The sequence below is a fragment of the Endozoicomonas sp. 2B-B genome (assembly GCF_053470045.1).
The window spans coordinates 5,625,207-5,682,877 of sequence record NZ_JBLZMU010000001.1; the positions used below are offsets into that span (position 1 = coordinate 5,625,207).

53 protein-coding genes (1 of these 53 only partly in view) are annotated in these 57,671 nt (G+C 47.5%); 16 read left to right on the forward strand and 37 right to left on the reverse strand.

The window, feature by feature from the left end; all coding sequences use genetic code 11:
- The first annotated feature begins 124 nt into the window (after positions 1 to 124).
- Together ACOMHB_RS20795 and yaaA are read left to right on the forward strand one after the other, a co-directional pair.
- The gene (locus ACOMHB_RS20795; protein ID WP_422135022.1) at positions 125 to 1,528 is read left to right on the forward strand and encodes a PhoH family protein; all 1,404 of its coding nucleotides are present in this window, start codon (positions 125 to 127) and stop codon (positions 1,526 to 1,528) included.
- A 438-nt stretch (positions 1,529 to 1,966) separates the two neighbouring features.
- The gene (gene yaaA / locus ACOMHB_RS20800; RefSeq protein WP_448218047.1) at positions 1,967 to 2,740 is read left to right on the forward strand and encodes a peroxide stress protein YaaA; all 774 of its coding nucleotides are present in this window, start codon (positions 1,967 to 1,969) and stop codon (positions 2,738 to 2,740) included.
- A gap of 74 nt (positions 2,741 to 2,814) precedes the next feature.
- Here the strand turns inward: yaaA and ACOMHB_RS20805 are convergent, their stop codons facing one another.
- From ACOMHB_RS20805 to ACOMHB_RS20825, 5 genes are all read right to left on the reverse strand, one after another.
- A complete protein-coding gene (locus ACOMHB_RS20805) occupies positions 2,815 to 3,507 on the reverse strand; it encodes an MlaA family lipoprotein (RefSeq protein WP_448218048.1) in 693 nt (230 codons plus the stop codon).
- Between the two features lie 79 nt (positions 3,508 to 3,586).
- Positions 3,587 to 4,993 (reverse strand): hypothetical protein, encoded by a 1,407-nt coding sequence (locus ACOMHB_RS20810; RefSeq protein WP_448218049.1) that lies wholly within the window; start codon positions 4,991 to 4,993, stop codon positions 3,587 to 3,589.
- A 7-nt stretch (positions 4,994 to 5,000) separates the two neighbouring features.
- A complete protein-coding gene (locus ACOMHB_RS20815) occupies positions 5,001 to 5,573 on the reverse strand; it encodes a hypothetical protein (RefSeq protein WP_448218050.1) in 573 nt (190 codons plus the stop codon).
- Positions 5,574 to 5,651: 78 nt separating this feature from the next.
- Positions 5,652 to 6,950 carry an OmpP1/FadL family transporter gene (locus ACOMHB_RS20820; protein WP_448218051.1) on the reverse strand — a complete coding sequence of 433 codons (1,299 nt, stop codon included), beginning with the start codon at positions 6,948 to 6,950 and terminating at the stop codon, positions 5,652 to 5,654.
- A gap of 155 nt (positions 6,951 to 7,105) precedes the next feature.
- Complete coding sequence (locus tag ACOMHB_RS20825) at positions 7,106 to 7,822, reverse strand: trimeric intracellular cation channel family protein (RefSeq protein WP_422135028.1); 717 nt, start codon at positions 7,820 to 7,822, stop codon at positions 7,106 to 7,108.
- Positions 7,823 to 8,393: 571 nt separating this feature from the next.
- Between ACOMHB_RS20825 and ACOMHB_RS20830 the strand changes: the two genes are divergently transcribed.
- Both ACOMHB_RS20830 and ACOMHB_RS20835 read left to right on the forward strand, forming a co-directional pair.
- Positions 8,394 to 9,689 (forward strand): OmpP1/FadL family transporter, encoded by a 1,296-nt coding sequence (locus ACOMHB_RS20830; RefSeq protein ID WP_448218052.1) that lies wholly within the window; start codon positions 8,394 to 8,396, stop codon positions 9,687 to 9,689.
- 537 nt (positions 9,690 to 10,226) lie between these two features.
- A complete protein-coding gene (locus tag ACOMHB_RS20835) occupies positions 10,227 to 11,534 on the forward strand; it encodes an OmpP1/FadL family transporter (RefSeq protein WP_448218053.1) in 1,308 nt (435 codons plus the stop codon).
- 92 nt (positions 11,535 to 11,626) lie between these two features.
- On the opposite strand, the gene ACOMHB_RS20840 is transcribed toward ACOMHB_RS20835, so the two are convergent.
- The 4 genes from ACOMHB_RS20840 to ACOMHB_RS20855 form a co-directional block, all read right to left on the reverse strand.
- Entirely contained in the window at positions 11,627 to 12,388 is a 762-nt protein-coding gene (locus ACOMHB_RS20840; RefSeq protein ID WP_410493919.1) for an amino acid ABC transporter ATP-binding protein, read from the reverse strand.
- 39 nt (positions 12,389 to 12,427) lie between these two features.
- Positions 12,428 to 13,516, reverse strand: a complete 1,089-nt coding sequence (locus ACOMHB_RS20845; protein ID WP_422138746.1) for an amino acid ABC transporter permease — start codon at positions 13,514 to 13,516, stop codon at positions 12,428 to 12,430.
- Between the two features lie 11 nt (positions 13,517 to 13,527).
- Positions 13,528 to 14,706, reverse strand: coding sequence for an amino acid ABC transporter permease (locus tag ACOMHB_RS20850; RefSeq protein WP_448218054.1), 1,179 nt, complete (start codon positions 14,704 to 14,706; stop codon positions 13,528 to 13,530).
- Between the two features lie 149 nt (positions 14,707 to 14,855).
- Positions 14,856 to 15,881: an amino acid ABC transporter substrate-binding protein gene (locus tag ACOMHB_RS20855; protein ID WP_422135035.1), complete on the reverse strand. Its 1,026-nt coding sequence runs from the start codon at positions 15,879 to 15,881 to the stop codon at positions 14,856 to 14,858.
- 250 nt (positions 15,882 to 16,131) lie between these two features.
- On the opposite strand from ACOMHB_RS20855, the gene folE reads away from it, so the two are divergent.
- Positions 16,132 to 16,689 (forward strand): GTP cyclohydrolase I FolE, encoded by a 558-nt coding sequence (gene folE, locus ACOMHB_RS20860; RefSeq protein ID WP_317145386.1) that lies wholly within the window; start codon positions 16,132 to 16,134, stop codon positions 16,687 to 16,689.
- A gap of 38 nt (positions 16,690 to 16,727) precedes the next feature.
- Here the strand turns inward: folE and ACOMHB_RS20865 are convergent, their stop codons facing one another.
- The 11 genes from ACOMHB_RS20865 to ACOMHB_RS20915 form a co-directional block, all read right to left on the reverse strand.
- On the reverse strand, positions 16,728 to 18,269 hold the full coding sequence (locus ACOMHB_RS20865; protein ID WP_448218055.1) for an RING finger protein: 1,542 nt from the start codon (positions 18,267 to 18,269) through the stop codon (positions 16,728 to 16,730).
- On the reverse strand, positions 18,253 to 18,489 hold the full coding sequence (locus ACOMHB_RS25755) for a hypothetical protein (protein ID WP_487247188.1): 237 nt from the start codon (positions 18,487 to 18,489) through the stop codon (positions 18,253 to 18,255). The genes ACOMHB_RS20865 and ACOMHB_RS25755 overlap by 17 nt, the downstream gene beginning before the upstream one ends.
- A gap of 19 nt (positions 18,490 to 18,508) precedes the next feature.
- Positions 18,509 to 19,924, reverse strand: a complete 1,416-nt coding sequence (locus ACOMHB_RS20875; RefSeq protein WP_448218056.1) for an RING finger protein — start codon at positions 19,922 to 19,924, stop codon at positions 18,509 to 18,511.
- A gap of 159 nt (positions 19,925 to 20,083) precedes the next feature.
- Positions 20,084 to 21,358, reverse strand: coding sequence for an RING finger protein (locus tag ACOMHB_RS20880; RefSeq protein WP_448218057.1), 1,275 nt, complete (start codon positions 21,356 to 21,358; stop codon positions 20,084 to 20,086).
- Between the two features lie 305 nt (positions 21,359 to 21,663).
- A complete protein-coding gene (locus ACOMHB_RS20885; RefSeq protein WP_448218058.1) occupies positions 21,664 to 23,085 on the reverse strand; it encodes an RING finger protein in 1,422 nt (473 codons plus the stop codon).
- 333 nt (positions 23,086 to 23,418) lie between these two features.
- Positions 23,419 to 24,846, reverse strand: coding sequence for an RING finger protein (locus tag ACOMHB_RS20890; RefSeq protein ID WP_448218059.1), 1,428 nt, complete (start codon positions 24,844 to 24,846; stop codon positions 23,419 to 23,421).
- 326 nt (positions 24,847 to 25,172) lie between these two features.
- Positions 25,173 to 26,456: an RING finger protein gene (locus tag ACOMHB_RS20895; protein WP_448218060.1), complete on the reverse strand. Its 1,284-nt coding sequence runs from the start codon at positions 26,454 to 26,456 to the stop codon at positions 25,173 to 25,175.
- 392 nt (positions 26,457 to 26,848) lie between these two features.
- The gene (locus tag ACOMHB_RS20900; protein ID WP_448218061.1) at positions 26,849 to 27,007 is read right to left on the reverse strand and encodes an RING-HC finger protein; all 159 of its coding nucleotides are present in this window, start codon (positions 27,005 to 27,007) and stop codon (positions 26,849 to 26,851) included.
- Between the two features lie 749 nt (positions 27,008 to 27,756).
- Positions 27,757 to 29,205, reverse strand: coding sequence for an RING finger protein (locus ACOMHB_RS20905; protein ID WP_448218062.1), 1,449 nt, complete (start codon positions 29,203 to 29,205; stop codon positions 27,757 to 27,759).
- 71 nt (positions 29,206 to 29,276) lie between these two features.
- A complete protein-coding gene (locus ACOMHB_RS20910; protein WP_448218063.1) occupies positions 29,277 to 30,770 on the reverse strand; it encodes an RING finger protein in 1,494 nt (497 codons plus the stop codon).
- Between the two features lie 423 nt (positions 30,771 to 31,193).
- A complete protein-coding gene (locus ACOMHB_RS20915; RefSeq protein ID WP_448218064.1) occupies positions 31,194 to 32,180 on the reverse strand; it encodes a transposase in 987 nt (328 codons plus the stop codon).
- 476 nt (positions 32,181 to 32,656) lie between these two features.
- Between ACOMHB_RS20915 and pstS the strand changes: the two genes are divergently transcribed.
- The 4 genes from pstS to pstB all read left to right on the forward strand — a co-directional run bounded on the left by pstS (position 32,657) and on the right by pstB (position 36,398).
- Entirely contained in the window at positions 32,657 to 33,706 is a 1,050-nt protein-coding gene (gene pstS / locus ACOMHB_RS20920) for a phosphate ABC transporter substrate-binding protein PstS (protein WP_422135046.1), read from the forward strand.
- 81 nt (positions 33,707 to 33,787) lie between these two features.
- Positions 33,788 to 34,714 (forward strand): phosphate ABC transporter permease subunit PstC, encoded by a 927-nt coding sequence (gene pstC / locus ACOMHB_RS20925; RefSeq protein ID WP_422135047.1) that lies wholly within the window; start codon positions 33,788 to 33,790, stop codon positions 34,712 to 34,714.
- The gene (gene pstA / locus ACOMHB_RS20930; RefSeq protein WP_448218065.1) at positions 34,714 to 35,556 is read left to right on the forward strand and encodes a phosphate ABC transporter permease PstA; all 843 of its coding nucleotides are present in this window, start codon (positions 34,714 to 34,716) and stop codon (positions 35,554 to 35,556) included. The genes pstC and pstA overlap by 1 nt, the downstream gene beginning before the upstream one ends.
- A complete protein-coding gene (gene pstB, locus ACOMHB_RS20935) occupies positions 35,553 to 36,398 on the forward strand; it encodes a phosphate ABC transporter ATP-binding protein PstB (protein WP_448218066.1) in 846 nt (281 codons plus the stop codon). The genes pstA and pstB overlap by 4 nt, the downstream gene beginning before the upstream one ends.
- A gap of 221 nt (positions 36,399 to 36,619) precedes the next feature.
- On the opposite strand, the gene tdh is transcribed toward pstB, so the two are convergent.
- From tdh to ACOMHB_RS20960, 5 genes are all read right to left on the reverse strand, one after another.
- Complete coding sequence (gene tdh, locus ACOMHB_RS20940; RefSeq protein ID WP_422135049.1) at positions 36,620 to 37,645, reverse strand: L-threonine 3-dehydrogenase; 1,026 nt, start codon at positions 37,643 to 37,645, stop codon at positions 36,620 to 36,622.
- A 34-nt stretch (positions 37,646 to 37,679) separates the two neighbouring features.
- Positions 37,680 to 38,879, reverse strand: coding sequence for a glycine C-acetyltransferase (locus ACOMHB_RS20945; RefSeq protein ID WP_448218067.1), 1,200 nt, complete (start codon positions 38,877 to 38,879; stop codon positions 37,680 to 37,682).
- 318 nt (positions 38,880 to 39,197) lie between these two features.
- The gene (gene cysN, locus ACOMHB_RS20950) at positions 39,198 to 40,817 is read right to left on the reverse strand and encodes a sulfate adenylyltransferase subunit CysN (protein ID WP_448218068.1); all 1,620 of its coding nucleotides are present in this window, start codon (positions 40,815 to 40,817) and stop codon (positions 39,198 to 39,200) included.
- On the reverse strand, positions 40,817 to 41,773 hold the full coding sequence (gene cysD / locus ACOMHB_RS20955) for a sulfate adenylyltransferase subunit CysD (RefSeq protein ID WP_448218069.1): 957 nt from the start codon (positions 41,771 to 41,773) through the stop codon (positions 40,817 to 40,819). Before cysD ends, cysN begins: the two co-directional genes overlap by 1 nt.
- Before the next feature lie 154 nt (positions 41,774 to 41,927).
- Positions 41,928 to 42,689, reverse strand: a complete 762-nt coding sequence (locus ACOMHB_RS20960; protein ID WP_448218070.1) for a Nif3-like dinuclear metal center hexameric protein — start codon at positions 42,687 to 42,689, stop codon at positions 41,928 to 41,930.
- 198 nt (positions 42,690 to 42,887) lie between these two features.
- Here ACOMHB_RS20960 and ACOMHB_RS20965 point away from each other — a divergent pair, with 198 nt between their 5' ends.
- The gene (locus ACOMHB_RS20965; RefSeq protein ID WP_448218071.1) at positions 42,888 to 44,015 is read left to right on the forward strand and encodes a S1C family serine protease; all 1,128 of its coding nucleotides are present in this window, start codon (positions 42,888 to 42,890) and stop codon (positions 44,013 to 44,015) included.
- Between the two features lie 7 nt (positions 44,016 to 44,022).
- Here the strand turns inward: ACOMHB_RS20965 and ACOMHB_RS20970 are convergent, their stop codons facing one another.
- The 11 genes from ACOMHB_RS20970 to ACOMHB_RS21020 all read right to left on the reverse strand — a co-directional run bounded on the left by ACOMHB_RS20970 (position 44,023) and on the right by ACOMHB_RS21020 (position 52,530).
- On the reverse strand, positions 44,023 to 44,598 hold the full coding sequence (locus ACOMHB_RS20970; protein WP_422472185.1) for a hypothetical protein: 576 nt from the start codon (positions 44,596 to 44,598) through the stop codon (positions 44,023 to 44,025).
- A gap of 74 nt (positions 44,599 to 44,672) precedes the next feature.
- Entirely contained in the window at positions 44,673 to 45,416 is a 744-nt protein-coding gene (locus ACOMHB_RS20975) for a TVP38/TMEM64 family protein (RefSeq protein ID WP_448218072.1), read from the reverse strand.
- Positions 45,382 to 46,686, reverse strand: coding sequence for a histidinol dehydrogenase (hisD, locus tag ACOMHB_RS20980; RefSeq protein ID WP_448218073.1), 1,305 nt, complete (start codon positions 46,684 to 46,686; stop codon positions 45,382 to 45,384). The genes ACOMHB_RS20975 and hisD overlap by 35 nt, the downstream gene beginning before the upstream one ends.
- A gap of 78 nt (positions 46,687 to 46,764) precedes the next feature.
- A complete protein-coding gene (gene hisG / locus ACOMHB_RS20985; RefSeq protein WP_422138759.1) occupies positions 46,765 to 47,409 on the reverse strand; it encodes an ATP phosphoribosyltransferase in 645 nt (214 codons plus the stop codon).
- A 194-nt stretch (positions 47,410 to 47,603) separates the two neighbouring features.
- A complete protein-coding gene (gene murA, locus ACOMHB_RS20990; protein WP_448218660.1) occupies positions 47,604 to 48,866 on the reverse strand; it encodes a UDP-N-acetylglucosamine 1-carboxyvinyltransferase in 1,263 nt (420 codons plus the stop codon).
- A 25-nt stretch (positions 48,867 to 48,891) separates the two neighbouring features.
- Positions 48,892 to 49,155 carry a BolA family protein gene (locus ACOMHB_RS20995; protein ID WP_448218074.1) on the reverse strand — a complete coding sequence of 88 codons (264 nt, stop codon included), beginning with the start codon at positions 49,153 to 49,155 and terminating at the stop codon, positions 48,892 to 48,894.
- A 223-nt stretch (positions 49,156 to 49,378) separates the two neighbouring features.
- Positions 49,379 to 49,699 carry an STAS domain-containing protein gene (locus tag ACOMHB_RS21000; RefSeq protein ID WP_422135059.1) on the reverse strand — a complete coding sequence of 107 codons (321 nt, stop codon included), beginning with the start codon at positions 49,697 to 49,699 and terminating at the stop codon, positions 49,379 to 49,381.
- 42 nt (positions 49,700 to 49,741) lie between these two features.
- Complete coding sequence (locus ACOMHB_RS21005; RefSeq protein WP_422135060.1) at positions 49,742 to 50,413, reverse strand: MlaC/ttg2D family ABC transporter substrate-binding protein; 672 nt, start codon at positions 50,411 to 50,413, stop codon at positions 49,742 to 49,744.
- A gap of 47 nt (positions 50,414 to 50,460) precedes the next feature.
- Positions 50,461 to 50,922, reverse strand: coding sequence for an outer membrane lipid asymmetry maintenance protein MlaD (gene mlaD / locus ACOMHB_RS21010; protein WP_422135061.1), 462 nt, complete (start codon positions 50,920 to 50,922; stop codon positions 50,461 to 50,463).
- A gap of 1 nt (position 50,923) precedes the next feature.
- Positions 50,924 to 51,718, reverse strand: a complete 795-nt coding sequence (mlaE, locus tag ACOMHB_RS21015; RefSeq protein ID WP_422135062.1) for a lipid asymmetry maintenance ABC transporter permease subunit MlaE — start codon at positions 51,716 to 51,718, stop codon at positions 50,924 to 50,926.
- On the reverse strand, positions 51,715 to 52,530 hold the full coding sequence (locus tag ACOMHB_RS21020; protein WP_422135063.1) for an ATP-binding cassette domain-containing protein: 816 nt from the start codon (positions 52,528 to 52,530) through the stop codon (positions 51,715 to 51,717). Before ACOMHB_RS21020 ends, mlaE begins: the two co-directional genes overlap by 4 nt.
- Before the next feature lie 395 nt (positions 52,531 to 52,925).
- On the opposite strand from ACOMHB_RS21020, the gene ACOMHB_RS21025 reads away from it, so the two are divergent.
- The 3 genes from ACOMHB_RS21025 (at position 52,926) to ACOMHB_RS21035 (ending at position 55,629) form a co-directional block, all read left to right on the forward strand.
- Positions 52,926 to 53,876, forward strand: a complete 951-nt coding sequence (locus ACOMHB_RS21025) for a calcium/sodium antiporter (protein WP_448218075.1) — start codon at positions 52,926 to 52,928, stop codon at positions 53,874 to 53,876.
- Positions 53,877 to 54,121: 245 nt separating this feature from the next.
- Entirely contained in the window at positions 54,122 to 55,096 is a 975-nt protein-coding gene (locus ACOMHB_RS21030) for a KpsF/GutQ family sugar-phosphate isomerase (protein ID WP_422135065.1), read from the forward strand.
- Entirely contained in the window at positions 55,093 to 55,629 is a 537-nt protein-coding gene (locus tag ACOMHB_RS21035) for a KdsC family phosphatase (RefSeq protein WP_448218076.1), read from the forward strand. The genes ACOMHB_RS21030 and ACOMHB_RS21035 overlap by 4 nt, the downstream gene beginning before the upstream one ends.
- A gap of 170 nt (positions 55,630 to 55,799) precedes the next feature.
- Here ACOMHB_RS21035 and ACOMHB_RS21040 read toward each other — a convergent pair whose 3' ends face one another.
- Positions 55,800 to 55,955, reverse strand: a complete 156-nt coding sequence (locus tag ACOMHB_RS21040) for a hypothetical protein (RefSeq protein WP_448218077.1) — start codon at positions 55,953 to 55,955, stop codon at positions 55,800 to 55,802.
- On the opposite strand from ACOMHB_RS21040, the gene lptC reads away from it, so the two are divergent.
- The 3 genes from lptC to lptB all read left to right on the forward strand — a co-directional run.
- Positions 55,948 to 56,520: an LPS export ABC transporter periplasmic protein LptC gene (lptC, locus tag ACOMHB_RS21045; protein WP_422135066.1), complete on the forward strand. Its 573-nt coding sequence runs from the start codon at positions 55,948 to 55,950 to the stop codon at positions 56,518 to 56,520. The two genes, ACOMHB_RS21040 and lptC, sit on opposite strands and share 8 nt — an antisense overlap.
- A complete protein-coding gene (gene lptA / locus ACOMHB_RS21050) occupies positions 56,504 to 57,091 on the forward strand; it encodes a lipopolysaccharide transport periplasmic protein LptA (protein WP_422412984.1) in 588 nt (195 codons plus the stop codon). Before lptC ends, lptA begins: the two co-directional genes overlap by 17 nt.
- 100 nt (positions 57,092 to 57,191) lie before the next feature.
- Positions 57,192 to 57,671 carry the 5' portion of an LPS export ABC transporter ATP-binding protein gene (lptB, locus tag ACOMHB_RS21055; protein ID WP_422135068.1) on the forward strand. 246 nt of this gene lie beyond the right edge of the window, so the window shows 480 of its 726 coding nt (coding positions 1-480); the start codon lies at positions 57,192 to 57,194; its stop codon lies beyond the right edge, outside the window.

Below are 57,671 nucleotides of genomic sequence, written 5' to 3' on the forward strand. Positions count from 1 at the left end.
ATTAAAACAATAAAATCAGTATTTAAATTTTTTTAATCCTATCTGAAATTTAAACTTGCCGACTTGCTTCTTTTCGATAAAAATCAAATATGAGAGACCCAAAAAAAGGACGAGGAAGCTGCCTATGGGAAACGCCTTGGAAGCCAGGCCGATCATCTCAACCCAAACAACCACCTACATTCTCGACAGCAATGTTCTGATACACGACCCTAACTCAATCCTCAACTTTGAAGAGCATCAAGTGCTCATTCCCATGACCGTTCTGGAGGAACTGGACAAGCTTAAGAACGGAAAGCAAACCATCGCTGCTGACTGCCGACAGGCCATCAGACTGATTGACCAGATACTGGGTACTGCCTCACCCTCGGAGATCGAAGCAGGCGTTCCTATCAGACGTGGTAATAAATCAGAGCCTCAGGGTACTCTCTCAATCCTGAGCTCTCATTATGTAGAGAACATTACCACACTGCCCACCAGCAATAACGATAACCGCATCATCAACGATATCTGTCATTTTCAGGAAACCCACCCGGGTGCACCGGTTGTTCTGGTGACTAAAGATATCAATATGCGTCTGAAAGCCAGGGGATGCGGAATTCCAACGGAGGATTACCACAGCGATCAACTGGTTTCAGATATTGGTTTGCTCAGTAAAGGTTACCGACTGTTCGAAGGCAACTTCTGGGACCGCGTTTCCCAGGTTCAGACAGAGCAGCTGGAGGGTATTACCTACCATCGACTGTTGAAAGAAGAACTTGGTGACGATATCTATCTGAACCAGTTTTTCCTGGACGACACTGGATTTGTAGCCCGGGTGAACGCCATCACTCCGGACGAAGTCCAGTTGCAGCACTTCTGTCGTGAAGCACTAATGAGTCAGGAAGCCTGGGGGCTCCAGCCTCTCGATATTCATCAGGCCATAGCCCTGAATCTTTTAATGGACCCCGATATTCACCTGGTCAACCTGACCGGTGCTGCGGGCTCAGGTAAAACCATTCTGGCTCTGGCCGCCGCAATAGAGATGACAGTCGCCACCAAACAGTTCCGTCGAATCATAGCGACCCGCTCAACCCGGGGGCTGGATGAAGACATTGGCTTCCTGCCGGGCACGGAAGCTGAGAAAATGGAGCCCTGGCTGGGTGCCATTACTGACAACCTCGAAGCCCTGCACTACGACGATGAATCCACCAACAGCAGTGTGGACTACATTCTCAAGCAGGTCCCTCTCCATTTCAAATCCCTGAACTATATCAGGGGACGAAGTTTTCAGCAGAGCCTGATCATCATTGATGAATGTCAGAACCTGACACCGCACCAGATAAAAACCATTATCACCCGTGCGGGTTCAGGCAGTAAGGTCATCTGCCTGGGCAACCTGGCCCAGATTGATACCCCTTACCTGGCACCGACCAGTTCAGGACTGACTTACATGACTGAACGATTTAAAAACTTTCCACACGGTGGCGCAGTCCAGTTACAGGGGGTCCCACGCTCGCCGCTGGCCGCATACGCTGAAGAAAACCTTTAATTTTCACTGACCTCAGAGAGATAGCCAGACTTGATCGTCTGGCTATCAAAAATTGAGAACCATGAATCATCAACCTCTCCTTGAAGCCCTATCCTCCTGATTAAGACCTGCCTCAACCGCACAACTAAACACCTTAGTCTGACCGGTCTATCAACATAATAGAGATAATTCACTACCAAACACCTCCTCCCTCTACTAGGATGTGTTCCATAGTGCTAAAGCTGAACACTTCAGCTTGTTATACCAATCGTATTTTCTAACTCCCGCAATGAGCATGGAGATTTGAGCCTTAAGACAAGGCGGCGTGAGGAGTCATAGCCTTAGCTATGGCGACGATCGCCAACGCAGGATTAAGGCTCAAATCTTCAGCGCAATAGGGAGTTAGAAAGTTCGATTGGTATTAGGGGTAGAACCGGAATTCAGAAGGAAGAAAAAACCATGCTTTTTGTCGTGTCACCTGCCAAAACCCTGGACTATGACACCGCTGTGGTGACGAAAAAGTTCAGTCAGCCAGAATTTCTGGACCAATCCCAGAACCTGATTGATCAACTGCGTGAGCTGAGTCCGGCGGATATCAGCAGCCTGATGAGCATCAGCGATAAACTGTCACAGCTGAATGCTGCCCGTTACCAGGCCTGGCAACAGCCTTTTACCCAGGAAAATGCCAAACAGGCAGTCCTGGCCTTTAAAGGTGATGTTTACACGGGGCTTGATGCTGAGACCATGAATGCCAAACAGTTTGATTATGCCCAGAAACACCTGCGCATTCTCTCAGGACTCTACGGTCTGTTGAAACCTCTCGACCTGATGCAGGCATACCGTCTGGAGATGGGCACCAAATTTGCCAATAATGCCGGAAAAGACCTTTATGCATTCTGGGGCGAACAGATCACCGACAAACTGAACGAAGAAATGGCCGCTCAAAAAGATGATATTCTGGTTAACCTGGCCTCCAATGAATACTTCAAGGCCGTTAAGCCCAAACTTTTGAAAGGTCAGATCATCACCCCGGTCTTCAAGGATTGGAAAGGTGACAAATACAAAATCATCAGCTTCTACGCTAAAAAAGCCAGGGGCCTGATGTGTCGTTACGCCATTGATAACAACCTGAAAAAAGTCGATGACCTGAAAGGTTTTGATTACGAGGGCTACAGCTACAACGAAGCCATGTCGAATGAAAAGGAATGGGTGTTTATTCGCAAAGAAGCCTGAGTTATTTTCTTCCAGCTCCGACATTGCCTGCGAGCTGGAAGACACCTCCCTTCTATTGCAGACACATTGGAGCTTTATTTGTTAACGCCCACTTCCAACTCCCGCCTTTTGGTATACAAAAAGCGAATAATGTCGTAGCTGAAGGGCGAGCTGAAGTCATCGTAGCTCATGGGAACGGTATAGCGATAGTTAATTCCATAGATGGCAAACAGGTCAGGCTGGGAAAACACCTGTGAAGGCACCCCGAGAAAATCAATATAATCTTCTGCGACCAGATCAACGACCAGACCACTCACATCCCTCAAACTGAATGGACCAACGACCGGAACCACCAGATAAGGTCCGGCTCCCACCCCATATTTTGCCAGTGTATTGCCAAACTCATTGCGTTGATGGGGCAACCCCATACTCTCGGCAGGATCAAAAAAGCCAAAAATACCCAGAGTAGTGTTGATGAATAACCGACCGACCGACTTAACGGCTCGCTCACCTTCAAACTGAAGCAGGTTGTTCATAAGGGTGGAAACTTCTTTCAGATTCTGAAAAAAATGGGCTATTCCGATCCGAACAAAAAACGGGGTCACCGTTTCATAAAGCTGCATGACGGGCTCAAGAAAATAGCGATCCAACTGCCGGTTAAAAGCAAACACCTCGCGATTAAAGGGCTCCAGTGGATCATAGACATCCATAAACGACATTGAATTCATATTGTGATGCCAGTCTTCCAATAACTGATCATCGGAGTCTCTGTACTTCAAAGTATCCATAGGATCTGAATAAGGAATACTCGGATCAGCCGGGAGATTGCAGACTGTTAGAGAAAACAACAGGAGCAGGAGTCCGGCTCTAAGCATCGGGAAAGCCCTTACCTTTGATAAAGCTGAGCATATCCTCCACGTTTTGTGGATACTTCAGATTGCCCATATGCCCACCCCGAGGGTAAATTTTTATTCGCCCATCGAAGGTATCATAAAGAAAGTCGAGCCCTTTCTTGTCAATAATAAAGTCATCCACATTGTGCATCACACCTATATGCCGGGCTTTCTTCAACCACGACTTAAGGCGAGGCAAACCGTTCTGCTCAAATATAAGAGTACGCTGCGCAGCGAGGGATTTTTTCTGATCAAAGTAGATTCCCTTCTGCTTCTCTTCATAAGGAATCAGTACCTTATCTATATAGCATTCAAAGCTGCAAAACATAGCCCGCTTAAAATAAGGAGTTCGGCTATCACTCAGGGTGAATTTGAAAAACCTGGGAATCAGGCTGATGTTCCAGGTCATGACAGCAGAAGTGAAATACAGGGACGCTACTACCAACCTGAAATTGACGCCTATCAGCAGTGCCAGCTCTTCCCTGCTCAGGGCATAAGCGCTTTTTGCCACCTGAACCAACATGGATTCATCGATATCAATACTTTTATGCGTCCGAAAATAAGCAGCCAGCTTGTCAAAGAAATGATTAAAAAGCGTTTTTGCATTATCAACGCCCCGCACGTCGACCAGCAGTAAGCGATCAAGACTATTGACGGTGCGCCGCAGGTCAACAGGAGGATTCACTAACAGCACACGATTAAAGCCAAAGGCGTTCTTTTCGCTGTCTATTCTGGCAATATAAGCAGCGTTGAGCGCACCAAGGCTGTAACCTGTCAGATACCAGCCTTTAATCTGAATTTTTTTAAAGGAGCGAACCCGCCTGACAGACGCTTTCATCAGACGATAGAGATCTTCTGAATCCTGCTGCGTCAGACCGGGTCGATGGGATCGGGAGCCGGAAACAACAAAGTCGTAGCTGGTGGGAGATGAGATCTGAATAACATGAAAGCCCGCTTGATAGTAAACCTTTTTCAGGAACTCGACCTTGCTGGTATCGAAACGACCACCGGTGCCAGCAATAATAAAAATCAGTGGAGCAGGTTTCTCCTGCCAGGCCAACTTGAAACGGGGTTTGATCACATCCCAGAATATACCCGGTGCACCCTTAACGGTTTCGTCAGCCAATCCTAAAATCGCCTCGCGGACAATACCTTGCCGAAGCTTCACCTGTTGCCCGGGCGGGGTGCCAACGACGGTCGCCAGGAATGGGTCCTTAATAGGAAAGCCATAAGCCCACAGAGTGCCCTGATAGAGAAGAAGCACTAATAACGGAAGCTTTTTCAGGATGGAGGTTAAACGACCACGGCCTTTCGAAAAACATTTTGCCCACGCCACAGTGTCCATGAGTACTACCGGACAAAATGCCTTTCTTTTACTCATATCAGTACTACTGAGTATTTTCCGGTGATGAAATCAACAGGTAAACTGTCCAGTCATGGGTAAACAGTCCGCCGGTGCTGACTTTTTCCAGAGAACCCCTGACCTGCCCATTGAAGGAATACTGAATTTTTTCGCCCTTGTTGTCAGGCAATGCCAACTGCTTTTGCGCCCAACTCTTCGGCAGACATTGACCAATGACGCGGTTGGCTTCATCAAAAGCCTGAGCCGCAGTCTGTTCATCAGGCAGAACACGACTGCATACATAGCTGTAACGATTCGACCACTGCCAGACCTCGCAGCCACCGTTCAGTGGTTGATAGTCTGTCTGCCATATGGTGATTTTGTTGTAGAAAGAAGGTTGTTTACGTATGTCCGAAAAACCATTCTGGCTTTTGGTGAAAATATGCCCGAGATCCTGACAGATCTTGTCCTGATCAACAGTCGGCTTTTCGGTAATCACTTCATCTTTGTTGCTGGCTGGCTGGTCTGCATACCCCGAAACCGGAGCACCTCCTGTCGCCATTAGCGCGGACATCACAAGACTAATTTTAATCGTTTTTTTGTTAAAGACTGATTTCATCGACTTATTCCCTGGTTCTGAAAAACCTCTACCAAGACCTTGCCTGTAAAAACAGGCAAGGTCTCAGACTCAACAAGTCTAGAAAATATAATTCAATTGTGCAGCCACAATATTGGAGCTGTTTTTATAATCGCCTGTTATTGTGCCGTAGGAAGGATCAGGAGTAGTCCTTTGATCCGGAGTGTACTTGGATTCACTGATTTTGCCTTCTTTCAGACTCACATACGCATAGGAAATGTCTATGGAGATATTGGTATCAGGCCTCCAGTTTGCTCCCACAGTAAACCAGTTTCGGTCGGAATCCGGTGTACGCACAGTACGATTATCATCATCGACGGGAGACTCATCAAACATGTAGCCCGCCCTTAGCTTCCACTCTGGCAGTACTTGCCATGTAGCACCAAAACTCCATGCCCAGACATCTTTCCAGTTGATTGGGACGTAGCTGGACAGCATAGAATTATCCGCTCTGACATAAAATTCCTCGAACCGGCTCCAACGAGTCCAGGTGGCCTCTGCCATCAGAGTCCATTCATCGTTGAGCTCATGGGTCAGGCTCAGAGCTGCTTTCTCTGGCATAGTGATATCGAGCTTTGCATCCGATTTCATCTCATCAGGGCTCAAGCCCTCGATTTTTACATCTCCCTCAAGTTCAAAATCAAGTTCCGAGAAGTAGGCAAGGCCGACATAGGTTTTATCATAAACATTCCACAGTGCTCCCAGAGTCCAACCCAATGTTTTAGCATCGCCCTCAATCTTTGCTTTTGCAGCAGGCGCAAGGGGATTGACATTTTGAGTTAATTCTCCTTCCACATAGGAACCGATTAACCCAAAACCAACAGAAAAGTCCTCCTGGAATTTGTAGGAAAATGTTCCCTGCAAGTTGACAGTTTTAACACTGGTTTTATTACCAAAGTAACGACCCACCCAATCCTCGTCATAATCCAGCTCAATACCATTAGGGGCATACCCACTCAGCCCGAAGCTGATTTGCTCATTCAGTGGCATAACAAAATGCCCAAAAGGCACCCCGCTTGTTGACACGAAATCTTCCGTTTTGCCCTGAGCAAACACCGTTCCAGTAGGACCAGTAGGAATAGTATGCTGCCCCTCAAACTCACCTCCCTCAAGAATGATAGCGGAGCCCACTGAAACCTGAGTACCCTCAACATAAGCTATACCCGCCGGGTTATTGGCTGCAATGGAAGCATCCTGAGGGTTGGACGCTCTGCCCGCATAGGCTGTACCCATGTAGCTGGCTGAGTTTTCATTAATACCGTAACCTGCAGAGAAAGCACTACTGGAATGAAAGGAAACTGCCATGGCGGCAAGAAGAGGTGACAGAACAGCCAACCTCTGTCGTAAACACAAAGTCATCTTCAAACCTCATTGTGTGTGTTGTTCTGAAAGGTATAGACGCAGAAACGCTTCCATGCTTTTTTTTTAGAGGCATTAACGACGATTAGTAATCAAGAGATATTAAAAACACAGGAGCTCTGAGCAAATAGCTATATCTCAAAGCTCCTTTCAGGTCAGCGAGCGGTGGGAGGCAGGTCAAAACGGGGGAGAGATAATTTCTTGTAAAGAGCCAAAAGTCTGAGTAACAGAACCAGACCTGCAGACAGGAGTGTTGCCATATTGACTCCAATATAAGATTCCAATACAACAAAAAGAGCACCACCCGCCATAGCGGCAAAGGCGTAGACCTCTTTTTTTAGCACCAGCGGCACTTCACCAGAAAGCAGATCACGGATAGCCCCTCCACCACAACCGGTAAGTACCCCCATCATGACAGAGACAATAGCCGAAGCTCCGAAATCCAGAGCTTTGGTGACACCAATCACAGTAAATACAGCCAGACCCAGCGCATCAGAAAGCAACATCATATGATGGGTTTTCTGATGCCAGCGCCTTACCAGAATCGCCAGCAGGGTTGAGGCAAGAGTAACCAGAACATAATCATGATTTTGCACCCAGAAAACCGGCGTTGCTCCCAGAAGAACATCGCGAATCGTGCCACCCCCCACGGCAGTGGCAAACGCCAGAACCATTGCCCCAAAGATATCCATATCCTTGCGACAGGCCAGCCAGGCACCGCTGATGGCAAACACTGCAGTACCAAATAAATCCAGAATATAGAGCAGCATGAAAGAGAGAATGAATCCGATGAATGAATACCCAAAGTATACGTTCCAAATCGCATAGGCCACATCAGGGCGCTTACTTAATTCAACAGGAACTTTCGTCAAACTCCGAAGCCTTATGCAGGTTCAGATGACACCATGAGTGCCTGTCTTTCAGTTTATATAAAAAACATCTTAAGTATTCAACATGGCCCGATTACTGACGCCTACACAGCAATCAGAGACTCGATTGCCTATTTTTTTAAAATTTTTTTTCTTCTTTTCTCGATACTGTTCCGGATCTCAACCTTCAAGAAAAACCATTAAATATCATTAAGTTAGTAATAAAAAGCCGCACCAAAACATCTTAAATTCATTAAAATAAAAATCGAATACTATTCGAATTACAATTAACACCCAACCCTGTCTTGACTCGACACCTCTAAACAGAGATATTTCGTACTGTCGTTTCAAACGTCCATTGCAGAGCACGTTTAAAACGGCAACAAAAACTAATAATAAGCATAAATAGACCAGCGGTCTTTCGACCAGCGAACCGGAAAAGACTCAAAAAAGAGCAAACAAAGTTCGCAATCAGGCAGCCTCACATCACTTGTTAATCAAAAAGAAGTCATTTCTTTGTGGCTTTCTTTGTAACAAGCAGCCGCCTCAGGTCTTGCCACCGCCAGGAGTTATAATGAAAAGCCACACTCGTTCCTCGCATTTTTCTCTCTCTCCATTAGCTGTAGCCTCCTCCCTGGCTGTTGCACTTTCAGCAGGTCAGGCGGTAGCCGGTGGATTTGAAAAAGCGACGCTCTGGGATGCTGAATACACTGCACTGGCAGGTGCAGCGGTTTCTTCTGTCAGTGATTCCAGTGCCATATTCTTTAACCCGGCCGGTCTGGCTTTTGCGGAGTCTAATGATATTGCTCTGCACTTATCTCCAACCATTACCCAGACAAGCAGTCCTGCGGATGGTACAAACTTTACTGATGGTGAAAAAAACTTTTCCCCTGTTGGCGGCTTTACAGGTCTGTTTAAACTGGATGACAAGTTCACCATGGGTTACGGTATTTATGCTTCCGGTGGTGCGGCTGCCAGTTATGAGGATGTTAAGGTTGGCAGCTCTGCATCAGTCACAGCCGACTACTCTACTGACATCAAAATTATTGAAGCGGGTCTGGGGTTATCATACCGCATCGACAATAACTGGTCCGTTGGGGGTACATATCGCCTGACTTATGCTACTGCCGATATCAACTTGGCGTCAGCCCCCGATGCGTTTGGTGGTGCTCTTGGAGCTTCAGTGGGCTATAACGACCTGAGCGGCTTTAATACCTTCGGTGTTCGTCTGGGTGCCATGTACCGCTCTGATGACGACCGCTGGGGCTGGGGTATCAACTATCGTTCTAAAGTCGATATTGAAGCAGATGGTGATTATAACTACCGAGACGGTAGAGGCTCCGCCTCCATCGTTACAGGAGATGCCACTGCGGAAACAGCACTGCCCATGCTGATATCTACCGGTGTCGACTACCAAGTAGCCCCACACTGGACCCTGTTCGGTGAGATCACATACTCTAAGTACAGCGACATTGAAAAGATCGACTTTAGCTCTGACGATACCACTGTTGCGGTACCTGCAATCAACACCAACTGGGAAGACCAATACAACTACCGCGTTGCTGCCGAGTACACCGGAATCGAAAACTGGGCTCTCAGAGCCGGTTACATTTATACAACAGCTGTTGTACCCGAAGAATATGCTGCACCCACCTTCTCAAGCCCAGCCGATGCCCACAGCTTCACTCTGGGTGCAGGCACCAGCATTCTTGATGGACAAGTGGATCTGGACTTTGCTGCTGTATACGACACAGTTAAGAATGACGATGTAAAAGGGGGTGGTGACCTGACCAGCACTACTAAATCTTATGCTGGTAAGTATGAATCCAGCTCCTACTCCCTCCATGCTTCTGCAACTTACCGCTTCTAAGTCGGTTTGTTAGACGCATAATAGACAAGGCCGCTGATCTAAAGTCTGCGGCTTTGTTTTTTTCTTAGATCATTATTTACTCCCCTCAGCCCAATAGATGTTTACCCTCTCATAAATACAGTTAATGTATTAATCACTCGATCCGACCTCATTATCGTCTCTGGATGAATGTTCCCTACTAATCAAGGTGTATTGAATTAGTTGCAACCATAAATTGAATAATATTCGAATCATAATTAACAAGACGATTCAACTTGAATCAACAATCCAGAAATAGAGTTACTGCTTGCCATAGTTTCAAAAGCTTGTTTTGAAGCACTTTTAAAAGACTTTTTAATAGCTAATTATTTACAAAAAAATAACATTAATTTCGATTAAGAATAAATAAAATAGCCCTCGTTCGACCAGCGAACCAGCAAAAATCCACAAGAGCCACACGGTTCGCAATCAGGCAGATTGATGTCACTTGTTAATAAAAAGAAATCCTTTTTTAAAACAGGGAGCTGCCTGAGGTCTTGCCACCATTAAGGAGTAATAATGAAAAGCCCTACACGTTCCTCGCCTTTTTTCCTCGTTTCCACTCTCGCTGCTGCTGTTTCTGCAGGTCATGCGGTAGCCGGTGGTTTTGAGAAAGCGACGCTCTGGGATGCCGAATACAGTGCACTGGCAGGTGCAGCCGTTTCTTCTGTCGATGATTCCAGTGCCATCTTCTTCAACCCGGCCGGTATGGCTTTTGCGGAGTCCAATGATATTGCTCTGCATGTGTCTCCTACTTTTACTCAGGTAAATGGTCCTGCGGCTGGTGAGCCAAGTTTTATTGAAGGTGAAACCAATTTTTCCCCCGCAGGCGGCCTGACAGGTCTATACAAACTGAACGACAAGTTCACTATGGGTTATGGTGTTTATGCTTCTGGTGGTGCTGCAGCCAAGTATGAAGATGTAACGGTTGGCGATAGAATTGCTGGCGGTGCAGTAGCCAACCCAGTCACAGGCGACTACTCTACTGACATCAAAATTATTGAAGCGGGTCTGGGGTTATCTTATCGCATCAACAATAACTGGTCCGTTGGGGGTACATATCGCCTGACGTATGCCACTGCTGACATCAACCTGCTGGCTACCGAGAATATTGGCATTGGCAACGTTGGAGCTTCTGTTGGCTATAACGACATGAGCGGTTTTAACACCTTCGGTGTCCGTCTGGGAGCTATGTACCGCTCCGATGACAACCGCTGGGGCTGGGGTATCAACTACCGCTCTGAAGTTGATATTGAAGCGGATGGTGATTACAACTACCGAGACGGCACTGGCCCTGACTCAAACGGTACAGGTGATGCAACCGCAGAAACAGCATTACCCATGCAGATCTCTACTGGTATTGATTATCAGGTAGCTCCACACTGGACGCTGTTTGGTGAAGTCACATACTCTGAATACAGCAACAACGAACAGATCAAGTTTACCTCCGATGATGTCAGCGATCTGGCCGTACCCGCAATCAACACCAACTGGGAAGACCAGTACAACTACCGCATCGCAGCCGAGTACACCGGCATTGAGAACTGGGCCCTGAGAGCAGGTTATATTTATACAACAGCTGTTGTACCCGAAGAGTATGCTGCGCCTACCTTCTCTACTCCAGCCAATGCCCACAGCTTCACTCTGGGTGCCGGAACCAGCATTCTTGATGGACAGGTGGATCTGGACTTTGCGGCTGTCTACGACACCGTTGAGAATGACGATGTAAAAGGTGGTGGTCAACTAACTGAGGACACTACATCTTACAGTGGCAAGTATGAATCCAGCTCATACTCCCTCCATGCTTCTGCAACTTACCGTTTCTAAGCCGGTTTTTCAGTAGAAACATACAACAAGGCCGCTGATCAAAAGATTAGCGGCCTTGTTGTTTGGAATTCAAACTGAATTCCCTGCGGCAGTCAGTGATTAAGAATCTGCCCCAAAAACTCCCTGCTACGCTCAGACTTCGGATTATTAAAGAAGACTTCCGGTGTCGCCTCTTCCACGATTTGCCCCTGATCCATAAAGATCATACGATCCGCTACCGTTTTGGCAAAGCCCATTTCATGGGTCACGCAGAGCATGGTCATGCCTTCATTGGCCAGCTCGATCATGACGTCCAGTACTTCCTTGATCATTTCCGGGTCCAGTGCCGAAGTCGGCTCGTCAAACAACATGATTTCCGGGTTCATGCACAGGCTTCGGGCAATTGCCACACGCTGCTGCTGTCCTCCCGAGAGTTGTCCGGGATATTTATCCGCCTGATCGGGAATACGAACGCGCTCCAGGTATTCCATCGCTGTTTTTTCCGCTTCTTTTTTAGCGGTTTTTCTGACCCAGAGCGGCGCCAGCGTGCAGTTTTCAAGTACCGTCAGATGGGGGAACAGATTAAACTGCTGAAACACCATACCGACTTCACGACGGACCTTCTCTATATTTTTCAGGTCCCGGGTCAGCTCTGTGCCATCAACAATAATCTGGCCTTCCTGATGCTCTTCCAGCGCATTGATACAGCGAATCAACGTCGACTTACCCGAGCCGGAAGGCCCGCAGATCACGATCTTTTCGCCACGCACCACATCCAGATTAATATCTCTGAGGACATGAAAGCTGTCGTACCATTTGTTAACCCCATTCAACCTGATGACAGGACTTGCAGGGTCTTTAACTTCCCGGACCATCTTATCCATGAAGACCTCTCATTTTCATTATTCTTGAATTCAATTCTTTTCCAGGCGCTGGCTGTATTTGGACATACCAAAACAGAACAACCAGAACACAAATCCGGCAAACAGATAACCTTCTACGGCACTGCCCAGCCACTCGGGGTCATTCAGGGCCGCCTGAACAATCGAAAGCAGATCAAACAGACCAATCACCAATACCAGACTGGTGTCTTTGAACAGGGCAATAAAGGTATTCACAATGCCGGGAATCACCAGACGAACAGCCTGGGGCAGCACCACCAGCAACATACTCTGCCAGTAGCCCATTCCGAGACTCTGACAGGCTTCTACCTGGCCTCTTGGAATCGCCTGCAATCCACCCCGCACCACTTCTGCCATATAAGCTGACTGGAACATAACGATGCCAATCAGGGCCCGAACCAGTTTGTCGAAAACAATTTCTTCCGGAACAAACAGCGGCAGCATAACCGACGCCATAAACAGGACAGTAATCAGCGGAACGCCACGCCAAAGTTCAATATAGGCGGTACAGAAAGTTCTGATAACCGGCATGGAAGATCGTCTGCCAAGGGCCAGCAAAACGCCTACCGGTAGTGATGCCAACATGCCATAAAGCGCCAGCACCAGTGTCACCATCAAACCACCCCACTTGTGGGTTTCAACCTCGGGCAGACCGAAGTAGCCTCCGGACAGCACCAGCCAGGAGGTCACAGGCAACACCAGCAGTCCCACCCCCAATGCCAGCTTCTTGCCGGGTATGGCCGGAATCATCAGCCAACCCAGAATCAGTGCCAACTGCGCAAAAAACAAATTCACCCGCCAGATTTCACTCTCGGGATAGAAGCCGTAAATAAACTGATCCAGTCGTGCAGTAACAAAAGCCCAGCAGGCACCGTCGACATTACAGGCCGAGCGACTTTCGCCCGTCCAGGTGGCGTCCATGACCGCCCACTGCCAAAAGGGAGGAAGGATCAGATAGAGCCCGTAAATAATGGTCAGTGTCATCAGTGACTGTAAGGGCGTCGCAAACAGCTTCTCCCGCATCCAGCCTAAAACACCCCTCGAGTTGACCGGGGGCTCTCTTGCAGGAATCATTTTTTCTTCCATCTTCGTGCTCTTCATAAAGAGAGTCCTTATCGCTCTACCAGCGATACCCAGCGGTTATACAAGTTCATTAACACGGAGACGGTCAGACTGATCGTGAGATAAACGGCCATGGTCATAGCAATCACCTCAACGGCCTGACCGGTCTGGTTCAGTGTGGTTCCCGCAAATACACTAACAAGATCCGGATAACCTATAGCCGTCGCCAGTGAAGAGTTCTTGATCAGGTTCAGATACTGATTGGTCAGGGGCGGAATAATCACCCGCATGGCCTGGGGAATCACCACCAGACTCAAAACTCTGCGGGGCTTGAGACCCAGAGCCGCAGCGGCTTCCTTCTGACCTTTGCTGACGGACTCAATACCAGAACGAACGACTTCAGCAATAAAAGCCGCAGTATAAATACTCAGAGCAAACCAGAGTGCAGCCAGTTCGGGGATTAAAACCAGACCACCAGAGAAATTAAAACCTTTTAATTCCGGTATCTCCCATTGCAACTGTGCATCTACCAGAAAGCTGGTCAGCAGTGGAATCAGCACAACGAATGAAGCCATTGCCAGCTTGATAAAAAGAATCGTTCGCCCGTTGTTTTCGCCATGTTGACGGTTAAACAACCATGGCCGCATAAAGAGTCTCAGCGTCAGAACAACAGCCAGACAAGCGACAAACACCCAGACAACGGTCACCATGCCAGCATTGAATTCGGGCCAGGGAAGAGAGATACCACGGACATTAAGAAAGACGGCATCAAACAGGCTGATGCTTTGACGGGGGTTGGGCAGAATGCCCAGAACCGCAAAGTACCAGAAGAAAATCTGCAGCAGCAGGGGAATATTCCGGAAAACCTCAATATAAATACTGGCCATTTTTGACAGCAGCCAGTTAGAGGAGAGGCGGGCGACACCGATCAGGAATCCAAGAACGGTGGCAAAGATAACGCCCAGCAATGAGACCAGCAGAGTATTGAGCAAACCCACCAGAAAGGTTCTGCCAAAAGTGTGGCTTTCGTCGTACTCCACCAGAGTTTGGATAATGCCAAAACCTGCGGATTGGGATAAAAAATCAAAACCGGTACTGATACCGCGATGCTCGAGATTCGACAGGGTATTGTTCACTACCCAGGCGACCATTGCCACGACGGCAAGGATCAACAGAACCTGAAAAAGAACAGCCCGCCAGACCGGGTCTCGCCAGAGTCTTACTAACATAGGGTGCCTTTTTTATTAGCCATGAAGAATCCTTTCATGACTTTACTTTTATTTTGCTAAAGGTATTTTGCCAGAGGTATTTGCTATAGGCATCTGATAGCAGAAGGCTGACAACCCTCTTTATTGGGGCTGTCGGCCTTTCAGAACTCTTAGCGGAAAGGAGGTGCGTAGAGAATACCGCCCTGGTTCCACTGGGCATTGAGGCCACGCTCAATCTTCAGAGGAGAGGATGCACCGATATTACGCTCAAAGACTTCACCGTAGTTACCCACTTGCTTCACTACCTGGTAAGCCCAGTCGTCCTTGAGGCCCATGCCTTTGCCTTTTGGACCTTCAATGCCCAACAAACGGCGAACGGAAGGATCGGTTGAGGACTTGCTCTTGTCGATATTGGCTGAAGTCAGACCCAGTTCTTCGGCATTGATCATAGCGAACAGAGACCACTTCACAATGTTGAACCATTGGTCATCACCCTGACGAACCAGTGGCCCCAGAGGCTCTTTCGAAATCACTTCGGGAAGAACGACAGCCTGATCCGGCTTGGACAGACGCAGTCTCAGGGCATAAAGCTGGGATTGGTCAGAAGTCAGGACATCACAACGACCTGAATCAAAACCTTTGGCCGTACCGTCGGAGGTATCAAAGACAACAGGCTGGTATTTCATGCCATTGGTGCGGAAATAATCGGCCAGGTTCAGCTCGGTAGTCGTACCGGACTGAATGCAGATCGCAGCACCATCCAGTTGTTTGGCACTGGTCACACCCAGCTCTTTTTTCACCAGAAAACCCTGACCATCGTAATAACTGACACCGGCAAAGTTGAGACCCAGCGATGCGTCACGGGTGAGTGTCCAGGTGGTATTACGGGAAAGCATGTCAATTTCACCAGACTGCAGAGCGGTAAAACGCTCTTTGGCGGTCAGGGGAATGAATTTAACCTTGGAGGCGTCACCCAGTACCGCAGCTGCTACGCCACGACAGACATCGACATCAATGCCGGACCACTTGCCTTTCTCATCAGGTGTCGCAAAACCCGGCAGACCGGTGTTTACACCACAACTCAGGTAACCTTTGCTTAACACGGTTTCCAGGGTACCGCTATCGGTCTCAGCCTGAGCACCGGTAGCTGCCAGCATAAGAACAGGTGCAACCCATTTTTTGAGTTTTCTTATCATAATCGATCCCGTTTGTTATTTTTTTACTACTTTACAGTAGGCATCTGATACTCGCTGTAACTTACCTAGATTGAGCAGAGCTGACAAGTCCGCCAACAAATAAATCTCTCAGAGACTCAAACCGTTCCACATGGCCCCCTTTATGTTAAACTCTGGCCAATTTTTTACATGAACTACCCATGAAGGACAGACAGTATCCGCCCCCTGCCCTCTTCATGCCACTACTTTTCATGTCACTATTGAGCGATCCATGACCGAACATCTGAGCGAACATTACAAAGCCATTCTCGAATCCCTGGGAGAAGATATTCACCGTGATGGCCTGAGAGAAACCCCGAAACGTGCCGCCAAGGCCATGCAGTTCCTGACACGCGGTTATGAGCAAAGCCTTGAGGATATTGTCAATAACGCGGTGTTCGAATCCGATATCAGCGAAATGGTGGTCGTCAGGGATATTGAACTCTACTCCATGTGCGAACACCACATGCTGCCCTTTATTGGCAAGTGCCACATTGGTTACATACCTGATGGCAAAGTGCTCGGCTTGTCCAAGTTCGCCCGCATTGTGGATATGTTTGCCCGTCGTCTACAGATCCAGGAAAACATGACCAGGCAGATTGCCGACGCAATTGTTGAAGCTACGGGTGCAAAAGGGGTGGGTGTTGTCATTGAAGCCAAACACATGTGTATGATGATGCGTGGTGTCGAAAAGCAGAACTCTTCCATGACCTCCTCTGTCATGCTGGGCCTGATGCGTGAAAACCAGCCTTCCCGTCAGGAATTCCTGCAGTTTATCCGTAACAAATAATCCGCTGTCGTATAAGGGAGCCTTAACGGCTCCCCTTTTCAGGGCCGTGGCACGAGGTATATATTCCTGTAAGATTGCGTTATTTTCCGACAAATGGGACACCCCCGCTGCTCCCGTACAAATCGTTCAGCACAAGTCTTGCACAAACCAGCGTGTCCACAAGGCTCTAGTGCCGTCATTTCATGCGGTGGTTCGAAACAAACTGGACATTTAGCGGTTTCACATGGAGCGCCCCCAACGGCTCCAGCTTCCTCCGTTAGAGTTTGGCTTGCTAATTCCTGTCGCAGCTGGGCTATCAGTTCATTTTGTTGTTGAATGACTACAGCCGGGTTTTGCTGCGCAGAATCTGGATCCTCACCAGAAGCCTCAAACTCAACTTCAAACTCCCTGCTGTCGCCTGAACCTCGAAAATAATTCGATAGATAGTCCAGAGTTTCTGACGATTCTGCCTGCACTGGCACAGAGGGTGTGGTGCAAATACCCATAATAGCCTCTGTAAACTCTTGCATACCCTCCATGGTAAACATGACCTGAGGTACAGGGCGTAAATGTCCAGAGGGGCAAAAACGAGCCAAGTTCCAGTAGATAGTAGCCATAATCTCGTAGGGTAAGTACCCTCGCAGCAATGCTTCCAGTGTCCCCGGCCATTCCCGCCCTGAGTTGATGCTGTGGAAAGCTGCTGATGCCATTGCAGTCAGACCAATTAGAAGTGCTATTTCCGTGTCGAATCCGGCTGCCATAAATTGACCGGCAATGCTGCTCGGTGAACTGTATTCATTAATATTTTCAGAAAGCCAACCAAGGAAAAATGCCCGATTGTAGGTTATTCCGGTATATCTCTTACGCAGCACGGTAAAATTGTTAGTAAAGTCATTGCCAGAAAGAAAATGAGGACCAAGAAAAGCCAGAAGCATCAGGACTAAATTGTTATTAAGTCCAACATGATTGGACTGACTTGCTCCCCAATCTGAAGAGAAATAATGAAAATAAGGATTTCTCCGGCCACCTCTCATTACAGACGAAAAAAAATGTTCAAAGAGGCTTTGTGCTATTGCTTTAATTAGCGCTTTCTTGTCAGGACTTTGTACATTGGTCTGATTTATATTTATAGCGAACATATAATGTATTAGTCTCAGCATTCTTTGAATGCGAGTTTTTTGATCATATCGATCGTTAGTCCTGTTCACATAATGAAAATAAAATCTGATCAGACGTCCAAAATCTTGCTCATCAACCTCGTAATTTCCGCTGATTTCAAATCGCTCATCTCCAGACAGGTCGTCAGAGGTTAAATTAAGTCCGACAAAACCAATGCGGATGTTTTCAAATGGGCTTTGATAAGCCTGCCTTTGTTGTTCGTTTAAAGGTGGATTTGTGTTTGCCTTACGATACCTGCGAAATTCTTCAAGGCCGTAGGTGTCGTTTGCCAGCACCTGCTGATAAAAAAACAAAAATACTGAAAACAAAAGTGTCTTTAAGGCACATCCTATGGTCATACTCTCACCTGCATTCGTTAAAACAGCTGCACAACTATTAATGAGCTTTACGTGAGCCCCCCTGAGCCTATTTATATAGGCCATGGAGACCCACAGAAAAAGCTGACCCGGATGTTGCCATTACAGCAATCACCTCAAGCCTGCTCTCGGGTGTATCCCGATGGAGAGAAAGCAGTGACTTTTTAGCCGGACAGAAGATGGGACAAACAGCGTTAGTCTGCTCCAGACATTGATCGTCAGTTGTCTTCTTGCAGGCATTGATCCATACAACTACTTCGTAGATTTGCTCCAGCGCATCAGGCAATCTGGCACTGTGCACACATTCAAGGAAGAGACATGTCGATAACTCTAATGACTGATAAGCTAGCTTCCCGACAAAAGGGACAGTCCCTCTGCTCGTTTATAATTCGCTCAGCACAATTCTTGCAAAAACCAGCATGCCCACAACTCTGTAACAGCATAATGTCTTCCAGTGGTGTGCGACATAGTGGGCATTTTTTGACTGCTCCTGAGGCTCCTCCAACTGCACCAGCTTCCCCCCTCTCGGACTGGATTGCTAATTCCCGTCGCAGTTCGGCTATCAGTTCATTTTGTTGTTGAATCACTTTTGACGCATCCTCATGCTCCGTATCTGTTTCCTCAATATGACCATCACTGTCCGAGCTCTCAGAAGAATCCACTGAGTGGCCCCGCCTTTCTGGCGGTGATGCAGGTGTGGGGTCAATACCCAAAATACTGTTTGTAAACTCATGCATACCATTCACGGTAAACATAACGATAGGTACTGGATACGATCGTCCAGCGTGGCAATGAATGACTATATTTCTGTAGACAACATCCAGAAGTTCGTATGGCAAGTAACTTATCAGCAAGGTTTCCAGGGTCTCTTGCCATTCCCTTCCTGAATTAATGCGCTGGATAGCCGCTGATGCCATTGCAGTTAATCCGATTAAAAGTGCTGTTCCTGCGTCCAATTCAGCTGTATCTAATTGATTGGCAAGACTTTGCGGAGAATGATATTCATTGATATTTACAGAAAGTAATTCACGTTCAAATGCATGATAGTAGCTTGTTCTGGTGTAGCTGTTATGCAGCACTTTAAAGTGGTCATATAATTGATTCTGTAAAAGAAAGTGGGGACCAAGAAAAGTCATCAGAAATAAATCTTTATTAACATTGTCATAACTGTAATGATTCGCTGTGAATTCAAAATCATAATAATGGAAATAATGTTCACTCCCGTCATTTATACTTTCCGACAAAAAGTTTTTCTCAAAGAGGCTTTCTGCTATTGCATTTATTCTTCGTTTATCTTCGGGGTTTTTCCCATTGGTCCTGTTTATATTTATAGTGAATATAAAATTCATTAGTCTCAGCATTTTTTGAATGCGAAGTTTTCGAGATTGTTCAGTCGCGTTTACATAATCAAAATAAAAGTTATTCAAACGATTAAAGTCTTGCTCAGAAATCTCGTAATCATCACAGATTTCCAGTCGCTCATCTCCCGATACAGTGTCAGAAGCTAAATTAAGCCTGACAAAACCAATACGAATGTTTTCAAGAGGGGGTATGGCGGGCTGACCTGTGCAACTTTGTTGTTTTTCTGAAGGCGGTTTCCAGTTTTTCTTTTGATGCTGCCGGAATTCTTCAAGGTCATAGGTGTCGTTTGCCAGCCCCTGCTGATAAAAAAACAAAAATACTGAAAACACAAGCATCTTTAAGGCACATTCTATGGTCATACTTCCACCTGAATTCCTTGAAACAGCTGCCATCCGATCTCGACAAATAGCGTGGTCTGAACCCCGCTCGAACGCTTTCTCTTGATAATGGGTACAAACTGACTCTATCGTTCCCATGGAGTCAGAGTATCAGGCAATAAACTTGCACTGCATACACATTCAATGAGGGGGCATTAAGAATATCTTTCTGAATGATTCCGGTTCTTTCCGACAAACAGGACATCCCCTCTGTTCCCGAACAAATCGCTCAGCACAAACCCTGCATAAACCCGCGTGTCCACAAGTTTCTAATAACGTTATTTCTTGCAGTGGTTCGAAACAAACCGGACATTCTATGACTTTTTCTGGGGCTCCTCCCACTGCACCGGCTTCCTCCGCTCTGTGTTGGCTTGCTATTTCCTGTCGTAGTTGGGCTATCAGTTCATTTTGTTGCTGAATGACTATTGACTGATCCTGATGCCCGGAATCCAACGCCTCACCAGGCTCCTCAACCTCATTGTCTGAATCCAGTGAATAATCCGATTGATAGTCCAGGCTTTCTGACGATGATGCCGATGATATCGCAGGTTCAGGGTTAATAGCCAAAATACTATGCGTAAAATCTTGCCTGCCACTCAAGGTGTACATAACCGTGGGGACAGGGAAGATGCGTCCGTTGTGGCAAAGGCTGGCTAAATTATTGTAGATAGTGGCCAGAAGTTCGTCTGGTAAGTGACACATCAACAAGGTTTCCAGTGCCTCTGGCCATCTCTGTCCTGAATACAGGCACCGGGAAGCGGCTGGTGCCATTGCGGTTAAGCCAATTAGAAGTGCTGTCTCTGTGTCCAGTGCGGCTGCAGTCAATTGATTGGCAATGCTTTGCGGAGAATTATATTCATTGACATCTCCAGCAAGCAGCTCACAGGAGAATGCTCGACCGTAGCTTTTTTTGGTATAGCGTCTTTGAAGCACGCTAAACCATTCAGACAAGTCATACCGAGAAAGATAATGGGGACCAAGAAAAGCAAGAAACATCAAGATTAAACCGTTATTAACACCGGCATTATAAGACCTATCGTCTGCTGGAACTGAATGAAAATAAAGGAAATAAGGATTCCTTCGGCCGTTTACATTGTCAGATAAAAACAATTGCTCAAAGAGGCTTTTTGCCATTGTAGTTATTAATTCTTTCTCTTCCGGGCTTTGTCCCATGAACGTATTCATATTGATATCGAACATACGGTGTATGAGTCTCAGTGCCGTTAGAATATGTGTTTTTCGATAGTTAGGATCACCTATGTTCATATAGTTAAAAAAAAAGTTTAGCAGTCGTTGAAAGTCTTGCTCAGAAACCTCGTAATTTTCACAGATTTCCAGTCGCACATCTCCAAACAAATCGTCAGATTCTAAATTAAGCCTGACAAAGCCAATGCGGATGTTTTCAAGTGGGCCCATGACAGGCTGGCCTGATTGCCTCTGTTTTTTCTTTGAAGGTGGTTTCCAGTTTGTTTTTTGGTACTCGCGAAATCTTTCAAGATCATAACTATCATTTGCCATCAACTGGTGAGAAAAAAACAACAACATTGAAAACAAAAGTGTCTTTAAGGAACATGGTCTTACCATACTTTCACCTGTATTCGTTATAACAGCTGCACTGCTATTAATGAGTTTTGTATGAGCGTCCCTGGCAACTACTTATGGTCATAATGACCAATAAGAAAAGCTTATTCTGATGCAGCCGGGGAGATGACAACCCATTTTCAATGAAAAGACATATCCAAAAGCCTTTTGTATGATTCCGATTTTACCCGACAAAAGGGACAGCCGGTCTGCTCCCGTATAATTCGCTCAATACAAATCTGGCACAAACCAGCGTGTTCACAACTTTTAAAACCCATTACTTCTTGCAGTGGCTCGTGACAAACTCCACATTTTTTGGTGACTCCTGCTGCTCCTCCAATTGCACCCGCTTCCTCCGTTGCAGTTTGGCTTGCCAACTCACTTCGTAACTGGGCTATCAGTTCATTTTGTTGTTGAATGACTATTGATTGATCCTGATGCTCAGGATCCGATTCCTCAAGAAAAAACTCAGTCTCTGAACTCTCAGAATAATCCAATCGATTGTCCGGGCTTTCTGACGATAATGCGTGGGGGTCAATACCTATAATACTGTATGTAAACTCTTGCATACCGCCCGCTGTAAACATAACCATAGGTATAGTGTACGATGACACAGGATGACAATGTTCGTCTATATTGCTGTAGATAACGGCCAAAAGTTCGTCTGGCAAGTGTCTTCGTAACAAAGCTTCCAGTGTCTCATGCCATTCCAGTCCTAAATGCATGTGCCGAAAAGCTGATGCTGCCATTGCAGTCAAACCGATTAAAAGTGCTATACCTGCGTCCAATTCAGCTGCTTTTAATTGATTGGCAAGACTTTGCGGAGAGTCATATTCATTGATATTTTCAGAAAGCAATTCACGGTCGAATGCTTGCTCGCAGCTTTTATCGGCATAGCTATTATGAAGTACGTCAAAGTAAGCATATAAGTCATTCTGAAAAAGAAAGTGGGGCCCAAGAAAAGCAAGATACATCAGGACTAAATCATTATTAACACCGAGAAAATTCGACTGATTTTCTGTCGAATCCGGATAGAAATAATGGAAATAAGGATTGATTCTGTCGTTTACCCTGACAGACAAAAACTTTTTTTCAAAAAGTCTTGTTGCTTTTGCATTTGCCAACGGTTTCTTTTCCGGGCTTTGTTTATTGATCATATTTATGTTCATAGCGAATATACGACTCAACAGTCTAAGTACTCTTTGAATGCGATCTTTTCGATGCTGAAGCTCACCCATATTCACATAATCAAAATAAAAGTTGTTCAGCCGATTAAAGTCTTGCTCATCAACTTCGTAATCTTCACAGATTTCCAGCCGCCTATCTCCAGATACATCGTCAGATTCCAGATCGAGTCTTACATAACCAATACGGATGTTTTCAAGTGTGCTCACTGCGGGTTGACCTGTAAGCCTTTGTTGTTTTTTTGAAGGCGGCTGGCAGTTTGTCATATGATGCTGGCGAAATTCTTCAAGGTTATAGGTATCATTTGCCACCCCCTGCTGATAAAAAAACAAAAACACTAAAAACAAAAGCGTCTTTAAGGCGCATAGCATGGCCATACTTTCTCCTTCACTGATTGAAACAGATGTACCACTACCAATAATGAGCCTTGTGTGAGCGTCCTCGGCACATATTTATACTGGCTACGGAGAGCAATAGAAAAAGCTGATCCGGATGTTACCATTGACGCTAATCATGTGTAGTCTAGCCTCTGATGTATCCCGATGGGGAGAAAGAACTGACTTTTTTGGCTGAACAAAAAGAACGTTCAGATAACCCTGCCCTGTTCCAGACATTATTTGTCAGCTGTCTTCTTTAAGGCATTAATCCTTACAAGTACTTCGTCGATGTGCTTCAAAGCGCCAGGCAATAGACCGGCACTGTTCACACATTCAGGGTAAAGACATGTCGAGAATCTTCATGCATGACAAGGGTACGTTCCGACAAAAAGGACATTCCCTCTCCTCACGTATGAGTCGCTCAGCACAATTCCTGCAAAAACCAGCGTGTCCACAACTATGTAACGCTACAAGGTCTGTCAGGCGGTCGGTACAAAGTGGGCATTTTTTGGTTTCTGCTGAGGCTCCCCCGACAGCACCCGCTTCCTCCGTTGCGGATTGGCTTGCCAATTCCTGTCGAAGTTGGCCTATCAGTTCATTTTGTTGCTGAACGACGATTGACTGATCCTCGAAATCCGATTCCTCAAGAGAAGAATCACTGTCTGAAAGCTCATGATAATCCACTAAAAATTCCAGACTTTCTAACGATGCTGCCTCCGATAAAGGCACGGGGTTAATACCCACAATGCTGTGTGTAAATATTTGCATACCATACACGGAGTACATAAGCGCAGGTTCAGGGCGTGAGTTTCCAGAGCGGCAATGCCTGGCTATATTGCTGTAGACAATCGACAGAAGCTCGAACGGCAAGCATCTTATCAATACGGTTTCCAGTGTTTGCAGCAATTCCAGTCCTGAATTCATGCGCTGGAAAGCGGCTGATGCCATTGTAGTTAAACCGATTAGAAGCGCTGTGCCTGCGTCCAATCCGGCTGCATTTAATTGACTGGCAAGGCTTTCTGGAGAATGATACTCATCGATATTTTCTGAAAGCAATGCACAATCAAATGCTTGATTGCAGCTTACTCCGGTATATATGTTTTGCAATATCCTAATGCTGGTATACAAGCCAATCTTGGAAAGAAAGTGAGGCCCAAGAAAAGCAAGAAACATCAGGGCCAGACCGTTGTCAACATCAGCATAACTGGATGAATATACGTTCGGAGCTATATAGAAATAATTCAAATATGGATTGGTTCTGCCATTTACGTTGACAGACATAAACAGTTGATCAAAAAGGCTTTTTGCCATTGCATTGATTAACACTTGCTCTGCTCGACTTTGAACAGTAAATCTATTTATATTAATAGCGAATATACGATGTATAAGTCTCAATACACTTTGAATGCGAACTTTTCGACGTTGAGGTTCACCCATATTCACATAATCAAAATAAAAGCTCTCCAGACGTTTAAAGTCTTGCTCAGCAACCTCGTAATTTTCAAAAATTTCCAGTCGCTCATCTCCAGATACATCGTCAGAAGCTAAATTAAGCCTTACAAAGCCAAGACGCATGTTTTCAAGTGGTTTCATGGCCGGTTGACCTGTACTGTTTTGTTGTTTTTCCGAAGGCTGTTTCCCGTTTGTCTTTTTATGATGGCGATATTCTTCAAGGTTGTAAGTATCGTTTGCCAGGCTCTGCTGAAAAAAAAACAAAAATACTAAAAACAAAAGTATCCTTAAGGCGCATAGCATGGTCATATTTTCACCTTCACTCGTTGAAGCTGTACTACTGTTAACGTTCTTTTTGTGAGTTCCCAGGCACATATTTACACAGGCTATGAAGAGCAATTGAAAAAGCGGATCCGGATGTTGCCATTGACAACAATCACATGCAGTCTAGTCCCCAATGTATCCCGATGGGGAGAAAAAACTGGCCTTTTTAGCTGAACAAAAAGAACGTTCAGATAACCCTGCCCTGTTCCAGACGTTACTTGACAGTTGTCTTCTTTCAGGCATAGATTCTTATAAGTACTTCGTCGATGTGTTTCAAAACATCAGGCAATAGACTGGTGCTGTGCAGAGATTCAGCGTAAAGACATGTCGAGAATCTTCATGTATGACAAGGGCACGCTCCGACAAAAGGGACATTCCCTCTCCTCACGTATGAGTCGCTCAACACAATTCTTGCAAAAACCAGCGTGTCCACAGCTTTGTAACGCTATAACGTTTGTCAAGCGGTCGGTACAAAGTGGACATTTTTTGGTTTCTGCTGAGGCACCTCCAACAGCACCCGCTTCCTCCTTTTCAGTTTGGTTTGCTAATTCTTGCCTCAGCTCGGCTATCAGTTCATTTTGTTGTTGAACGACTATTGACAGATCCTGATCCCCTGAATCCGAATCATCAACAGAACCCTCGCTGTCTGAACCTTCATTATCTGAAAGCACAATATAATCCACGAGAAAGTTCAGACTTTCTGCCGATGATGCCAATAATAATGTAGATGTAGGGTCAAAACCCAAAATACTGTTTGTAAACTCTTGCATGCTATATAAGGTATACATAACCCCAGGTACAGGGCACGAGCGTCCAGGGCGGCAATGGCAGGCTATATTGCTGTAGATAATGGGCAGAAGCTCGAATGGCGAGCATCTTATCAACAAGTTTTCCAGTGTCTCCTGCGATTCCAGTTCTGAATTCATGCGCTGAAAAGCAGCTGATGCCATTGCAGTTAAACCGATTAGAAGCGCTGTTCCTGCGTCCAGCCCAGCTGCATTTAATTGATTGGCAAGGCTTTGCGGAGAATTATATTCATTGATATTTTCACAGAGCAGCGCACTGTCGAATGCTTGATCGAAGCTTTGCCCGGTATATATGCCAGCCAACATAACAAAGCTGGTAAAAAGTTGTTCCTTGTAAAGAAAGTGAGGACCAAGAAAAGCAAGAACTATCAGAACCAGATCGTTATTAACATCAGCATAATCAGACAGAGGGGCCTCCGGAATTGAATAGAAATAATTGAAATAAGGATTGCTTTTGCCATTTATGTTGACAGTCGAAAAAAACTGTTCAAAAAGGCTTTGTGCCGTTGTAATGATTATCTTTTTCTCTTCCCGGCTTTGTTCATTGGTCATATTTATATTCATAGCGAATATACGATGTAATAGTCTCAGCATTCTTTGAATGCGAACTTTTCGATATTGAGGATCACCCATTTCCACATAATCGAAATAAAAGTTGTGCAGACGTTTAAAGTCTTGCTCAGCAACCTCGTAATTTTCACAAATTTGCAGTCGCTCATCTCCAGACACATCGTCAGAGACTAAATTAAGCTTGACAAAACCTATGCGGATATTTTCAATAGGGCTCATGCCGAGCTGACCCGTGCATTTTTGTTGCTCTTTTGAAAGCTCTTTCCAGTTTTTTATTTGATGATCGCGAAATTTTTCAAGGCGATAGGTGTCGTTTGCCAGCCCCTGCTGATAAAAAAAAACACTGAAAACAAAAGCGTTTTTAAGGCAAATGATATGGCCATACTTTCACCTGCATTCGTCAAAACAGCTGCACTACTATTAATGATCTTTCTGTGATCTTCCTTAGCACATACTTTTATAGGACATGGAAAGCAATAGAAAAAGCTGATCCGGATATTGCCATTAACACCCATCTCCTGAAGCCTTGTCTCGGGTGTACCCCACTGGGGAGAAGAGTGCCGATCCCACTCATCCGGAAGGAGAAGCATCAGACTGGCACTGTGCCACGTTCAAGGAAAAGACATGTCGATAACCCTTATGAATGATGAGGGCTTTTCCCGACAAAAGGGACAGTGCCTCTGTTCATCTATGATTCGCTTAGCACAATCTTTGCAAAAACCAGCGTGTCCACAACGTGCCAACAACAGGTTCCTCACTAGAACCTTCACTGTCTGAATCCTCAGAATAAAACGTTATGTAATGTAAAAACCTTATATGGCGGCTTTCTGACGATGATGCAGGTGTGAGGTCAATACCCAAAATACTCTGTGTAAACTCCTGGATACTGCTCACTGTCGACATAACCCCAGGTACAGGGCGCGAGGGAGGGAGGGAGGCAATGGCGGGCTATATTTTTGTAGACAATAGGCAGAAAACCGAATGGAAGGTATTTTAACAACACGGTTTCCAGTTTTTCTTTTGATGATGACGAAATTCCTCAAGTCCGTAGGTATCGTTTGCCAGCCCCTGCTGATAAAAAACAAAAATAGTGAAAACAAAAACGTCTTTAAGGCACATGGTAGGGTCATACTTTAACCTGCATTCGTTAACAGAGCTTGCGACCGTTAATGAGCTTTGCATCAGCATCCTTTGGCACACATGTATATAAGTACCTAACCAGTTGGTTTCGCATATTCTGGACGGCGGCTTTTTCCATCCTTCTGCGTTCCAACTCTGGTTGCGTAGCTATGGCTACGCGCCCGTCGTTGCGCCTTGAAGGATGAAAAAATCCACTCGCCAGAATATGCGAAACCAACTGGCCAGGTAATTAGTCTACAGAGACCCATAGAAAAAGCTGATCTGGATGTTGCCATTGATACCAGTCACCTGCAGCCTGGTCTCAGGTGTATATGCCGGGGAAAAGTGCTGACCGCACTGAACAGGAAGGAGAAGCATCAGACTGGCACTGCGCGTACATTCAAGGTAAAGACATCTCAGGAGCCTTCATGTATGACAAGGGTACGTTCCGACAAAAGAGACATTCGCTCTGCTCATATATAAGTCGATCAGCACAAGTATTGCAAAAGCCGGAGTCTTCACAACAATCTAACACGATAATATCTGTCAGTGGGTCGGCACAAAGTGGACATTTTTTGGTTCCTGCCGAGGCTCCTCCGACAGCACCCGTTTCCTCCGTAGCAGGTTGGTCTGCTGATTCCTCCCGTAGTTCGGTTATCAGTTCATTTTGTTGCTTTATGACTATTAGCTGATCCTGATGCTCAGAATGCGGCTCCCCGTCAGGGTCCTCAGCCTGATTGTCTGAACCCTGAGAATAATCCGATTGACAGTCCGGACTTTGAGAAGATTCTGCTTGCAATAATGCAGACTCAGCCGTGTCGTCAATACCCAAAATAACCTGTGTAAACTCTTGCATACCCTCTACGGTAAACATGACCTCAGGTACAGGCCATGAACGTCCTGCAGGAAAAAGGCCAACCAAACTCCAGTAGACAGTGCCCAGAATCTCGCAGGGTAAGTATCTTTGCAACAAAGTTTCCAGTGTCTCTGGCCATTCCTGCCCTGAGTTGAGGCTCTGGAAAGCTGCTGATGCCATTGCAGTTAAACCAATTAGAAGTGCTGTTTCTGTGTCCAATCCGGCTGCAGTGAAATAACTGGCAATGCTATGTGGAGAATTTTCATTGATATTTTCATAAAGCGATCCACGGGATAATGCCCGATCGTAGCTTTTTTCAGTATAACTGTTACGCAGCACGGTAAAGTAGTTATCAAAATCATTGCTGAAAAGAAAATGAGGACCAAGAAAAGTCAGAAGCATCAGGACTAAACCATTATTTAAACCGACATAGTCGGACTGACTTGCTAGCGAATCTAAAGAGAAATAATGGAAATAAGGATTTTTCCCGCCATTTCTCATTTCAGAAGAAAAAAAACATTCGAAGAGGCTTTGTGCTGCAACTCTGATTAGCTCTTTTTTGTCAGGGCTTGCTCCATTGATCTGGTTTATATTTATAGCGAATATATGATGTATCAGTCTCAGTACTCTTTGAGTGCGCATTTTTCGATCATTTTGAGTATCAGTACTGTTCACATAGTTAAAATAAAAGTTGACCAGAAGCCTAAAGTCTTGCTCAGTAACCTCGTAATTTTCACAGATTTCCAGTCGGCCATCTCCAGATACATCGTCAGATTCCATATTAAGTCTGACAAAACCAATACAGATGTTTTCAAGTGGACTCATGGCGGGTTGACCTGTGCAACTTTGTTGTTCTTTTGAAAGCGGTTTCCAGTTTTTCATTTGATACTTGCGAAACTCTTCAAGATCATAGGTGTCATTTGCCAGCCCCTGCTGATAAAAAAACAAAATTACTGAAAACAAAAGCGTCTTTAAGGCATATTGTGGGATCATACTTTAACCTGCACTCGTTAAAAAAGCTTCCTGTTGTTAATGGGCTTTTTATCAGCATCCTTGGCACACATTCAGGGCAAAGACATATCGATAACCTTCATGTATGACAAGGGTATTTCCCGACAATAGGGACATTCTCTCTGCTCATTTATAAGCCGCTCAGCACAAGTCTTGCAAAAACCGGCATGTCCACAACGATTTAACACTGTAATGTCTGTTAATGGGTCGGTACAAATTGGACATTTTTTAGTTCCTGCTAAAGCGCCTCCGACAGCACCCACTTCTTCCGTTGCTGATTGGTTTGCCAATTCCTGTCGTAATTGACCTATCAGTTCATTTTGTTGCCGAACGACTACTGACTGATCCTGATCCTCAGAATCCGACTCCTCAAGAGCAAACTCATTGTATGAACCTAAACTATCTGAGCCTTCACTATCTGAAAGCTCAATATAATCCATTAGAAATTTCAGACTTTCGAACGATGATGCCTCCGTTAAAGGTGTGAGGTTAATACCCATAATACTGGATATAAATTCTTGCATGCCATTCACGGTATGCATAAACGCAGGTACAGGGCATGAGCGTCCCGGGCGACAATGCCTGGCTGCATTACTGTAGATAATCGGCAGAAGCTCGTAGGGCAAGCATCTTATCAACAAGTTTTCCAGTGTCTCCCCTGACTCCAGTCCTGAATCAATGCGCTGGAAAGCCGCTGATGCCATTGCAGTTAAACCGATCAGAAGCGCTATTCCTGCGTCCAATTCGGCTGCTTTCAATTGACTTGAAAGCGACTGCGGACAATCATATGCATTGATATTTTCACAAAGCAATGCACGGTCGAATGCTTGATCGCAGCTTTCTCCGGTGTATATGTCAGCCAAGATACAAAAGTAGGTATAAAGTCGATCCCTGGAAAGAAAGTTGGGTGCAAGAAAAGCAAGAAACATCAGGACCAGACCGTTATTAACCCCAACATAATTGCACTGTTTTTCCCCCTGAACTAAATGAAAATAATTGAAATAGGGATTACTTCTGCCATTTATGTTGACAGACAAAAACAGTTGATCAAAAAGGCTTCTTGCCGTTGTATAGACCACCCCTTTCTCTAAGCGGCTTTGACTATTGAACCTGTTTATATTAATAGCGAATATACGATGTATGAGTCTCAATACTCTTTGAATGCGATTTTTTCGAAATTCAGGATTACCCGTGTTCACATAATTAAAATAAAAGTTGGTCATACGATTAAAGTCTTGCTCATCAACTTCGTAAGTTTCACAGGTTTCCAGTCGCTCATCTCCGGATAGGTCATCAGATTCTAAGTTAAGCCTGACAAAGCCAATACGAATATTTTCAAGTGGGCTTATGTCGGATTGATCTCTGCAGTTTTGTTGCTCTTTTGAAAGGGGTTTCCAGTTTTTCATTTGATAGTTACGAAATTTTTCAAGACGATAGGTGTCGTTTGCAAGCCCCTGCTGATAAAAAAACAAAAACATTGAAAACAAAAGTGTCTTTAAGACACATGTTATAGCCATACTTTCACCTGTATTCGTTAAAAAAGCCACATTGCTATCAGTGAGCCTTATGTGAGCTTCCTTAGCACATATATTTATAGGCTATGAAGACCCATAGAAAAAGCAGGTCTGGATGTTGCCATTGAGGCCAGCCACTTGTTGTCCGGTCTCAGTTCTATCCCGATAAAAAAATAAAAAAATAAGACACCCATAAAAAAATAAGACACCCATAAAAATAAAAACAAGACCTTCAAAAAAAAAATAAGACACCCATAAAAATAAAAACAAGACCTTCAAAAACTGTATTCCCAAAAAGGATCAGAAAATCTATCTTCAAGTAGCGTATCATTGAGCCACACATCGCCATCCAACGAACAGAGGCTGTTCAAGCCATAATTCAGACAATGCAAATTCATTCCGACATAAGTCGAAGAGATAAAGAGAGGGTCTTTGACGTCTTAACTGACTTCTACGCTAACCTGTCAGGTACAAACGACTGCAGGCGTTTAAACCTCGAAGCCACTTCTGTCCGGCTTCAAGTGCATAAGCCTTCATCGCCTTCAGACGGCCAACTGCCCGATAAAAACGATTATTCCATTGCATGGTTTTCAGCCACTCATCCGGATCAATGTCCAACCTTTGAAGAATCGGAGGGGTGCACGACGGGATGGAACCTTTCTTATCTGTTCTGACAATGCGACCGCTCCAGTCAACCAGTTCCAGATAGTCGTGAAGAAGGTAGGGAAGGGCAACGTCCGTTTCCTGTCCCTGCAAACAGAAAGGTTTCAGGGTCAGCGGCTGTTTTTTAGTCTCAGAATGTGTAACCTGCTCCACCCGTTCCTGAATCGACGTGTAGTTCGACTCTTCCGGTGTTTCTGCCTTTCCAGCCCGAATCGGATTCAAGTCAACGTAGGTCATGCAGGTCAGTAACGCTGCTTCGTCCAGCAATGCCTGGCTTTTAAAGCGTCCTTCCCAGAAGCGTCCTTTACACTCGTCTTCTTTGTTGGCCTCACGAGCAAGATGTTCATTCAGGCAGCGCATAAACCAGCTGATATCCGCTAAACGACGCCGGTATTCCTCAGCATATTCATCAATACGGGCCAATTCAGCGCTGCCCAATTTTTTGTCAGCGGCCAGATGCCTTTGCACCAGAAGTGGACCTCTGAACAAGGTCGTCCAACGATGCAGCACTTCATTCCGTGACCAGCTCCTGGCAGATGACTGATTGATATGCAAAACCACATGATAATGATTCGACATGACAGCGTAAGCGCAAACTTCGATAGCAAAGACTGAAACGAGTTCCTGAAGTTTATCCACCACCCATTGGCGGCGATGCTCGTAATTCTTGCCAGTCAGGTGGTTCTCTCCACAGAGGTAAGCCTGACGAACACATCTTGCCATGCAGTGGTAATAAGGCGTTAAGCCGGGGTCAATCAGAGTATTGCGGGCCTGAGCCATGAACTCACCTGTCTGGGTAAAAAATCAGTGATGGGTGAAAAAGTAGACCAGGTGGATGGGGAAGCAAATTTATGGATGTCTTTTTTTGCTTCTTCTCCATGGGTTACTCCATGGGTGTCTTTTTTTTCCTGGCTCAAAGGGCTATGCTCGTTTTCCGCCTGACCATATCACCAAGTCCACTGGGTATGGGTAGGGCTTTTAACACCGAAACATCCAACCTTTAAGCCTGCAAGTTATGAGATACCGGAATGCCAAAAAGACAGGACAGACACCCTGGAGTCAAAAACTGTCATTTTCATAAAATCCAAACAAACCTGTAACATTACTGAAATATTCCCCCCCTATCCTTGCACCCATCAAATTTTGAGGTAACAGAAAAATATTTTGCACAACCCACTGACAGATTAAGGCACGGCAAAAGATTTTTCTTTGTAAACGCAAGTACACTCCAAGCGAGTTTCTCGGGGAGAATAGAAGTGAAGTTTCTGAAGTCTATTGTAATGTCCTCCATGTTGGCTGCAGCGTCCTTCTCTGCATCTGCCAAGACAGAAGTTATCAACGGTGCGGGAGCCAGTTTCCCACATCCGATCTATGCCAAATGGGCTGAGGAATACCAGAAAGAAACCGGTATTCGCATCAACTACCAGGCCATCGGTTCCGGCGGTGGTATCCGTCAGATCACTGCCAAGACCGTCGACTTTGGCGCCAGCGACGCACCTCTGAATGAAGAGCGACTGGATAAAGAAGAGATGATCCAGTTCCCAATGGTGATGGGTGCTATTGTTCCAGTGATCAACGTGCCTGGCATTGAGTCCGGTGCTCTGAAGCTGACCGGTGAAGTCCTGGCAGACATCTACCTGGGTAAAATCAAGAAGTGGAATGACGAGCGCATCACTGCTCTGAACCCGGATCTTGAGATTCCTGCCCAGGCTATCTATGTCGTCCATCGTTCCGATGGTTCCGGTACCACCTACAACTTCACCGATTACCTGAGCCAGATCAGCTCGGAGTGGAGTGAGAATATCGGCAGAAACACCGACATCACCTGGCCAAAAGCAGCTACCACTATCGGTGGTAACGGTAACGCTGGTGTCGCCAACTTCGTGGGCCGTACCCGTGGTGCTATCGGTTATGTAGAATATGCCTTTGCAAAACAAAACGATCTGACCTACACCCAGCTGGCCAGTGCTGATGGCAAGTTCCTGAAGCCAAGCATGGAAACCTTCCAGGCTGCCGCTGCCAATGCCGACTGGGAGAATGCTCCGGGCTTCGAATTGCTGCTGAACAACCAGCCTGGTGCTGACTCCTGGCCTATGACAGCAGCGACCTTCATCCTGATGCATAAAGATCAGGCTGACGCCGAGAAAGCTGAGCAAATCATCGACTTCTTCGAGTGGAGCTACGAGAAAGGCGGCGAACTTGCAGAAGGTCTGGACTACATCCCAATGCCGGAAAGCGTAGTTAACATGGTAGAGAATGTCTGGAAAGAAGACTTGACCAGCAACGGACAAACCATTATCAAGTAACCGGTTATTCTAGCCTTTCTTAAACAGGAAACGAACGACAGCTGATCAGCATAGCGCTGGTCAGCTGTCTTGTTGTAGCTTATGCTTTTAACTGCGATGCCCAGCGCTATAAAGGGTGACTCAATCTTCTACAGACTGAGCTTCACCAGCGCCATTCTGATTTTTCTGGTGTTGATCGGGATTATCCTTTCCCTGATTGACGGCGGTTGGCTGGCTCTCTCCGAGTTTGGCCCCGGCTTTGTATTTCGTAATGTCTGGGACCCGGTAAACAGTGAGTTTGGTGCCGCTTCTGCTATTTACGGCACCCTGGTTTCTTCGCTTATCGCCATTATTATTGCCATTCCTGTCGGTCTGGGCACGGCGATCTTCCTGGCCGAGCTGGCCCCCGACTGGATCAGTCGCCCCGTGAGCATGGCCATTGAGCTGCTGGCCGCTGTACCCAGTATTATTTACGGTATGTGGGGTCTTTTTGTCTTCGCACCCTGGTTCTCAGAAGGCTTCCAATTCTGGGCACTGGAAAACCTGGTTGGCCTGCCTCTGATTGGCCACTGGTTTGACGGTCCCCCCATCGGTATAGGTCTGCTAACGGCGGGCATCATTCTGTCGTTCATGATTTTGCCCATTATTACGGCTTTAACTCGTGACGCCCTGAAAACCATTCCCAATGTGGTCAGAGAAGCAGCATACGGTGTTGGCGCTACGCCCTATGAAGTCATTACCCGAGTGCTGCTGCCAAGTATCAAGAATGCCGCAGTGGGTGCCGGAATCCTCGGCCTGGGTCGTGCCCTGGGAGAAACCATGGCAGTTGCCTTTGTAATAGGCGGCGCCAACCGTATAGAGACTTCACTGTTCATGCCTGCGAGCTCTATTTCTTCTACGATTGCGCAGCAGTTCAACGAAGCGACTAATGAGATGCACATCTCGGCTCTGATCAGTCTGGGCCTGGTACTGTTTGTACTGACCTTTATTGTGATGGGTACTGCCCGTCTGCTGTTGAGGAAGCGATAATGCCAGTCAGGAAACTCAAGAACTACGCTTTCATCGGCTTCTGTACCTTCTGTGCACTGTTTGGCCTGGTGGTTCTGGCCAGCGTACTGTACAGCCTGGTCGGAAAAGGTATTTCCGGCATGGGTCTGCATGTCTTCACCGAACTCACTCCCGGACCCGGTAGCCACGGTGGCCTGAAAAACGCCATTGTTGGCAGTTTGATTCTGACCGCTCTTGGTATTCTGATCGCCGCACCTCTGGGTGTATTGGCTGGTACCTGGCTGTCTGAATCCGACAAGAGTTCAAAAATTGCTGAAGCACTGCGCTTTCTCAACGGTATGTTGATGAGCGCACCTTCTATTCTGGTCGGCCTGTTTGTCTACAAGGTTGTGGTGGTCACCACCGGCTCCTTTTCTGGTTGGGCAGGTGCCATTGCACTGGCTATTCTGGCACTGCCCATTATCGTCAGCACCACAGAAGAAATGCTGCGTCTGGTTCCCACCACCTTGAAAGAAGCAGGTAGCGGACTGGGCGCTCCGCGCTGGCGAGTCATTACCCAGCTGTGCTATCGGGCAGCCGGCCCCGGTATTATTACCGGTATTCTGTTGTCTGTAGCGCGGATTACCGGTGAAACAGCCCCCCTGTTGTTTACCGCCCTCAACAGTAACTTCATGAGCACCGATCTGGACAAGCCTATGGCTAACCTGCCGGTGACCATTTATCAGTATGCCATGAGCCCTTTTGAATCCTGGAATCAACTGGCCTGGGCCGGCGCACTGCTGATAACCGTATTTATTCTGATTATCAATATTCTGTCCACTGCTTTACCGCGTTGGATCAAAGCTCGAAAGGCAGCCAAATGAACATGAACATTGCTACTGCTCCTGCGGCTACAGAAAGCCTGAGTCAAATCAAGACAGAATCCGGTCTGGCCGATGATATTCTGCAACCCAGAATGGAAGTAAAAGACCTCAGTTTCTTTTACAGCAAAGGTTCTGAACCAGCCCTGAAGAACATCAACATGCCGATTTACAACAACAAGGTAACGGCTCTGATTGGTCCTTCCGGCTGTGGTAAATCCACCCTGCTGCGCACCATGAATCGCATCTTCGACCTGTATGGCAGTCAGTCGGCTGAAGGTGAGATTCTGCTGGATAACGAAAATATCCTGCAACGTGGTGTGGATCTGAATGAATTGCGCTCCAAAGTCGGTATGGTTTTCCAGAAGCCTACGCCTTTCCCTATGTCCATTTACGACAACATCACCTTCGGTCTGAAGATGAAAGGTGGACTGAGCAAGCCGGAAATGGCTATTCGTGCCAGAAAGGCCCTGAAGCGAGCCCATCTGTGGAAAGAAGTGAAGGACAAGCTGAATGCCGATGCCAGCAGCCTGTCCGGTGGTCAGCAGCAGCGTCTGTGCATCGCCCGCACCATTGCCCTGGAGCCGGAAGTCATCCTGATGGACGAACCCACGTCGGCTCTCGATCCACTGGCCACCAGCGCCATTGAAGAACTGATTACTGAACTGCGTCAGAAGTACACCATTGTGATCGTGACTCACAACATGCAACAGGCCATGCGTATCTCTGATTACACCGGCTTTATGTATCTGGGTGAGCTGGTTGAGTTTGATAAAACCGGCAAGATCTTCAACAAAGCTGAAAATCAGAAGACCCGTGACTATATCGCGGGTGACTTTGGTTAAGCATTAACTTCTGATCGTGGAGCCTTTCGGCTCCACATTTTCTTTTACAGAACTCTCAGCTTCAGTGAAAGAAACTCTTTCATGGAAAACCATAATCCACAGGTTCCCACGCTGATGCATGAGAACCAGAGCTTTTATGAAGAGCTTTTAAGACACCCACCGAAGAATGGGAACCAGATTTAAGCCCTATTATCGCTTGGACAGGTCGATGTTAGAGATGGTCAACTCCAATCAAGAATCACTTTGCCAGACTGGCCGGACCCCATGATTTCAAAACCTTTCTGGAAATCATCCACCGGCATCCGATGAGTAATCACCGGGGAAATATCCAGACCGGACTGGAGCATACTGGTCATTTTATACCAGGTTTCGTACATCTCACGGCCATAAATACCCTTGATGACCAGACCCTTGAAGATCACCTGATTCCAATCAATAGTGGTATCGCTGGAAGGAATACCCAGCAGGGATACCTTGCCACCGTAGTTCATGTTTTCCAGCATCTGTTGGAAAGCACGACCGTTACCAGACATCTCCAGACCTACGTCAAAGCCTTCTACCATCCCCAGTTTTGCCATGACCTCTTGCAGATCTTCAGTGGCAACGTTAACAGCACAGGTAGCTCCCATTTTACGGGCCAGATCCAGACGGTATTCGTTGACGTCAGTAATGACAACATTACGAGCACCGACATGCCTGCAGATTGCAACCGCCATAATGCCGATAGGACCGGCACCGGTGATCAATACATCTTCACCCACCAGATCAAACGACAGAGCAGTGTGTACAGCATTGCCAAAGGGATCGAAGATGGAGGCCAGATCATCACTGATGTCATCGGGAATCGGGAAAGCATTGGTCGCTGGTATACAGAGGTACTCTGCGAAAGCTCCTTCCCGATTGACACCCACACCAACCGTGAAATTACAAAGGTGGCGACGGCCGGCACGGCAGTTACGGCAGTGGCCACAGGTAATATGACCTTCACCGGACACACGCTGACCTATTTCAAAGCCGCGCACGCCTTCGCCCATTTCCACAATATCACCAATAAACTCGTGTCCTACATGCATTCCAACAGGAATGGTTTTTTGTGACCACTCATCCCAGTTATAGATGTGCATGTCGGTTCCACAGATCGCTGTTTTGCGAATCTTGATCAGAACATCGTTGTAGCCAGGTTCCGGCCTGGGCTTGTCGGCCAGCCAGATGCCTTTTTCCGCTTTCAGTTTTGCCAGGGTTTTCATGTCAGCTTCCTATTCACTCAGCTCCGCAGGTCCTTCAGGAGATAACGCCCAGCTCACGGCCCACTTTAGCAAAGGCTGCAATAACTTTATCCATATGTTCCTGGTTATGAGCAGCTGACATCTGGGTACGAATTCGGGCTGCGCCCCTTGGAACAACAGGGAAAGAGAATCCTACTACATAGATTCCCTCGTTCAGCATTCGTTCCGCAAACTCGGCCGCCAAAGAAGCATCGCCGAGCATGACGGGAATGATCGCATGGCCATTACCCGCCAGGGTAAAGCCCAGCTTTTCCATCTCGGTGCGAAAGTAATTCGAGTTGTGGCGCAGCTTCTCACGCAGCTCACCGCCCGATTCCAGCATATCCAGCACCTTGATAGAAGCGCTGGCAATGGTTGGACTCAGGGTGTTGGAGAACAGGTAAGGACGGGAGCGGTTGCGCAGCCAGTCGATGACTTCCGGGCTGCGGGCAGAGGTATAACCACCGGAAGCACCACCCAAAGCTTTGCCAAGAGTACCGGTAATAATGTCAACACGATCCATTACACCGCAGTGTTCGTGGGTACCACGGCCATTCTCACCGACAAAACCTGCGGCATGACAGTCATCTACCATGACCATGGCATCGTACTTGTCCGCCAGATCGCAGACACCTTTGAGGTTGGCAATCACGCCATCCATGGAGAATACACCGTCCGTTGCGATCAGCTTGTAACGGGCGCCTGCTTCTGCAGCTTCTTTCAGTTTGGCTTCCAGATCTGCCATGTCGTTGTTGGCATAGCGGAAGCGCTTCGCCTTGCACAAACGTATACCATCAATGATGCTGGCATGATTCAGAGAGTCACTGATGATAGCGTCTTCAGGGCCCAACAGGGTTTCAAACAAGCCGGCATTAGCGTCAAAACAGGAGGAATACAGGATAGTGTCATTCATGCTCAGGAACTCGGAAATACGCTTTTCCAGCTCTTTGTGAACATCCTGGGTTCCACAGATAAAACGTACGGAAGCCATACCGTAGCCATATTTATCCAGCGCCTGCCTGCCTGCGTCTATCAGCTCAGGGGAATTGGCCAACCCGAGATAATTGTTAGCACAAAAATTAATCACTTCTTCGCCAGTATCAACAGTAATATCAGCCTGCTGCTGCGAGGTAATCACTCGCTCGCTTTTGTACAAACCTTCTTTTTTAAGGTCTTCCAGCTGCTCACGCAGTCCAGCATAAAAGTTGGCTTTCATTTCGGCTCCAGAAAACTAAGAATATGAGGGGCTGGCCGGAACAGGCAGTTGCTGCTCTCTTCACAGTCAGACTCTGAGGGAAGCAGTCCCGATTCAACCTCCAAACATATCTCAGGCTGAATAAGGTGCCAATTCCCCATTGTAGAAGAGTTGCAATATTGAATCAGGGTGTCGAGACTCTGTACCAGCATTTGTACGTATTTCAGCTCTCAACCTTACTTGGCGTGCCTACAGAAAGAATGATAAATGATCAGACAGTGTCCCGGAGGGAAGGAAAAAGGGCTATCGCAACCGGACAACTGCGATAGCCCGTCTCAGCTACAAAGACAGAGAATTGACGAGAGCCGACAGACTGTCTGACTCATTAATGCTGTGTAAAACTTCAACCTGCAGGTCTTTCAGTTCAGTCCTGGCCACCAGAACAACCAGTCCCGCCTGAAGCAGGGCTTCTGTTTTCTGAACCCAGTGTTGGTCCTGATGATCAACGACGACCGGTAAAAGCCCACCATCAAACAAATGACGCTCTACTTTCTGCAGATAACCTTCAGAGCCATCAACCATAACCAGAGCGGCGCCCTGACCCAGTCGATTCGCCCTGTCGCTGGCCAGAACCGTCTCTGCGGTAGCACCCTCGTTTGCAGCAGATTCAACCATGCCTGCGGCAATGGTCGCATTGCTCAAGCGATCAATAACAATAAAAGCACCGGTTTGACGGTTATCCTCATAACGATCAAAAACAACAGGTTGTGTCAGCACCAGCTGGCAGGAGCCTATCTCATTCAGAGCCAGTTGATCGGCCTCCTGTTGTTCCAGGGTATTGATATCCACCCTGTGATTAATGGCTGTGAAACTTCCCGCTACTTTGGTGGTGGCAAATTTGATCAGGTACTGGCGCCCAGGCTTCATGACCTGCTCTGCCATCCAGACAACACTGGCATTCAGGTGCGAAGAGACCGAAATATCATCCCGGGCATGCACCAGCATATCACCGCGACTGATATCGATCTCGTCTTCCAGCGTCAGAGTTACAGCCTGACCCGCAAAACCTTTTTCCAGATCGCCGTCGTAGGTCACCACTCGCGCCACAGAACTTTCCAGTCCGGAGGGTAATACCTTTACTCTGTCGCCGGGCTTAACCACACCGGAAGCGATAGTGCCTGCATACCCCCGAAAATCGAGGTCGGGTCGGCTCACATATTGAACCGGAAGACGGAAGTCATCAAGGTTACGGTCATTAGCCACCTCAACACTTTCCATTACTTCCATCAGAGTCTGCCCGGTATACCAGTCAGCCTTGTCACTGCGATGAACAACGTTGTCTCCGTCCAGAGCCGATACAGGAACAAAACGAACGTCCCCCAGGTTCAGTGATTCCGAGAAGTCCAGGTACTGATTACGAATTTCCTCAAAACGTGCCTGACTGAAACCCACCAGATCCATCTTGTTGATCGCTACTACCAGGTGTTTGATACCCAGCAGGCTGGCAATGTAGGTATGACGACGAGTTTGTGTCAGCACCCCCTGGCGGGCATCTACCAGAATAATGGCCAGATCACAGGTGGAAGCTCCGGTGGCCATATTTCGGGTGTATTGTTCGTGACCCGGAGTATCAGCAATGATGTACTTCCGGTTTTCTGTAGAGAAGTAGCGATAGGCCACATCAATAGTAATGCCCTGCTCCCGCTCAGCCTGCAAACCGTCCACCAGCAAAGCCAGATCAACTTTTTCGCCCTGGGTTCCTACACGTTTGCTGTCGTTCTCAACAGAGGCCAGCTGATCTTCGTAGATCATGCTGGTGTCATGTAAAAGCCGACCAATCAGGGTGCTTTTACCGTCGTCGACACTGCCACAGGTCAGGAAACGCAGAATCTCTTTCTGCTCGTGCCTGCGGAGATATTCCTGAATATCCGAAGCAATCAGATCAGACTGATGAGACATTAGAAATACCCCTCTTGTTTTTTCTTCTCCATTGATCCGGCACTGTCGTGATCAATGACCCGCCCCTGACGTTCAGAGGTTTTGGTGAGCAGCATTTCCTGAATAACATCAGGCAGAGTGTCAGCTTCTGACTCAACGGCTCCCGTCAATGGGTAGCAGCCCAGAGTTCGGAAGCGCACTTTCCGCATCACTGGTTTCTCGCCTGGTTCCAGAGGCATACGTTCATCGTCAACCATAATCAGGTTGCCATCACGTTCTACCACCGGGCGTTCTTTAGAAAGATAGAGAGGAACAATAGGAATATTTTCGCGATAGATATACTGCCAGATATCCAGCTCAGTCCAGTTGGACAGAGGGAAGACCCGAATGCTTTCGCCTTTTTCTACCTCACTGTTGTAGATATTCCAGAGTTCCGGCCGCTGGTTCTTGGGATCCCAGCGGTGGTGCCTGTCACGGAAAGAGTAAACCCGCTCTTTCGCCCGTGACTTTTCTTCATCACGACGAGCGCCACCGAATGCAGCATCAAAACCGTGTTTGTCCAGAGCCTGTTTCAAGGCCTGGGTTTTCATGATATCAGTATGTTTCGCGCTGCCGTGGGAAAAAGGGCCAACGCCCTGCTCTACGCCGTCCTGATTGATATGCACAATCAACTCAAGACCCAGGTCATCGACCAACTGGTCACGGAACTGAATCATTTCCTTGAATTTCCATGTGGTGTCCACATGCATGAGCGGAAAAGGCGGTTTACCCGGATAAAAGGCTTTCATGGCAAGATGCAGCATTACCGCTGAATCTTTGCCAATGGAATAGAGCATAACCGGGTTATCAAACTCGGCAGCAACTTCCCTGATAATCTGGATGCTTTCTGCTTCGAGCTGCTTCAAATGGTTGAGGCGCTCTCCAGAAAGCTCGATAGCACGTTCTTTAGTGCTCTCCTGAGTGGCTATGTCAGACATGAATGCTAAACCCGAAGCTGGCTAAGAGTTGTTCTTAGTTCGAATACTAGCAGCATCAATGGAATATAAAACAAAAAAATTATACCAATAATTCATAACATTATATTAACCCTGAAACGCCATAAACTATCGGTCTGCCTGTTTGATCAAAAGCTCAGACAGGAGAGTCAATATCGACAAAGGTATGTTCAACACCTTGCTGTTCTTCCAGCCATTCACCTAAAGCCCTGACACCGTAGCGCTCAGTAGCGTGGTGTCCGGCGCTGATGTAGTGAATGCCATTTTCGCGAGCAAAGTGGACTGTGGACTCGGAGATTTCACCACTCACAAAAGCATCTACCTTCAGATCCAGGGCCAGATCAATCATGCGCTGGGCCGCACCAGTACACCAGGCCAGAGTTTTAATCTCATGGTCACCGCCCACAATCAGCAGGGGTTTACGACCCAGTTTTTCTTCAATCTGCTTGCCCAGAACTTCCAGAGAAACAGGTGTCTCAGGCCTTCCCCAACTGCCTACCGAGCGAGCTTTTCCCGGCTCCATGCCACCTTCTGTCTTCCAGCCGAGGAGTCTGGCTAGCTGAGCATTGTTACCCAGCTCCTGATGCCCATCCAGCGGCAGGTGATAGCCGATCAAACTGATGTTGTGCTTGAGAAGTGTTTCAATCCGGCGCTTCTTCATGCCGACAATAGCAGAATCTTCACCCTTCCAGAAGTAGCCGTGGTGAACCAGAATAGCGTCGGCTCTGAGCTCAACGGCCTTATCAATCAGGGCCTGACAAGCCGTCACACCGGTCACAAGACGTTTAATCTGTTCACTTCCTTCGACCTGAAGACCATTAGGGCAGTAATCTTTGAACAGCCCCGGTTGCAGTTCATCTTCGAGAATCTTCACCAGCTGCTTCAGCGTGATGCTCATTTTTCACTCCACTGTTTATTTTATTGGGTCCGGGAAGCTGTCACGTCATGATCATGACCAGCTTCCCACAAGTTCGGGGGCTATCTATCAGCCACAAAATACAGGTATATTAGAGAATTATACTGCTGGCTTTCGGGCTTCAAGAATTTTTATTTCCAGCAGCAGAAATCTCGGCCCACAATCATTGACAAGCAGATCATGAAAAGACTCCTCAACCAGCTCATCTATCCCGCCCTGTCAGGCCTGATTGTTGCCTTGCTGGTGATGTTGCTTGCTCCGAAATGGCTGGGTCTGCCCCATTTGAGTCTCAGTAATCTGCTCAGCAGAGGCGAACAACTATTGGGCATTGGTGAGGTTTCCTTCAGCTCGGCAGTCAAGGAAGCAGCACCTGCCGTGGTTAACATTGCTACCGCCACACTGATCAATGAATCCAGCCCCTCCAGAATGCCGAAAAGTCCCTTCACAGAAAACAACCTTGGCAGAGCCAAGGTAGAAACCAGCCTCGGCTCCGGAGTCATTATCAGCCCTGATGGCTACCTGCTGACTAATAATCACGTTATTGATGGCGCTGACCGTATTGTGGCTGTGCTGAAAGATGGCAGAGAAGAATCCGCAACCATCGTCGGCAGGGACCCAGAGACGGATCTGGCAGTACTGAAAATTGATTTAAACGATTTACCCAGCCTGGATCTGGCCGATTCTGGCCAGACCGAGGTTGGGGACGTGGTTCTGGCTATAGGTAACCCCTTCGGACTGGGTCAAACAGTCACCATGGGGATTATCAGCGCTACTGGCAGGAATGACCTCAGTCTCAATACTTATGAAGATTTTATTCAAACCGACGCCGCCATCAACGTGGGTAACTCAGGGGGCGCCCTGATCAACGCCCGTGGTGAATTAGTGGGCATTAACACGCTGCTGTTTTCCAGAGGAGGAGGTAATGAAGGCGTTGGCTTTGCGATTCCCTCCAGCATGGCACGATTTGTCACCCAGTCCATCATCAAATACGGTCGTGTTGTGCGAGGCTGGCTGGGCATAGAATCACAGCCACTCACCAGTCGACTGGCGCAAGCGTACGGTGTTGAAAGCAATGTTGGCATTTTGATTTCGGGTGTCTACGACAATGGTCCAGCAGATTTGGCCGGCCTGAAACGTGGAGACATTCTGATGGCCATCAACAACATAAGCACCAATGATGGCAGGAAGGTCATGAATATGGTTGCTCAGGAAGCACCCGGGAGTGAAGTCACCCTACAAATTCTGCGCAACAACCACCCTCTTGAAATGAAGGCGGTTGTCGCGACCCGACCCAATATGGTCAACTGATTCAGGTTTATGACATTAAAGCCAGAAATAAAAAGGAACCAAAAAAACCAGAAAATAAACTCACAGTATGACCCAGCCCCCACCAAAGCCATCCCCTGTAATTGGTGCTGTGACGTTTCAATAATTCCGGGGTTACAGGCTGGAGTCTCGACAGATCTTCTAATAACAGCTGGTTAAACAGTTTGCCTTCAGGACTCTCAAAGCGATCCTCCTTCGTCACTTCTATCTCGACGATCAAAGCCTGCTTTTTATACCCTCTGCCGAGCATGTAATGACTCCAAACCAGCCTGCCATCTGATTTTTTTCGGAGATTTATTCCGAAACCATCAAACTCGCTCAGATGTTCCAGCGGAAAAAACTGTTCCACAAAAGCATCATGATAATACTCGCACCTCAAATCGCATGATGTGGAAAACCAAAGCCACTTTTCATAAGAAGTGGTCTTTTCAACAGTCACACACACTTTTTTTCCAGAAACGTGACAAACGGCTTCTGTTTCAGAATAGCCCAGAGCCCAACTATTGAGACACATTAAAATCAGACATACACTTCCAAGCAGTGGCCGCAGAACAGTCCTACACATAATTGCCCCTCTTTATTCGACTGAGAGTGACAAACATAGCAGTTAGTGAGAAAGCTCATCTGATACTCTTCCTGTTATATCGTCTTTGCCTGTTTTACCGCACGATTCAGTAGAAAGAACAACCCTGCACCAGACAGGACGACCAGCAGCATGACCAACCAGCTTGACTGAGACGCTAATGCTTCACTATTCATCAGGGAAACAATGTCGTAGGTTCCGAGACCCAGCCAGATGGAGAAAAGCGTTCTGGGCAACATGCCAAGGAACCCACCTAGCAGGAAAACCGAAAACGGGACTTTCAATGCGGGCATCAACAGGTTCATTAATGCAAAAGGCAAAACGGGCGAAAGCCTGACCAGAAACATAAGGCTCCAGCCACTGGCATTGAGGGTTTTCAGTGCTTTTTTGACACGCGGGCTGTTTCGAAAGGTATGCATCAGGTGTCCACCATCCAGAAGTGCTCCCGCACAATAGCCCATTACTGAAGCCATCAGATAAGCTGACAACACATAGGGAATAGCATCCCAGCCAAGAAAAAAACCGGCTACCAGTGCCACAAAAGTGCTGGGCGTCAGAGCCAGAGCCATGGTCACAGCACTCAATAGAAAGAAAGGTAACCACTGCCCAACACTGAGGGCTGAAAGGTCAACCTGATACCGGATTAACAGTGAAGCCGCCCAGGAACTGAATAGTAGTGGTGTACAGCTGAGCATAAGCGCAGCTATAACAGGCTTTCTGTTTTTCCTGAAGAGTGATAACAACGACACACCAGAAGTCGATGCTTCATTTCTTGATGCGGTATTCTGCTGAACGGGCATGAGCTGTCAGGGATTCTCCTCTTGCCATTACAGAAGCCACTTTACCTATTTCTGAAGCCCCTTCGGGTGAAAAGTGAATCAGTGAAGAGCGCTTCTGAAAATCGTAAACCCCCAGCGGGGAGGAAAACCGGGCCGTACCGGATGTGGGCAATACATGATTAGGACCGGCACAATAGTCACCCAAGGCTTCGGCCGTATAACGACCCATAAAAATAGCACCGGCATGACGAATATCAGACAACAAAGCCTGAGGATCTTCTACAGACAACTCCAGATGTTCGGGAGCAATTCGGTTGCTGACCTCACAGGCGGCTTTCATATCCGGAACATGGATCATAATGCCTCGGTTATTCACCGATTCTGCAATGATCTTCCTGCGCTCCATGTCAGGCAACAAGCGGCGCATACTTGCTACAACCTGATCAAGAAAAGCCTGATCCGGAGACACCAGAATTGACTGAGCGTCTTCATCGTGCTCAGCTTGTGAAAACAGATCCATGGCTATCCAGTCCGGATCCGTGTGACCATCGCATAGGATCAGGATTTCCGATGGACCTGCGATCATATCAATGCCCACCTGACCAAACACCTCACGCTTGGCGGTGGCGACATAGATATTGCCAGGGCCAACGATCTTGTCGACGCCGGGAACGGTTTCTGTACCGTAGGCTAGAGCAGCCACGGCCTGAGCTCCACCAATGGTGAACACTTTTTTGACGCCAGCAACAGCGGCAGCGGCAAGCACCATGTCATTGACTACACCATCCGGTGTGGGCACCACCATAATAATTTCTTTTACGCCAGCAACATGAGCCGGAATGGCATTCATCATTACGGATGAAGGGTAGGCAGCCTTCCCTCCGGGCACATAGAGACCGACGCGATCCATAGGCAACACTTGTTGTCCAAGCACGGTTCCGTCCTCTTCCTGGTAAGTCCAGGAAGATTGCACCTGTCGCTCGTGATAGCTTCTGATTCTGCTGGCCGCTGTTTGCAGAGCCTGCCTCTGCTCCTGCGGGATGGTTTCCAGCGCTTTCTGAAGTTGCTCTGCTCCCAGAGTAAGATCTGCCATACCGGAAACAGAAAGGCGATCAAAACGATGGGTGAACTCTACCAGAGCCTCGTCACCACGGGAGCGCACTTCGGCGATGATATGCTTAACACGATGCTGAACCTCTTCGTCAGAGACACTATCCCAGGCCAGTAGAAGACCCAGCTGCTCATTAAAATCCCGGTTTCCGTAGCTCAGTTGTACAGGATTCACCGTCATCGTATTACTCCGTCGCACTTTTTATCATAAAAACTTTTCATCCCGGATTGGAACAAAAACGCTCTTCCGTCATGGCAGTTAATGGGTTTGGGCGTCTACAGCAGCTCTCAACTGCTGAATCAGTGCATTAATGGCTTCAAACTTCACTTTCATGGAAGCCTTGTTCACCACTAGCCTGGAGGATACCTGAGTGATCAATTCTCTTGGCTCCAGCCCATTGGCCCTCAAGGTATTACCGGTATCCACGACATCAACAATGATATCTGCCAGGCCCACCAGTGGCGCCAGCTCCATAGAACCGTAGAGTTTGATAACATCGGCCTGACGCCCCTGGGATGCATAGTAGCGTCTGGCAACATTCACAAACTTGGTCGCTACTTTGACCCGACCGGTTGTTGGCTCTTCATGCCCGGTTTTACCAGCAGTCATGAGTTTGCATTGAGCAATTTGCAGGTCCAAAGGCTCATAAAGCTCGGTCGATCCATGCTCCAGCAACACATCTTTTCCAGCCACACCGACGTCCGCAGCGCCGTACTCAACGTAGGTGGGTACGTCACTGGCTCTGACAATCAACAGATTGACGTCTGGATGAGTAGTAGAAATAATCAGCTTCCTGCTCTTGGCAGGGTCTTCAGCTAGTTCAATACCCGCCGCCTTGAGAAGAGGCAGTGTATCTTTGAGTATGCGCCCTTTGGAAAGCGCTATTGTGATCTGACTGGACATCCGGGACAGGCTTCCTTTGCTTTAAGTGGCGTAGTTTACACCAAACAGAAGATAACGTGGGTGTCATACACCCGTGCCGACTGAGGATTTTTATACTTTTATGAGAGAGAAAGATTCAGAACTGATCTAAGAGGCTCAGCAGGGACAAGCTTGAAGCTTGCCCCTGCTACATAGCTGCAATGAACAGAATGCTATCAGGCAGGTACACGCTGAATTTTCGCACCGAGCTGCTGAAGTTTCTCTTCAATACACTCATAACCACGATCAATGTGGTAAATACGTTCCACAACCGTGTCACCTTCAGCAATCAGGCCCGCAATCACCAGACTGGCTGATGCTCTCAGATCAGTCGCCATAACCGGAGCTGCCTTCAGTGAGTCAACCCCCTTAATCACAACGGTATTGCCTTCTACTTTGACGTCAGCTCCCATCCGCTTCATTTCCTGAATGTGCATAAAGCGGTTTTCGAAGACGGTTTCTGTGATGCTGCCTACGCCATCAGAAATCAGGTTCAACGCCGTAAACTGGGCCTGGATATCGGTTGGCATGGCAGGGTAGGGAGCTGTCCTAAGATCAATCGCTTCCGGACGCTTACCTTTCATATCCAGCTCAATCCAATCCTCACCCCATTCTACGGAAGCACCAGCTTCGCGCAATTTAATCAGAATCGCATCCAGCAGATCAGGTTGAGTGTCCTTGAGACGAACGCGGCCTCCGGTTGCAGCTGCCGCGATCAGATAAGTACCGGTTTCAATTCGATCAGGTAGAACGGAATAGGTGCACCCTTTAAGACGCTCAACCCCCTGAACACGTATAACATCGGTACCAGCACCCTCAATTTTGGCCCCCATGGTTTTCAAACATTCTGCCAAATCAACCACTTCCGGCTCACGGGCAGCATTCTCGATAATGGTTTCACCATCGGCCAGACAGGCTGCCATAAGAATGTTTTCAGTTCCGGTTACGGTCACGGTATCCATGAAAATACGGGCACCTTTCAGACGATCCCTGATACTGGCCTTGATATAACCATCTTCAACCAAAATATCAGCACCCATAGCCTGCAGGCCACGAATATGCAGATCCACAGGTCGACTGCCGATGGCACAACCGCCGGGCAAAGAGACTTCAGCACGACCGAACCGGGCCAGCAAAGGCCCCAGAACCAGAATGGAAGCCCGCATGGTTTTTACCAGCTCATAGGGCGCTTTCAGCTGCTTGATGGTGCTGGCATGAACTTCAACGTTCATACGCTCATCGACCATCAGATCGATACCCATGCAGCCAAACAGCTCAAACATGGTAGTGATGTCGTGTAAATGGGGAAGGTTGCAGACAGTAACAGGATCATCCGCCAGCAGGGTGGCTGCCAGAATAGGCAGTGCAGAGTTCTTGGCACCGGAGATACGGATTTCGCCATCCAGACGCGTACCACCAGTGATAATCAGTTTATCCATCATAGTTTCACCTGTGATTCGCTGGTTAGGCCTGACGCTGCGCTTCTGAAGGTGTCTGGGTGATCATGGTCACCGCATGAATGGCACCACTGGAGATCAGTTCATTGAGGTGTTTGTACACCATCTGCTGACGTTTGATAGGCAGGGCCCCTTCAAACTGGTCACTGATAATGGTCAGCCGAAGGTCACACCCTTCTCCTTCTACCAGAACCTCTGAACCCGGGAAACTCTCTTCCAGCAGCGCCTTCACTTCGGTGGCTTGCATGCATTCACCTCTCAAAACAGTCATGAGCCGGAAAGACCGCCTCACGCCTTAAAAGCATAAACACAAAAACACCACCCAACAGCAGTATTTTCATGAAAAAATAACAACCACTCAACAAGCCCGTACTCTTTGTACGTACTCGCGGGCAAATCGATGGATCATATCGGACATTGACTGTACTGACCAGTCCCGAAAGGAGACTGGTAGCGAATAAACAGGCAAAAGGGCGTCACTCACTTGCATTTAATCAGGAAGCAGAAGGGCAAGTGCTTTCCTGCAGAATCGACGCTATTCCACAGACCTTGGCCAGGGCAGCAAGCTCCTCCGGTATGTCAGAAAGGCAGAGATGACCACCTCTACTCTGAGCCAGCCTGATCCAGGACAGGCAAACAGACAGGGTTGAGCTATCCCCTTTATGCAGTTGCCCAAGGCTGACTCTCAGGACGCCTCCGGGAGCTACGTCCTCTTCCAACAGCTTACGCCCCTCACTCTCCACCTCGACAGCATTATCAAAATTGACAATCCCGTTAAGAGAAAACTGTCCCGGTGCCAATCGTTCAAGCTGCATGATTTTGATTCCTGAATGCTCATAGCAAAAAAATGGACAAAACTACTTCTTACTGCTGCCGTCTGCTGAAGCGGACATGATAGCAGCCCAGTTATCTATCACGTAGGATACTTTCTTGTGCTTTTTCATAGCGTCTGCAAACTGGCTCTGGAATTGCTTGGCAATATTGATTCCTTCGATTGTCACGTTACGCAGCTTCCAGCGACCATCAACATGCACCATTGAGTAAAAGATCTCGACCGTGTTGGTGCTGGTACGAACCTTCATCCTGACGGGTATACGGCTGATTTGACCTTCCTGATATTTTTTCAGCAACTCAGGTGAGGTTTTATCCACACTCTCGATAACCAGACTAGTGTCGTCCAGAGACAACAGTGCCTTGCCATAGAAACGGATTAAACTATCCTTGAATACCGACTCAAACTTCTCAACCTGTTCAGGATTGCGATGAGCGTACTTGCCCATGACATAGCGGGCTACCTGGTCAAAAGCCACCACCGGAGATAAAAGACGATCGACTTCCTTGAAAAAACCTTCAGGATCTTTCTGGTACTGCTTCTTGTTCTTATTGAAAGTATCCAGCAACTCGGAGGTAATCTTCCTGACTTCCACTTCCGGGGGCTGCAAAGCGGGCGCAGCATAAGATACACCCATCACCATCAGACAGACCAGGGTCGTCATGAATTGTTGAACAGACTTTACCATTTTCATCATTGATTCCATCATCCTCTACAGGCTTTATATATTGGAGTTAATAGCCTTTAGTCCTTATCGACTGAACCCAGAAGGAATTTGCCAATCAACTCCTCCAGGATAACAGCCGACTGGGTATCCTCGAAGCGACCACCGGGCTTGATGTAGTCAGTATCTCCACCAATGCTGATACCAATGTATTTCTCTCCCAGCAGCCCTGCCGTCACGATAGAGGCAGTGCTGTCGACAGGAATGTTATTTATATGGGAATCGATTTCCATATCAACCTTTGCCATATAGGTCTGCTTGTCGAGCTCAACCTTGGTGACCCTGCCAATGATGACACCGGCCAGGGCTACTTTAGCTCTTGGCTTGAGGGCTCCAGTGTTATCAAACATGGCAGTCACGGTATAGGTTTGCTTGCCGCTTTCCAATGAAAGACCACTGACTTTTAGCGCCAGTACAACCAATGCCAGCATCCCGGCCAACATGAAACCGCCGACACTTATCTCTACCGTTCTCATCCGCATCTTAGAGTTCTCCAAACATGACAGCGGTCAAAATGAAATCCAGCCCCAGAATGGCCAGCGAAGAATAAACAACAGTCCTTGTTGTGGCCCTGCTGACCCCCTCTGAAGTGGGGATGGCATCATATCCTTGGAATACCGCTATCCAGGTCACGACAAAACCAAATACAAGACTTTTGATCAGCCCATTCCCTATATCCGCCGCCAGACTGACCGAAGCCTGCATAGTGGCCCAGAAAGAACCTTCATAAATACCCAGCCAATCCACGCCAACCATCACAGCTCCCAGTATACCGACCAGACTGAAAATGGCGGCCAGCAATGGCATGGAGATCACCCCTGCCCAGAATCGAGGCGCAATGACGCGCTTGAGTGGATCAACCCCGATCATTTCCATACTGGACAGTTGTTCTGTGGTTTTCATCAACCCTATCTCAGCCGTCAGAGCCGAACCTGCTCGTCCAGCAAACAACAAAGCTGTAACTACCGGCCCGAGTTCTCTCAAAAGGCTGAGAGCCACCATCTGCCCCACGGCATCTTCTGAGCCGTATCGTATCAGTATGTTATAGCCCTGCAAGGCCAGCACCATACCAATAAACAGCCCTGACACGGTAACAATAATCAGCGACATGACACCGACACTGTATAACTGCTGAATCAACAAGGAGAATCGGTTACTGAAACCGGCTCGGGAGAAAATAGCCAGTACCAGAAAAATGCCTGCCCGGCCCATGGATTGAATCTGATCCAACCCAAAACGGCCGAGCTGCGATAATCTGTCAAGAATACCTGTGCTCATCCGGTCTCCCCACCCAGCAATACTTCTTTATAATCCGGTGCCGGATAATGGAATGGCACAGGACCATCAGATAGTCCGTTCATAAACTGTTTAACCCGGGAATCATTGGAATTCATAAGACGCTTCGGCTCACCCTGGCCAATAACTTCACCGTCGGCTATCAGGTAGAGGTAGTCGGAGATTGACGCTGTTTCATGAAGATCGTGTGATACCACAATACTGGTAATATTCAGTGCTTCGTTCAACATTCTGATCAATTTTACCAGCACACCCATGGCTATAGGATCCTGCCCTACAAAAGGCTCGTCGTACATCACCATAGCCGGATCCAGTGCAATGGCTCTGGCCAGTGCCACACGACGGTTCATTCCACCTGACAGTTCTGCCGGCATCAACGACCAGGCACCCCTTAGCCCTACCGCCTCCAGCTTCATAAAGACAATATCCCGAATCATCGGCTCAGCCAGTCTGGTATGAATGCGCAGAGGAAAGGCAACATTTTCAAACACCGACAAATCGGTAAAAAGCGCACCACTCTGAAAAAGCATGCCCATCTTACGACGGGTACGAAACAACTCTTCACGGGAGAGCAGATCGAGATTCTGGCCATCCACAAAGATCTGTCCGGAGTCAGGGCGAAGCTGACGTCCGATCAAACGTAATAACGTCGTTTTACCAGTACCCGATGGCCCCATAATACCCACCACCTTTCCTCTGGGAATGGCGATATCAACATTCTTGAAAATCGTTCGATCGCCTCGATGAAACGTCAAACCACGGATCTCAATAAAGTTATCACTTGCCTTTGTCATTGGAAGGCTATTCCTTGTCTATGTGTGGACTGCACTCAGTAGCAACCGCCATCCCCTGGTAGCTTACCACCAACCCGCATCTAATTATGGCGACTTTCAGCTACCTTTTGAACTGTGGGAACGTATCCTTATCAGTATCACTGCATCCAAACAGCTTCTTTACCGGCTTTTTACTATCTTTTCACTATCAACAGACTTAGACTGGGCTTTTTTATCTAGAGTCCGGACTGGCAGAACAATGCTATATGAACCGATCCGTTCCGAGAATGACTGCTCCCTTTCTGATAATGGTTTTTTCACACAATAATGACTGAATAAAATCATCTTGCCGCTTCCAAGGTAAAAAAAAAAGTATCTCAGCCAATCATCCTGAATTAGAGAAGAGAATTTATCCTATGCTCATTGCCCTTGCTGCCATCCTGGTGGGTTTCATTATCCTGACCTGGAGTGCAGACCGTTTTGTTGCCGGTGCCGCTGCTACGGCCAGCAATCTGAACGTCTCAAGAATGTTAATCGGCCTGACAGTGGTCTCCATAGGCACCTCTGCACCTGAAATTCTGGTCTCTCTATCGGCTGCACTGCAAGGATTCCCGGGACTGGCCGTGGGCAATGCCATGGGTTCAAACATCGCCAACATCGGCCTGGTTCTGGGTGTTACTGCCCTGATAGCCCCCCTGCCTGTTAAAGCGGCTCTGACCAAGAGAGAAATTCCCCTTCTGTTGGTGATAACTATTATTTCCGGTCTCTGCATTGCCAATGGTTATCTGGGTCGAATAGATGGTTTGATTCTGCTGGCAGGCCTCGTCATTACCCTTTACCTGATGATTCGCTGGCAGAAACAACACCCGGATGAGGCAGTGGTGGAAGATGAAGACATTCCAGAGCTGTCCTCAGCAAAAGCCTGGTTTATGCTGGGTTCTGGTCTTTTACTGTTGCTGGGCAGCTCACAGCTACTGGTATGGGGGGCCACCGAGATTGCTAAGGCCATGGGCATCAGCGACCTTGTGATCGGGTTGACGATTGTTGCCATTGGCACCAGTCTGCCAGAGCTGGCCGCATCCATCACCAGCGCTCTGAAAGGCCATCATGATATTGCCCTGGGTAATGTGATCGGCTCAAACACGTTTAACCTTCTGGCGGTTCTCTCCATGCCCGGACTGGTAGCTCCCGGAGCACTGGATCAGGCAGTTATCCTGCGGGATTATCCTGTTATGCTGGGCATGACAATATTGTTGGCCCTGGTCTGCGTGATTGGCCGGAAACCTCGACATTTGGGCAGAATGACAGGCATTGCGCTGCTCTCAATATACTTTCTCTATGGTGCCTGGTTATTCATTCAGCACTGACTTTTTCAGGCAGGGCTGACCGGTCAGCCCTGCCTCCCGGGCTTCTCCATTTTAGCCCGTGTTAAGACTATCCTGCACGGCAACTGCTCCTGCATCCATGCGGTCGTGCGGTTGCGATAAGGTCTATAGTATCGGAATCAGGAGGAACTGATCATAGTGCACAGGTTTTAATGCAGAAATCCCGAACTGTTACTGTGGCGAAAGGCACTATAGAATAGCCGTGTCACAACTAATCTGTACGTAATATGACTACTGACGAGCCGTTCATCTCAATTGGTCGCCGCACCGTTACCATGGAACTGGAAGCTGTTCAGAGCCTGATAGACAGGATCGACAGCAGTTTTGCCAGTGCCTGCCGTGTTATGCTTGAATGCCGTGGCCGGATTATTGTCGTTGGCATGGGCAAGTCGGGACATATTGCCCGCAAGCTTGCTGCAACCCTCGCCAGCACCGGCACCCCTGCTTACTTTGTACACCCCGGGGAAGCCAGCCATGGTGATATGGGAATGGTCACCCATGAAGACGTGGTTCTGGCTCTTTCCAATTCTGGCGAAACCAGCGAAGTCATTACTCTATTGCCCCTGCTGAAAAGACTGGGCACCCCCCTGATCAGCATGACCGGCAACCCGAATTCAACACTGGCGAAAGATGCTGAAGCCCATCTCAACACCGGGGTGGAAAAAGAAGCATGTCCTCTGGATCTCGCGCCTACCTCGAGCACGACCACAGCCCTGGTAATGGGCGACGCACTGGCCATTGCCCTGCTGGAAGCCCGCGGGTTTACTGCAGAAGACTTTGCTTTCTCTCACCCTGGTGGCTCTTTAGGTAAACGACTGCTTCTGAAAGTAAAAGACATCATGCACATTGGCAGACGGGTACCAGAAGTTCCCCTGGGCACACCAATGAGCGAAGCCCTGCTGGAAGTTACTCGCAAAGGCCTGGGCATGACCGCCATTGTCGATAACAAACGCCATGTCATTGGCATTTTCACCGATGGTGACCTGCGTCGGGCTCTGGACAAGGGCGTCGACCCCAAATCCACACTGATTGATGAAGTGATGACCAGCCACTGCAAAACCATCCACCCCGAGATTCTTGCGGCTGAAGCCCTGAAGATTATGGATGACCGGAAAATCAATGCTCTGATCTGTGTTGATGATGACAATGAACTGATCGGTGCCATTAATATGCACGACCTACTGAAGGCGGGCGTTGTATGATCAGTTCTTCACTACAATCTGCCGCCGCCAGGGTTCGTTTGGCTGTTTTTGATGTCGATGGTGTTCTCACTGACGGCAAACTGTTGTTTGGTGAGCATGGCGAATCAATGAAAATATTCAATACTCTCGACGGTCATGGCCTGAAAATGCTCAAGCAGTCGGGTGTAAAAACAGCCATCATCACCGGCCGTCGATCCGTATTTGTTGAAAAACGAGCCTCCGACCTGGGCGTAGATTTTCTCTATCAGGGCCGCGAAGACAAGTTTGTCGCTCTGAAAGAATTGCTTCAGGAAGAAGGGCAAGGTCTTAGCCTGGATGAAGTGGCCTACATCGGAGACGATCTGCCAGATCTTCCAGCCATTCGACAGGTTGGTTTTGGCTGCAGCGTTCCTAACGGGCACTACTACGTTCGTGAACACTCACCTGCTATCACTACTAATCGTGGCGGCGAAGGTGCAGCCAGAGAATTTTGTGATTTCATTCTTAAAGCCAAAGGCAAGCTGGATGACATGCTGGCCAGTTACCTGAAATAGAGAGTTAAAATACCCAAAATATCGCTGTGATAGTTTTCCACCATTACAGCGATACCTTTCCATTCAAGCGTTTCTTTGACGACAAGAAAGCACTACCGTTTAACTCTTCTTACGTAAGGCCGACAGCGAGTGTCTAGTATTTGAAAACATTCGTCTGCAGCCCCTGATGATCAAATAAAATCATGGTAAACTGAATTCATTTGCTGCGAAAATGCTGCCGACTGCACAAACCGGGCATCATTTTCCTGAATGGCCTTCTTTTGTCGGTATCTGCCTTTGCAGACTCTGACCAGATTGTGACCCGGAGCCAATGATCTGATGCCCAATCGGAACCTGATAATGATTGCTTTTCTGATGCTGATAATGGTCGGCGTTGGCTATTGGGCTTATGACAGCAAACTCCATGTTGGGGTTCAGAAAAAACAGCCTCTGGTTCGTGAGAACGCTGACTACTATTTCATTGACACCAGGGTCACCCAGTACAACAAAGAGGGCGAACTGGATTACATACTGGTCTCAGACAGTATCACCCATTACCCGCACAATGACACAACGTTGCTGCAAACCCCTCATCTGGAGAATTTCAATACCCCCGGAAAACCCATGGTGGCCGACGCCCTCTATGGCAAACTGTTGCCCGGCAGCGAGGATATAGAGCTCTGGGATGATGTGGTGATGACCCAGACGAACCTCGGCAATGGTAGTAAGGTTCGAATAGACACTGATTTCATGACCATATACTCTGAAAAGGATCTGGCAGTCACTGATCGACCGGTACTGATCACCAACGACACTGGACGTACGCGCGCCATTGGTATGGAGGCTTTCTTCAAGGAGAGTCTGGTTAAACTCAAGTCTAGGGTAAGAGGATTTCATGAGCCAAAGCCATGAACAGGCCAAGCGCCTTGATCCAAATGAGCGGCCAGACAGAAAGAGTCGTCGCAGAGGGGTCGAATATTACCTGATGCTGGGGGCCACGGTTCTGCTTCCAGTCATGGCACAAGCATTGCCATCTGACCGGCAGAAGCCTATTGAGATCGAGTCCAACACCGCCGATATCGATAACAAGAAAGGTGTATCCATCTATAAAGGCAATGTTGTGATGATTCAGGGCACCACCCGAATTACCGGAGACAAGGTGACCATCTATTCCGTCCAGCAGGAAGTTAAAAAAATTGTGGCAGAAGGCGACAAGGAAAGAGCTTACTACGAAGAACAGCAACCTGATGATCAAGGCATTCTGAAAGCCTGGGGTCATACTATCGATTATCAGGTGGCTGGCGATAAGATCCAACTGATCAAACAGGCGCAGTTGACCCAGAAGGGTGATACCTTCACAGGTGAACGTATTGATTATGACCTGACCAAACAGACCGTGAATGCCAAGGGCAGCGAGAACAAAAGCAACCCGGATGGTCGGGTCAAAATGATTTACCAACCCAAACCTGAGAGCAAGCAGTAGTACTAATATCCCATTACACTCACTGCTCAACGACTGAACAGGCTTGAAAGGGCTGCCAGAAAAACGACAGCTAACTTTTAAACAGGAAGACAAACTCCGGATGGCAACGCTTAAGGCAGAACATCTCAGTAAAAGCTACAAAGGCAGACAGGTCGTCAAAGATGTATCTCTGGCTGTCGACAGTGGTCAAATTGTCGGACTTCTTGGCCCCAACGGGGCAGGTAAAACTACCTGCTTCTACATGATTGTAGGTCTCGTAAAAGCAGACGGTGGACAGGTTGACCTTAGTGGCCAGAGTTTAACTCACGAACCTATGCATGGCCGGGCCAGAGCTGGCGTAGGTTATCTGCCACAGGAAGTTTCTATTTTCAGGAAATTGACGGTCACCGATAACCTGCTCTCGATATTGGAAACCCGTTCCGACCTTTCCCGGAAAGATCGCATCGCAAAAATGGAGTCATTGCTGGAAGAGTTTAATATCAATCATATCAGGGACAATCCGGGTATGAGCCTTTCCGGTGGTGAAAAGCGCAGGGTAGAAATTGCCCGAGCTCTTTGCACTGACCCAAAATTTATTCTG

Bases quoted from the DNA above. Each gene is read 5' to 3' on its own strand.
- ACOMHB_RS20995 (WP_448218074.1), bottom strand. From the start codon at position 49,155: ATGACTGTTTTGAGAGGTGAATGCATGCAAGCCACCGAAGTGAAGGCG.
- ACOMHB_RS20975 (WP_448218072.1), bottom strand. From the start codon at position 45,416: ATGCCCGTTCAGCAGAATACCGCATCAAGAAATGAAGCATCGACTTCT.
- ACOMHB_RS20945 (WP_448218067.1), bottom strand. From the start codon at position 38,879: ATGAAAGCCAACTTTTATGCTGGACTGCGTGAGCAGCTGGAAGACCTT.
- ACOMHB_RS20830 (WP_448218052.1), top strand. From the start codon at position 8,394: ATGAAAAGCCACACTCGTTCCTCGCATTTTTCTCTCTCTCCATTAGCT.
- ACOMHB_RS20850 (WP_448218054.1), bottom strand. From the start codon at position 14,706: ATGTTAGTAAGACTCTGGCGAGACCCGGTCTGGCGGGCTGTTCTTTTT.
- ACOMHB_RS21005 (WP_422135060.1), bottom strand. From the start codon at position 50,413: ATGATGAAAATGGTAAAGTCTGTTCAACAATTCATGACGACCCTGGTC.
- ACOMHB_RS20815 (WP_448218050.1), bottom strand. From the start codon at position 5,573: ATGAAATCAGTCTTTAACAAAAAAACGATTAAAATTAGTCTTGTGATG.
- lptA (WP_422412984.1), top strand. From the start codon at position 56,504: ATGAGCCAAAGCCATGAACAGGCCAAGCGCCTTGATCCAAATGAGCGG.
- hisG (WP_422138759.1), bottom strand. From the start codon at position 47,409: ATGTCCAGTCAGATCACAATAGCGCTTTCCAAAGGGCGCATACTCAAA.
- ACOMHB_RS21000 (WP_422135059.1), bottom strand. From the start codon at position 49,699: ATGCAGCTTGAACGATTGGCACCGGGACAGTTTTCTCTTAACGGGATT.
- cysN (WP_448218068.1), bottom strand. From the start codon at position 40,817: ATGTCTCATCAGTCTGATCTGATTGCTTCGGATATTCAGGAATATCTC.
- cysD (WP_448218069.1), bottom strand. From the start codon at position 41,773: ATGTCTGACATAGCCACTCAGGAGAGCACTAAAGAACGTGCTATCGAG.
- ACOMHB_RS20960 (WP_448218070.1), bottom strand. From the start codon at position 42,689: ATGAGCATCACGCTGAAGCAGCTGGTGAAGATTCTCGAAGATGAACTG.
- lptC (WP_422135066.1), top strand. From the start codon at position 55,948: ATGCCCAATCGGAACCTGATAATGATTGCTTTTCTGATGCTGATAATG.
- mlaD (WP_422135061.1), bottom strand. From the start codon at position 50,922: ATGCGGATGAGAACGGTAGAGATAAGTGTCGGCGGTTTCATGTTGGCC.
- ACOMHB_RS20840 (WP_410493919.1), bottom strand. From the start codon at position 12,388: ATGGTCCGGGAAGTTAAAGACCCTGCAAGTCCTGTCATCAGGTTGAAT.
- ACOMHB_RS20845 (WP_422138746.1), bottom strand. From the start codon at position 13,516: ATGAAGAGCACGAAGATGGAAGAAAAAATGATTCCTGCAAGAGAGCCC.
- ACOMHB_RS20865 (WP_448218055.1), bottom strand. From the start codon at position 18,269: ATGGCCTATATAAATAGGCTCAGGGGGGCTCACGTAAAGCTCATTAAT.
- ACOMHB_RS20915 (WP_448218064.1), bottom strand. From the start codon at position 32,180: ATGGCTCAGGCCCGCAATACTCTGATTGACCCCGGCTTAACGCCTTAT.
- folE (WP_317145386.1), top strand. From the start codon at position 16,132: ATGACCGAACATCTGAGCGAACATTACAAAGCCATTCTCGAATCCCTG.
- yaaA (WP_448218047.1), top strand. From the start codon at position 1,967: ATGCTTTTTGTCGTGTCACCTGCCAAAACCCTGGACTATGACACCGCT.
- ACOMHB_RS20810 (WP_448218049.1), bottom strand. From the start codon at position 4,993: ATGAGTAAAAGAAAGGCATTTTGTCCGGTAGTACTCATGGACACTGTG.
- hisD (WP_448218073.1), bottom strand. From the start codon at position 46,686: ATGACGGTGAATCCTGTACAACTGAGCTACGGAAACCGGGATTTTAAT.
- ACOMHB_RS20905 (WP_448218062.1), bottom strand. From the start codon at position 29,205: ATGATCCCACAATATGCCTTAAAGACGCTTTTGTTTTCAGTAATTTTG.
- ACOMHB_RS20970 (WP_422472185.1), bottom strand. From the start codon at position 44,598: ATGTGTAGGACTGTTCTGCGGCCACTGCTTGGAAGTGTATGTCTGATT.
- ACOMHB_RS20885 (WP_448218058.1), bottom strand. From the start codon at position 23,085: ATGGCCATGCTATGCGCCTTAAAGACGCTTTTGTTTTTAGTGTTTTTG.
- ACOMHB_RS21035 (WP_448218076.1), top strand. From the start codon at position 55,093: ATGATCAGTTCTTCACTACAATCTGCCGCCGCCAGGGTTCGTTTGGCT.
- pstC (WP_422135047.1), top strand. From the start codon at position 33,788: ATGCTTTTAACTGCGATGCCCAGCGCTATAAAGGGTGACTCAATCTTC.
- ACOMHB_RS20890 (WP_448218059.1), bottom strand. From the start codon at position 24,846: ATGACCATGCTATGCGCCTTAAGGATACTTTTGTTTTTAGTATTTTTG.
- ACOMHB_RS20835 (WP_448218053.1), top strand. From the start codon at position 10,227: ATGAAAAGCCCTACACGTTCCTCGCCTTTTTTCCTCGTTTCCACTCTC.
- tdh (WP_422135049.1), bottom strand. From the start codon at position 37,645: ATGAAAACCCTGGCAAAACTGAAAGCGGAAAAAGGCATCTGGCTGGCC.
- ACOMHB_RS21020 (WP_422135063.1), bottom strand. From the start codon at position 52,530: ATGACAAAGGCAAGTGATAACTTTATTGAGATCCGTGGTTTGACGTTT.
- ACOMHB_RS20875 (WP_448218056.1), bottom strand. From the start codon at position 19,924: ATGACCATAGAATGTGCCTTAAAGATGCTTGTGTTTTCAGTATTTTTG.
- ACOMHB_RS21030 (WP_422135065.1), top strand. From the start codon at position 54,122: ATGACTACTGACGAGCCGTTCATCTCAATTGGTCGCCGCACCGTTACC.
- ACOMHB_RS21025 (WP_448218075.1), top strand. From the start codon at position 52,926: ATGCTCATTGCCCTTGCTGCCATCCTGGTGGGTTTCATTATCCTGACC.
- ACOMHB_RS20895 (WP_448218060.1), bottom strand. From the start codon at position 26,456: ATGAGCCCTATTGAAAATATCCGCATAGGTTTTGTCAAGCTTAATTTA.
- mlaE (WP_422135062.1), bottom strand. From the start codon at position 51,718: ATGAGCACAGGTATTCTTGACAGATTATCGCAGCTCGGCCGTTTTGGG.
- ACOMHB_RS20855 (WP_422135035.1), bottom strand. From the start codon at position 15,881: ATGATAAGAAAACTCAAAAAATGGGTTGCACCTGTTCTTATGCTGGCA.
- ACOMHB_RS20820 (WP_448218051.1), bottom strand. From the start codon at position 6,950: ATGACTTTGTGTTTACGACAGAGGTTGGCTGTTCTGTCACCTCTTCTT.
- pstA (WP_448218065.1), top strand. From the start codon at position 34,714: ATGCCAGTCAGGAAACTCAAGAACTACGCTTTCATCGGCTTCTGTACC.
- ACOMHB_RS20805 (WP_448218048.1), bottom strand. From the start codon at position 3,507: ATGGATACTTTGAAGTACAGAGACTCCGATGATCAGTTATTGGAAGAC.
- ACOMHB_RS20965 (WP_448218071.1), top strand. From the start codon at position 42,888: ATGAAAAGACTCCTCAACCAGCTCATCTATCCCGCCCTGTCAGGCCTG.
- ACOMHB_RS20880 (WP_448218057.1), bottom strand. From the start codon at position 21,358: ATGGGCCCACTTGAAAACATCCGCATTGGCTTTGTCAGGCTTAATTTA.
- ACOMHB_RS20795 (WP_422135022.1), top strand. From the start codon at position 125: ATGGGAAACGCCTTGGAAGCCAGGCCGATCATCTCAACCCAAACAACC.
- pstB (WP_448218066.1), top strand. From the start codon at position 35,553: ATGAACATGAACATTGCTACTGCTCCTGCGGCTACAGAAAGCCTGAGT.
- murA (WP_448218660.1), bottom strand. From the start codon at position 48,866: ATGGATAAACTGATTATCACTGGTGGTACGCGTCTGGATGGCGAAATC.